The organism is Pseudomonas sp. OTU5201 (genome assembly GCF_038440135.1).
Lineage (GTDB): Bacteria > Pseudomonadota > Gammaproteobacteria > Pseudomonadales > Pseudomonadaceae > Metapseudomonas > Metapseudomonas resinovorans.
This window is the reverse complement of sequence record NZ_JASATC010000013.1, coordinates 57,672-115,342: the sequence shown is the minus strand read 5'-3', so window position 1 is coordinate 115,342 and position 57,671 is coordinate 57,672. Positions and strand designations below refer to the sequence as shown.

50 protein-coding genes (2 of these 50 cut by a window edge) are annotated in these 57,671 nt (G+C 60.5%); 30 read left to right on the top strand and 20 right to left on the bottom strand.

From position 1 onward, the window contains the following. From AAHM40_RS10765 to AAHM40_RS10720, 10 genes are all read left to right on the top strand, one after another. On the top strand, window positions 1–517 hold the end of the coding sequence (locus AAHM40_RS10765; RefSeq protein ID WP_342244631.1) for a FadR/GntR family transcriptional regulator. It extends 701 nt beyond the left edge of the window; 517 of the gene's 1,218 nt are visible here — the last part of the coding sequence; the start codon falls outside the window, past its left edge; it ends in the stop codon at window positions 515–517. 271 nt (window positions 518–788) lie between these two features. Beyond that, window positions 789–1,535, top strand: a complete 747-nt coding sequence (locus AAHM40_RS10760) for an N-acyl homoserine lactonase family protein (RefSeq protein ID WP_342244630.1) — start codon at window positions 789–791, stop codon at window positions 1,533–1,535. Between the two features lie 47 nt (window positions 1,536–1,582). Continuing rightward, complete coding sequence (locus AAHM40_RS10755) at window positions 1,583–2,431, top strand: SDR family oxidoreductase (RefSeq protein WP_342244629.1); 849 nt, start codon at window positions 1,583–1,585, stop codon at window positions 2,429–2,431. Then, the gene (locus AAHM40_RS10750; RefSeq protein ID WP_342244628.1) at window positions 2,431–3,414 is read left to right on the top strand and encodes an aldo/keto reductase; all 984 of its coding nucleotides are present in this window, start codon (window positions 2,431–2,433) and stop codon (window positions 3,412–3,414) included. Before AAHM40_RS10755 ends, AAHM40_RS10750 begins: the two co-directional genes overlap by 1 nt. 41 nt (window positions 3,415–3,455) lie before the next feature. After that, complete coding sequence (locus AAHM40_RS10745; protein ID WP_342244627.1) at window positions 3,456–3,785, top strand: EthD domain-containing protein; 330 nt, start codon at window positions 3,456–3,458, stop codon at window positions 3,783–3,785. A 46-nt stretch (window positions 3,786–3,831) separates the two neighbouring features. Further along, on the top strand, window positions 3,832–5,106 hold the full coding sequence (locus AAHM40_RS10740; protein WP_342244626.1) for an alpha/beta fold hydrolase: 1,275 nt from the start codon (window positions 3,832–3,834) through the stop codon (window positions 5,104–5,106). Then, entirely contained in the window at window positions 5,103–5,450 is a 348-nt protein-coding gene (locus AAHM40_RS10735) for an EthD domain-containing protein (RefSeq protein ID WP_342244625.1), read from the top strand. The genes AAHM40_RS10740 and AAHM40_RS10735 overlap by 4 nt, the downstream gene beginning before the upstream one ends. Further along, the gene (locus AAHM40_RS10730; RefSeq protein ID WP_342244624.1) at window positions 5,450–6,667 is read left to right on the top strand and encodes a cytochrome P450; all 1,218 of its coding nucleotides are present in this window, start codon (window positions 5,450–5,452) and stop codon (window positions 6,665–6,667) included. The genes AAHM40_RS10735 and AAHM40_RS10730 overlap by 1 nt, the downstream gene beginning before the upstream one ends. Before the next feature lie 83 nt (window positions 6,668–6,750). Next, window positions 6,751–7,734, top strand: coding sequence for a hypothetical protein (locus AAHM40_RS10725; RefSeq protein ID WP_342244623.1), 984 nt, complete (start codon window positions 6,751–6,753; stop codon window positions 7,732–7,734). A 221-nt stretch (window positions 7,735–7,955) separates the two neighbouring features. Beyond that, window positions 7,956–8,453, top strand: a complete 498-nt coding sequence (locus AAHM40_RS10720) for a MaoC family dehydratase (protein WP_342244622.1) — start codon at window positions 7,956–7,958, stop codon at window positions 8,451–8,453. 34 nt (window positions 8,454–8,487) lie between these two features. On the opposite strand, the gene AAHM40_RS10715 is transcribed toward AAHM40_RS10720, so the two are convergent. From AAHM40_RS10715 to AAHM40_RS10695, 5 genes are all read right to left on the bottom strand, one after another. Next, window positions 8,488–9,792: an MFS transporter gene (locus tag AAHM40_RS10715; RefSeq protein ID WP_342244621.1), complete on the bottom strand. Its 1,305-nt coding sequence runs from the start codon at window positions 9,790–9,792 to the stop codon at window positions 8,488–8,490. Between the two features lie 43 nt (window positions 9,793–9,835). Then, window positions 9,836–11,020, bottom strand: a complete 1,185-nt coding sequence (locus tag AAHM40_RS10710) for a M20 aminoacylase family protein (RefSeq protein ID WP_342244620.1) — start codon at window positions 11,018–11,020, stop codon at window positions 9,836–9,838. Window positions 11,021–11,130: 110 nt separating this feature from the next. Next, on the bottom strand, window positions 11,131–12,057 hold the full coding sequence (locus AAHM40_RS10705; protein WP_342244619.1) for a LysR family transcriptional regulator: 927 nt from the start codon (window positions 12,055–12,057) through the stop codon (window positions 11,131–11,133). 366 nt (window positions 12,058–12,423) lie between these two features. Then, window positions 12,424–13,422 carry an acyl-CoA dehydrogenase family protein gene (locus AAHM40_RS10700; protein ID WP_342244618.1) on the bottom strand — a complete coding sequence of 333 codons (999 nt, stop codon included), beginning with the start codon at window positions 13,420–13,422 and terminating at the stop codon, window positions 12,424–12,426. Window positions 13,423–13,424: 2 nt separating this feature from the next. Next, complete coding sequence (locus AAHM40_RS10695; protein WP_342244617.1) at window positions 13,425–14,579, bottom strand: acyl-CoA dehydrogenase family protein; 1,155 nt, start codon at window positions 14,577–14,579, stop codon at window positions 13,425–13,427. Between the two features lie 204 nt (window positions 14,580–14,783). On the opposite strand from AAHM40_RS10695, the gene AAHM40_RS10690 reads away from it, so the two are divergent. The 3 genes from AAHM40_RS10690 to AAHM40_RS10680 all read left to right on the top strand — a co-directional run bounded on the left by AAHM40_RS10690 (window position 14,784) and on the right by AAHM40_RS10680 (window position 17,774). Next, window positions 14,784–15,170, top strand: coding sequence for a 2Fe-2S iron-sulfur cluster-binding protein (locus tag AAHM40_RS10690; protein ID WP_342244616.1), 387 nt, complete (start codon window positions 14,784–14,786; stop codon window positions 15,168–15,170). 17 nt (window positions 15,171–15,187) lie between these two features. Then, window positions 15,188–16,399, top strand: a complete 1,212-nt coding sequence (locus AAHM40_RS10685) for a CaiB/BaiF CoA transferase family protein (protein ID WP_342244615.1) — start codon at window positions 15,188–15,190, stop codon at window positions 16,397–16,399. 130 nt (window positions 16,400–16,529) lie between these two features. Continuing rightward, window positions 16,530–17,774 (top strand): cytochrome P450, encoded by a 1,245-nt coding sequence (locus AAHM40_RS10680; protein WP_342244614.1) that lies wholly within the window; start codon window positions 16,530–16,532, stop codon window positions 17,772–17,774. A 284-nt stretch (window positions 17,775–18,058) separates the two neighbouring features. Here AAHM40_RS10680 and AAHM40_RS10675 read toward each other — a convergent pair whose 3' ends face one another. Next, entirely contained in the window at window positions 18,059–18,592 is a 534-nt protein-coding gene (locus AAHM40_RS10675) for a thioesterase family protein (RefSeq protein WP_342244613.1), read from the bottom strand. A gap of 177 nt (window positions 18,593–18,769) precedes the next feature. Here AAHM40_RS10675 and AAHM40_RS10670 point away from each other — a divergent pair, with 177 nt between their 5' ends. Then, the gene (locus tag AAHM40_RS10670; protein WP_342244612.1) at window positions 18,770–20,947 is read left to right on the top strand and encodes an acyl-CoA dehydrogenase; all 2,178 of its coding nucleotides are present in this window, start codon (window positions 18,770–18,772) and stop codon (window positions 20,945–20,947) included. Window positions 20,948–20,990: 43 nt separating this feature from the next. Here AAHM40_RS10670 and AAHM40_RS10665 read toward each other — a convergent pair whose 3' ends face one another. After that, entirely contained in the window at window positions 20,991–21,767 is a 777-nt protein-coding gene (locus AAHM40_RS10665; protein WP_342244611.1) for an enoyl-CoA hydratase-related protein, read from the bottom strand. A gap of 105 nt (window positions 21,768–21,872) precedes the next feature. Between AAHM40_RS10665 and AAHM40_RS10660 the strand changes: the two genes are divergently transcribed. After that, the gene (locus tag AAHM40_RS10660) at window positions 21,873–23,342 is read left to right on the top strand and encodes an aldehyde dehydrogenase family protein (RefSeq protein ID WP_342244610.1); all 1,470 of its coding nucleotides are present in this window, start codon (window positions 21,873–21,875) and stop codon (window positions 23,340–23,342) included. Between the two features lie 90 nt (window positions 23,343–23,432). After that, a complete protein-coding gene (locus tag AAHM40_RS10655) occupies window positions 23,433–24,908 on the top strand; it encodes a hypothetical protein (RefSeq protein WP_342244609.1) in 1,476 nt (491 codons plus the stop codon). Window positions 24,909–25,090: 182 nt separating this feature from the next. On the opposite strand, the gene AAHM40_RS10650 is transcribed toward AAHM40_RS10655, so the two are convergent. From AAHM40_RS10650 to AAHM40_RS10635, 4 genes are all read right to left on the bottom strand, one after another. Further along, complete coding sequence (locus AAHM40_RS10650) at window positions 25,091–25,834, bottom strand: SDR family oxidoreductase (RefSeq protein ID WP_342244608.1); 744 nt, start codon at window positions 25,832–25,834, stop codon at window positions 25,091–25,093. 82 nt (window positions 25,835–25,916) lie between these two features. Then, window positions 25,917–27,065 (bottom strand): hypothetical protein, encoded by a 1,149-nt coding sequence (locus AAHM40_RS10645; protein WP_342244607.1) that lies wholly within the window; start codon window positions 27,063–27,065, stop codon window positions 25,917–25,919. A 168-nt stretch (window positions 27,066–27,233) separates the two neighbouring features. After that, window positions 27,234–28,334 (bottom strand): alcohol dehydrogenase catalytic domain-containing protein, encoded by a 1,101-nt coding sequence (locus tag AAHM40_RS10640; RefSeq protein WP_342244606.1) that lies wholly within the window; start codon window positions 28,332–28,334, stop codon window positions 27,234–27,236. Between the two features lie 179 nt (window positions 28,335–28,513). Then, entirely contained in the window at window positions 28,514–29,437 is a 924-nt protein-coding gene (locus AAHM40_RS10635; protein ID WP_342244605.1) for a LysR family transcriptional regulator, read from the bottom strand. Between the two features lie 125 nt (window positions 29,438–29,562). On the opposite strand from AAHM40_RS10635, the gene AAHM40_RS10630 reads away from it, so the two are divergent. Further along, window positions 29,563–30,903 carry an aldehyde dehydrogenase family protein gene (locus AAHM40_RS10630; protein WP_342244604.1) on the top strand — a complete coding sequence of 447 codons (1,341 nt, stop codon included), beginning with the start codon at window positions 29,563–29,565 and terminating at the stop codon, window positions 30,901–30,903. 3 nt (window positions 30,904–30,906) lie between these two features. Beyond that, window positions 30,907–32,820 carry a linalool dehydratase/isomerase domain-containing protein gene (locus AAHM40_RS10625; RefSeq protein ID WP_342244603.1) on the top strand — a complete coding sequence of 638 codons (1,914 nt, stop codon included), beginning with the start codon at window positions 30,907–30,909 and terminating at the stop codon, window positions 32,818–32,820. Between the two features lie 360 nt (window positions 32,821–33,180). Here AAHM40_RS10625 and AAHM40_RS10620 read toward each other — a convergent pair whose 3' ends face one another. The 4 genes from AAHM40_RS10620 to AAHM40_RS10605 are packed head-to-tail and all read right to left on the bottom strand — an operon-like array spanning window position 33,181 to window position 36,556. Next, window positions 33,181–34,305 carry an ABC transporter substrate-binding protein gene (locus tag AAHM40_RS10620; RefSeq protein WP_342244602.1) on the bottom strand — a complete coding sequence of 375 codons (1,125 nt, stop codon included), beginning with the start codon at window positions 34,303–34,305 and terminating at the stop codon, window positions 33,181–33,183. A gap of 8 nt (window positions 34,306–34,313) precedes the next feature. Beyond that, complete coding sequence (locus tag AAHM40_RS10615; RefSeq protein ID WP_342244601.1) at window positions 34,314–35,384, bottom strand: hypothetical protein; 1,071 nt, start codon at window positions 35,382–35,384, stop codon at window positions 34,314–34,316. Window positions 35,385–35,394: 10 nt separating this feature from the next. Further along, window positions 35,395–36,375 (bottom strand): aldo/keto reductase, encoded by a 981-nt coding sequence (locus AAHM40_RS10610; protein ID WP_342244600.1) that lies wholly within the window; start codon window positions 36,373–36,375, stop codon window positions 35,395–35,397. 46 nt (window positions 36,376–36,421) lie between these two features. After that, on the bottom strand, window positions 36,422–36,556 hold the full coding sequence (locus tag AAHM40_RS10605; RefSeq protein ID WP_342244599.1) for a hypothetical protein: 135 nt from the start codon (window positions 36,554–36,556) through the stop codon (window positions 36,422–36,424). Window positions 36,557–36,794: 238 nt separating this feature from the next. Here AAHM40_RS10605 and AAHM40_RS10600 point away from each other — a divergent pair, with 238 nt between their 5' ends. From AAHM40_RS10600 to AAHM40_RS10585, 4 genes are all read left to right on the top strand, one after another. Beyond that, window positions 36,795–38,018 carry a cytochrome P450 gene (locus AAHM40_RS10600; RefSeq protein WP_342244598.1) on the top strand — a complete coding sequence of 408 codons (1,224 nt, stop codon included), beginning with the start codon at window positions 36,795–36,797 and terminating at the stop codon, window positions 38,016–38,018. 66 nt (window positions 38,019–38,084) lie between these two features. Next, window positions 38,085–39,071: a thiamine pyrophosphate-dependent dehydrogenase E1 component subunit alpha gene (locus AAHM40_RS10595; protein WP_342244597.1), complete on the top strand. Its 987-nt coding sequence runs from the start codon at window positions 38,085–38,087 to the stop codon at window positions 39,069–39,071. Window positions 39,072–39,081: 10 nt separating this feature from the next. After that, a complete protein-coding gene (locus tag AAHM40_RS10590; RefSeq protein WP_342244596.1) occupies window positions 39,082–40,050 on the top strand; it encodes an alpha-ketoacid dehydrogenase subunit beta in 969 nt (322 codons plus the stop codon). Between the two features lie 10 nt (window positions 40,051–40,060). After that, entirely contained in the window at window positions 40,061–41,095 is a 1,035-nt protein-coding gene (locus AAHM40_RS10585) for a dihydrolipoamide acetyltransferase family protein (protein ID WP_342244595.1), read from the top strand. A 187-nt stretch (window positions 41,096–41,282) separates the two neighbouring features. On the opposite strand, the gene AAHM40_RS10580 is transcribed toward AAHM40_RS10585, so the two are convergent. From AAHM40_RS10580 to AAHM40_RS10560, 5 genes are all read right to left on the bottom strand, one after another. Next, window positions 41,283–42,731 (bottom strand): amidase, encoded by a 1,449-nt coding sequence (locus tag AAHM40_RS10580; protein WP_342244594.1) that lies wholly within the window; start codon window positions 42,729–42,731, stop codon window positions 41,283–41,285. 62 nt (window positions 42,732–42,793) lie between these two features. Then, window positions 42,794–43,708: a hypothetical protein gene (locus AAHM40_RS10575; RefSeq protein WP_342244593.1), complete on the bottom strand. Its 915-nt coding sequence runs from the start codon at window positions 43,706–43,708 to the stop codon at window positions 42,794–42,796. 8 nt (window positions 43,709–43,716) lie between these two features. Beyond that, window positions 43,717–44,841 (bottom strand): nitronate monooxygenase, encoded by a 1,125-nt coding sequence (locus AAHM40_RS10570; protein WP_342244592.1) that lies wholly within the window; start codon window positions 44,839–44,841, stop codon window positions 43,717–43,719. Window positions 44,842–44,862: 21 nt separating this feature from the next. Beyond that, a complete protein-coding gene (locus AAHM40_RS10565) occupies window positions 44,863–46,953 on the bottom strand; it encodes an acetate--CoA ligase family protein (RefSeq protein WP_342244591.1) in 2,091 nt (696 codons plus the stop codon). 533 nt (window positions 46,954–47,486) lie between these two features. After that, complete coding sequence (locus AAHM40_RS10560; RefSeq protein ID WP_342244590.1) at window positions 47,487–48,317, bottom strand: FadR/GntR family transcriptional regulator; 831 nt, start codon at window positions 48,315–48,317, stop codon at window positions 47,487–47,489. A 238-nt stretch (window positions 48,318–48,555) separates the two neighbouring features. On the opposite strand from AAHM40_RS10560, the gene AAHM40_RS10555 reads away from it, so the two are divergent. The 8 genes from AAHM40_RS10555 to AAHM40_RS10520 form a co-directional block, all read left to right on the top strand. Continuing rightward, complete coding sequence (locus AAHM40_RS10555; protein WP_342244589.1) at window positions 48,556–49,335, top strand: SDR family NAD(P)-dependent oxidoreductase; 780 nt, start codon at window positions 48,556–48,558, stop codon at window positions 49,333–49,335. Beyond that, window positions 49,332–50,108: an SDR family NAD(P)-dependent oxidoreductase gene (locus AAHM40_RS10550; protein WP_342244588.1), complete on the top strand. Its 777-nt coding sequence runs from the start codon at window positions 49,332–49,334 to the stop codon at window positions 50,106–50,108. The genes AAHM40_RS10555 and AAHM40_RS10550 overlap by 4 nt, the downstream gene beginning before the upstream one ends. Window positions 50,109–50,117: 9 nt before the next feature. Then, window positions 50,118–50,855 carry an enoyl-CoA hydratase/isomerase family protein gene (locus AAHM40_RS10545; protein ID WP_342244587.1) on the top strand — a complete coding sequence of 246 codons (738 nt, stop codon included), beginning with the start codon at window positions 50,118–50,120 and terminating at the stop codon, window positions 50,853–50,855. A 97-nt stretch (window positions 50,856–50,952) separates the two neighbouring features. After that, window positions 50,953–52,194 (top strand): cytochrome P450, encoded by a 1,242-nt coding sequence (locus tag AAHM40_RS10540; protein WP_342244586.1) that lies wholly within the window; start codon window positions 50,953–50,955, stop codon window positions 52,192–52,194. 49 nt (window positions 52,195–52,243) lie between these two features. Then, the gene (locus AAHM40_RS10535; RefSeq protein WP_342244585.1) at window positions 52,244–53,731 is read left to right on the top strand and encodes an aldehyde dehydrogenase; all 1,488 of its coding nucleotides are present in this window, start codon (window positions 52,244–52,246) and stop codon (window positions 53,729–53,731) included. Window positions 53,732–53,748: 17 nt separating this feature from the next. Then, on the top strand, window positions 53,749–55,365 hold the full coding sequence (locus tag AAHM40_RS10530) for a GMC family oxidoreductase (protein ID WP_342244584.1): 1,617 nt from the start codon (window positions 53,749–53,751) through the stop codon (window positions 55,363–55,365). A 107-nt stretch (window positions 55,366–55,472) separates the two neighbouring features. Beyond that, a complete protein-coding gene (locus tag AAHM40_RS10525) occupies window positions 55,473–56,792 on the top strand; it encodes an MFS transporter (RefSeq protein WP_342244583.1) in 1,320 nt (439 codons plus the stop codon). A 60-nt stretch (window positions 56,793–56,852) separates the two neighbouring features. Then, window positions 56,853–57,671, top strand: the 5' portion of a protein-coding gene (locus tag AAHM40_RS10520) for an MFS transporter (protein ID WP_342244582.1). 531 nt of this gene lie beyond the right edge of the window; 819 of the gene's 1,350 nt are visible here — the first part of the coding sequence; its start codon is at window positions 56,853–56,855; the stop codon falls past the right edge of the window.

The following is a 57,671-nucleotide window of genomic DNA, read 5'->3' as shown; positions in this document are numbered from 1 at the left end:
CGACCAGTTCCTCGAGCACTTCGAGGACGTGTTTTGTCACTCTGCCATGATGAGCGGCCTATCTAGCCGCGAAGGCGCATTGGAGCGGGCGGACCAGCTCTTTCCTGCCGGACGTCCACCCAAGAAAGCTGAGCAGATTGCGCGCAAATTGCGTCAGCAGATTCTCGAAGCCGGCTGGCCAATAGGTATGCATCTAGGTTCGGAAGCTGAACTCATGGAGCGCTTCGACGTAGGGCGCGCCGTGATTCGTGAGGCCATCCGCTCACTCGAACGCCTCGGCGTGGTGGAGATGGGCCGAGGTGGTGCCAGCGGGCTGCGAGTCGTTCGACCTGACCCCGTTCAGATGACTCTTGCGAGCACACGCTATCTGCGGCGCGCAGGACTCACAGCGGAAGAAGCGGCCTGTGTACGTAACGCTTTGGACGCCCTTCCCTCCGTCAGCGCCGGCGGTACGCACCAACACCTTGGAAGCAATCCGCTCGCCGGGACGTTCATAAAGATCCTGTCCGAACTGTAGCGTCGGGAGCAATCCCCCGCGCCCCTATTCACAATTCACCTCCTTGCGCGCGCAAAGCGTGCAAGGGGCATTCTCAGCCCCCCGAAATATTCGCTTACGCAGCACAGAGCCGCGCCAACCGTATCTATCTACCTGAACAGAAAGGCTTTTTCCACGGATCGCTTCGACCCTCCCACGGGTTGAGGGCGATGAAACGCAGCCAGCAGTCAACAATCGGGTTGTGAATCAACGAAAAGCATTAATATACTACTCTTCAAAAAGGAGGGTAGCGATGCTACGTCTGTTCGCATTCACCTGTGGTTGGTTCCAGGCACCGATGAGCTTCTTCCTCGACGGAGGAGAGAAGGAGGTCGTGAAATCGCCTGTGCCGGCCTATCTCATCGACCACCCCAAAGGCTTGGCCCTGTTCGATACAGGGCTGGGCAGGCGCTTCCTGCGTGAAAAGGGGTTCAAGTTGGAGCCAGCCCAGACGGGGTATGAATTCGACGAAAGTGCGGACATTGCCGCGCGGCTTCGCGCGATGGAGATTGATCCGGCCAGCGTGAACTGGATCATCAATTCGCACTTTCATGCCGATCATTGTGGTGGCAACGCCTCCATTCCCAATGCAACGATCATTGTCCAGCGCCTCGAAATGTCCGCAGCCCGGAATGCCGAGGACAGTAACCTTTACAACCGGAAAGACTACGACACTGGCCATCCTGTACTTCAGATAAATGGTGAGTACGACCTCTTCGATGATGGATCTGTAATCATCTTCCCAAGTTATGGGCACACACCCGGCCACCAGTGTGCTCGCATCAAGTTGCCAAAAGGCGACGTCGTTCTGACTGCAGACTGCTGCTATCTAAAACTCTCCCTGGATGAGATGCGACTTCCCGGCCACGTCTATGACAAGCAACAAAGCCTGGACACTTTAAAAAGGCTGCAGTCAATGCGCGAGGAAGGTGCGCGCATTTTCTATGGCCATGACGGCGAATTCTGGATTTCCGTTCCCCAAGGAATTCCAATTCTTTAACCCTGACGGCGTTTCACCCATATAAATAAGAACGGGAGTCGATAAAAATGAGCAACCTCAACAACACCGTCGCCGTTATAACTGGCGGGGCAAGTGGCATAGGAAAGTCTCTTTCTATTGCGCTCGCGGAAGCGGGCGCGTCGGTAGCAATTGCCGACGTGAACCTATCCGAGGCCAGCCAATTGGCCACCAGCCTAGGGCACAGAGCACGTGCATATCAGTGTGATGTCACCGAACGCACCCAAGTCGAAAACCTCGCGCAAAAAGTCATCAGAGACTTCGGAAAAATAAACCATGTATACGCAAATGCTGGAGTCGCCATCGCCGGGTCGATCCTGAGCACTGCTCCTGCTGAATTCGATTGGTTGCTGGACGTAAATGTCCGCGGTGTCTTTTCCACTATCCAGGTTTTCGTCCCCCTATTAATCAAAGCAGCTGAAGAAAACGAAACTGCACACTTCGTTATCACGGGTTCCGAGAACTCACTGGGCGTGCCGAAGACGGGCCCGTGCAGCGCTTACACCATGACCAAGCATGCCAGTCTGGCCCTGGCCGACACATTGCGCCGAGACCTCGCTGATACAGGCGTGAAAGTATCTATTTTTTGCCCCGGCGTGGTTGATACCAAACTTTATGACGCCCGACGCACCCGCCAAGAAAGATACGGTGGTGAGTCCGCTATGCCTCAGGAATACGCCGAGCGGGCCAGTGCCGCAACGGCGCAAGGCCAGAACCCCAGCATTACAGCGGCCCTCTGCCTGACTGGAGTCCTTAACGGTGAGTTCCTAATTATCACCGATCCAAAGATTCGTGATTTCTCGAATAAAAGAAGCGCCGAAGTTATTAACGCCTTGAATTCCGTGGACACCAGACTTGCTAATTGGGTGAACAAATAATGAAATACGTTCGACTTGGAAAAACTGGGCTCAAGGTTTCTAAACTCTGCTTGGGTTGCATGAGCTACGGAAAGGGAAAAACTCACTCGGAATGGACACTGGATGATGAGCAAAGCCTGCCCTTCTTCAAAAGAGCCATCGAGCACGGGATTAACTTTTTCGATACCGCGAACGCATACTCCGAAGGTGCCAGCGAACGAGTACTCGGCAAGGCGATCAGGGAGTTCTCACGCCGTGAAGAGGTAGTCATCGCCACCAAGTTCTTTGGCACTACCGGTCCAGGCCAGAACGAACGCGGAGCTTCTCGCAAACACATCATGAACGCAGTTGATGCCAGCCTTAAAAGGCTGGGCACTGATTACATTGATTTGTATCAACTTCACCGCTGGGACTATGAGACGCCCTTCGAGGAAACGGCTGAAGCCCTCAATGACCTGGTCAGAGCCGGCAAGGTTCTCTATCTTGGCGCCTCCTCGATGCACACTTGGCAATTCGCAAAAGCGCTGGGTATTCAGGAGCGCAATGGCTTTTCCAAGTTCGTTTCCATGCAACCTCAATACAACCTGGTGTACCGAGAAGAAGAGCGTGAAATGCTTCCGCTTTGCCTGGACCAAGGTATCGGCGTAATTCCATGGTCACCCCTGGCCCGAGGTTTCCTGGCGGGAAACCGTAACAAGGAAGGCAGTGGTAGTACCGCGCGTGCAAAGAGTGATGCCTTCGCTCGCTCTCTTTACTTCCGAGAAGACGATTTCGAAGTTCAGCAGCGACTTAGCGAAGTAGCAGCAGCGAAAGATCTTCCCCCAATGAAGGTGGCCCTGGCTTGGGTAGCGTCACGCCCCGCCATAACCGCTCCCATTATCGGTGCGACGAAGCTTGAACAATTGGATCAGGCGGTGGAATCCCTGGACGTAACTCTCAGTGATGAAGAAATCAGAAAACTGGAGGAGCCTTATAAGCCCCATCCTGTTCTTGGCCACAACTAGCTGCCGGACCACGACTAAAGCGCTGCCGAGAAGAATCTGACATGCCAAAAATCGTTATGTTGATCAAACGGAAACCCGGCCTTAGTCATGCCGAATTCCAGGAATACTATGAGCGTGTGCATGCCCCTCTTGCCAGAAGTGTCCTAGTGCACATGTCCAACTACACGCGCAACTACTTGGCTTCCTTTCCAGGTCAACCCGAACCGCCCTTCGATTGCATCACCGAACTGTGGTTTGCGGATGAGCATGCCTTGAAAGCCTCTCTCGCATTTGGTCGATCATCGGAAGGTGCAGTTCTGGCCGAGGATGAGGTTAATTTCGTGGATAGGGAGCAAACCAAAGTCTTTCTGGCGATCGAAGAAAACCAATAGCCCCAACAATAACAATATTTAGTTCTTTCAGACTGCTGAGGCACATATGAAAATAAATACAGATCGCTTTCTTTCAGTCGCCCAAACAGATGCCGAGTTGCAGTACAAACTCCGTGGGCTGACTGCGCTCATCCGCCTTGCATTGGGAGGGTTCACATTCGAACTCTCAGCGGAAAACGGCGTACTTTCCCTGGCCACAGCTGCGGGAAAGAACGCTGATATCACCATCTCTGGTCCAGATAGTTTCTGGGAGCAAGCTCTGGTCGCCAATCCCCAGGTTGGCTACGAAAGTCTTTCGGTTGGCCAGATGCACGGCGCGGTCATCGAGGGCGACTTCGAGAGGTTTCTCGCGCCTTATCAAGGAGCCTTGCAACGGCTGTTCCTTGTCCTCCGCAAAGCGGTTGCCGGCGACACCCCACGCCAGGAGAGCGAACCGGAACCCTATTGGGAAACGGACTGCGCGGTCGGTCGGTATGTTTTCGTCCAGAACGGCGACACCAAGGCTCGCGTCTATTACGAAGAGGCCGGCGATGGCCCGGTCACCCTGGTGTTGCAGCACACTGCAGGCGCCGACGGCCGCCAGTATCGGCACATGCTGGCGAATCCCGAGCTGCAACGCCGCTTTCGGATGATTGCCTGGGATCTTCCCTCTCACGGCAAGTCTCTTCCGCCGATTGGGTCCCGCTGGTGGGAAGAGGCCTATCGGCCGACCAAGGTCGAACTGCTCGACTGGAGCACGGCCATCGTCAAAACGCTTGGCCTGAACAAGCCGATCTACCTCGGCTGCTCCGTAGGTGGGCAACTCGCCCTGGACCTGGCCGCACATCATGCCGATCACTATCGCGCCTTCGTTGCCTTGAACGGGTGGTACGAGATTCGCTCCAGAGGCCAGTACAACAACGACATCCATCGCAAGCCCACGACTTCGACGGACTTCTTCGCCTCCCGGATTCTGGCGGCCACGGCACCCGAAGCGCCCGAAGCCTCCGCGCAGGAGGTGTACTGGGTGTATCGCTCGAACTTCCCCGGCGTCTATGCGGGCGATAACGACTACTTCATGAATCAGCATGACCTGCGCGAAGACGGTCACCTGATCGACACATCGAAAACGCCGGTGATGGTCGTCACGGGCGAGTTCGACGGCAGTCAGCTGTACCCCAAAAACGGCGGTGCCGCAGTGGCACGGCATATTCCTGGTGTCGAGCACATCGTGCTTTCCGGCCTCGGCCATTTCGCCCCATCGGACGACCCCGTGCGCTTCTGCGAAACCATCATCCCCATCCTTGACCGCCTGGTACAACAAAGCGAGCAATCAGAATGATCAAGTTGATTCTCCTGGTACGACGCAAAGAGTCGTTGAGCTTCGACGAGTTTCGCAGCTACTACGAGTCCACCCATGCCCCTCTGGCTGCCGCCTCCCTACCACGTCTTCGCAAGTACTGCAGGAACTATCTCAAAGCATTCCCGGGACAAGACGCCCCCCTTTTCGATTGCGTTACGGAGTTCTGGTTCGACGATGAGCAGGGACTCTCCGAGACGTTGAAGTTCGCGCACTCCCCGGAAGGCCAGGTCCTTGCCGAGGACGAAGAAAGGTTCATGGATAGGAAGTCCATGCGCACCTACATCGCCGACGAAACACCGACACAGATACAAGGAGAACAGTAATGTCTGACAAAATGACAATCGATTTCGATCACCACGACCCTGCCTATCGCGACAATTGGGCTGAAGAAGCCGAGAAACGTGCCACGCGTTGCCCCGTTGCCTGGTCCGAAGCCCATGGCGGCTACTGGATCCTGAGCAAGCACGAGTATGTCGCCCAGGCTGTCAGTGATCCCGATTCGTTCTCCTCCGCTCACAACGACCCTGAAAAGCCCTGGTCGAAGGGGATCCTGATTCCCGAGCTGCCCTATACCCTGTCGCTCTCGGAATGCGATCCGCCCATCCACCATGCGCGCCGCATGATCGAGGCACCCTACTTCGCCCCCGTTGCGGTCCGGCAGCAGGCGGAGGTCGTCAAACGCCACGTCGAGGAGGCACTGGATCGCGTGATTCATCTGGGCGAGCTGGATTTCGCCCGTGACTTCGCCATGCGTGTAGCGGCCAAGACCACCATGGAGCTGGTTGGTATCGATCCTGAGCGCTGGGAAGAATTCATGCTGGCGGCCCACAAGGCATCGCTACTGCCGACCGATCACCCCGACTATCCGATCAACGAAATCCGCAATGTGCAGACGAAGATGCGGCAAGTGCTCGCGGAGCGAAAGGAAAGTCCGCAGAACGACATCATCAGTGCCCTCGCTACCAAGAAAGCCATGGGTGAACCACTGACCGAGGAAGTGCAGGTCGGCATGCTCTCCGCTGCCATCTTTGGCGGCTTCGGTACCGTGATGTCAGCCACCCTGAGCGTGCTGCTGTGGCTGGAAGACCACCGTGACATCTACCCGCAACTGTTAGAGAGTGACGATCTACTCGATCGCCTGGTGGAGGAGACCCTGCGCCTCAACCCACCGAACCATGGCACCGCCCGCACGGTCGCCCGTGATTTCGAGCTCAATGGACAGCAGCTCAAGCAAGGCGATCGAATCCTGCTGTCGTGGGCCGCCGCCAACCGAGATCCCGAGGTTTTCGAGTGCCCCGCGGAAGTCCGCCTCGATCGACCGAACGGTAAGGATCACTTCGCGTTCGGTGGCGGCGAACACCGTTGCCTCGGCGCCCCGCTGGCTCGTGTGGAGATTCGCCAGATGGTCCGCGCGGTCATCAATCGGATGCCGGATTACAAGATTGATCGGAGCCGGATGACGGTCTACCCGTCCTTCGCCAACACGGCCGGGATATCCAGTCTGCCCGCAACCTTCACCCCAACACCGGCGGAGAGTTGAGCAATATGACCAGTTCCGGCTTGCTGCGAGGTGCAGACCTGTCCGTCAGCGTCTCCCGTATTCGCGCCTCACGGGATCGTGGAGTGCGCTGGATTCTCGACCATATAAGTTCCTCCGGCGAACCTGTCGGCGCCAGCGAACGCAATGGGTGGGCGCGCGTACCCTGGGCGCTCGCTGTTTCTGGCGAGGCCCATGTCGCAGCCCAGGTCGTTGCCTGGGCAGAGCGGACGCAACTCGCGGCGGATGGGGGCTTCGCTCCCGGCGCCGCGCAGGGTACAGGACGATTTCTGGCCTACCCCCTCGCCCATTTTGCGATCGGCGCCTGGTTGACCGAGCGCTTCGACACCGCGACGGCCGCGATGGGGGCATTACGTCGAATTCAAGATCCCGCAACTGGTGGGCTTCCCATTGCCCCGCCAGAGGACAGAAGCACAGACATCCATGATCTGCTCTCTACTGCGCAGGTTGGTCAGGCGGCGGTCATCACAGGACAGGACGATATCGCTGAAGGCGTTTATCGATGGATCACGGACCTGCTCGAGTTGCAGCCGGCGAGCGCGGGCAATCGTTTCTATACCTTCCGCCAGGGAAAGCGTTTGCTCGAAGAGCCGCCGAAGCACCTGGAGTGGCTGGCGATCACCGACTTTGATCAACCCCGCCAAACCTACTACACGCCTGGCATGGCAGCGGTCTTCCTGTCGGCCTATGGGCAGCGCGTCGGATTAAAACAGCCGTTGAAGCTGGCTTCTGATCTGTTGACGAGGAATCTTTCGGGTACGCCAGAGCAATTCGACGATCTGGGGTCGGTTCAACTCTGCAAGTTCGGCTGGGGCGCCGCGGCGATGTCCGCAGTCGACATCAGCCGAGATTGGACTCCGCACCTCATTCGCATGGTCGATTGGTTCGAAGCGCGGCAGGCCCCAGATGGTTCGTGGGCTCCGTCGCTCTTCCTGCAACCGTCGCCCAGTGATATCGATCGCCTGGTCAAGACGGCCGAACACGTGATGGAGGTCAACGCCATTCTGGGAGCCCTGGGGGCGGCCAGTGCAATTCAGGGTCAGCACTGATTGGGGTCTGCACCTAGCGGATTCGCCCATAACTACGCCACGACCGGTTCGTGGCCTTAGTTGTTCGTCCAGGCCTGTCCGAACTGTGGTGAGACCAAGTAGCTCGGCTTTCCAGGGGATACCCGAAGTCATGCGCTCTCACAGCAGGCGAACCTTTTACCGGATGGAAACCTGGTTACCTAGGTATATACTTTACATCCTCGGAGACTGGACAGCATCCCATGACACACGATCCTCGCCACCTCGCAGAGCGCAAAACCATTACATTCAACGATCTGCGAACGCTGCAGGGTGATTTGGCGGGTGTGTCCGACTGGATCACCGTCGACCAGACCATGCTCGATGACTTCGCCCGGGTCACCGGAGACGACGCGTTCATCCACACCGACCCGGCGCGGGCCTCCCACACGCGATTCGGCGGAACCATCGCCCATGGTTTACTTGTCTTGTCGCTCCTGCCCCTGATGATGCGGACGGCCATGCCCGCCATCGCAGACAAGAAGATGGGCGTCAACTATGGGTACGATCGCATTCGCTTCACCGGCACCGTGCCAGTGGATAGCCGGGTACGCGGCAGGTTTTCCTTCGCGGCTATGGCGGAACGCTCTCCGGGTTTTCATTTGCTGACCTACGACGTCACGGTCGAGGTGGAAGGTCGCGATTCCCCTGCCCTGTCGGCCAACTGGTTGCTCGGCATCTGGGTGGCCATCGACGCCTGACCCACTCCTCCTCGAGCAGGACAGGCCTCTCAGCTCAAGCGATAGCGTTGGCGTGCAAAGTGGACGTTTCCGACCCTTGCCCCGCAACGAGCGAAAGCCGCTTCCGGGTGCTCTCCGGGTCTGCCAGGCAGCCACCGATCAGGGCACACAGAATGGTGGCCGCGCCAAAGCCAGTAATCGCCAGCTCGAAGCCTTGAGCCACTTCGTTCCCCTTCCACGCAACCAGGCTTCCGACCAGGTAGGGAGCTACCATGCCGGCAGACGTCTGGAAGGCATTGTTTATGGCCAGCATTGAACCGCGTTGGCCGGATGGTACGAAGTGGGCAGTAATCGCCATGCTGAAGCTCGGGAGAACGTTGACTAGCGCGGTTCCGGCAAACAGCAATGCGAGAATCAGGAGGGTATCGCCATGTGCAAAGCCGATTCCGAGGAACATCAACCCTCCGAGCAGACTGCAGACAAACGGCGGCAGGATCATGGTGCAAAAGGCGCTCCCTCCTCGCTTCATCGCTCGCTGGGATAGCGTTGAAACCGCCAAGCCACCCATCATCGTGAGCACGGTGATGCCCAGCATGAAGTACCCCGCCTGCTGACTTTCAAGGTTCAGTCCTTTCTTCAAGTAAACGACAGTCCAACTGAATCCCAGGGCGGTGGGAACGTAACAAAGAAATCCCAGCAATATCACGCAGACAAACGTGCGGTTCAGTAGCAGTGCCTTGTACGGCAAACGCACGCTGTCATCTGCTATGGGACCATTCGAATCAGAGCCGTACCGCCCCTCCCCACCAAGCATCAACCACAAACCCAGCCAGATGAAGCCAGCGATAGCCAGGCAGAGATAGGCCATGCGCCACCCCAATTGCTCTATCGCAAAGGGCAGGCTCAATGCGCCGACCAAAACCCCGAACATCATCGAGCTGTAGATCAACGACGACGGCAGTACACGCTCTTCCGGCCTGAACCACTTGAAACATGCATGCAGCGTCACTGCCGTTGCGGGTCCGGTTCCGGCGCCAAGGAGCAGACGACTGACAACCAGGAGCGCAAGCCCATCACTGAACGTCACGAGGGCCTGGGCCACCATCCAGACGATTGCCATGGCGACCAGTATCCATCGTGTTGCAATGCGATTCGCCAGAAAGCCGACCAGCACTCCGGAGATCGAATAGAGGAAAAAGAATGAGCTGCCGACGAATCCGAATTGCTCCGGTGACAGTTCAAGTTCATCGATGATCTGCACGCCGGCGAACGCAAAAATGGTCTTGTCCAATGCACTGATGACCATGACGGTCATGAGCAATGCCAGGACGATCAAGCGATTGTTCTTGAGCAAGGACATAGGAGCTACCTGAGTTGCTGGGACTTTTTGTAGGGGTTCGAATTCACACGAGATAGGTCTGCACCAGTCGAGCCCAATAGCTCGCGCCAAAGGGAATCGCCTCATCGTTGAAGTCGTAGCCCGGGTTATGTACGGAGCAGCCACCCTGCCCTCCCGTGCCGTTGCCAATGGCCACGTAACAACCAGGTTTGCGCTCCTGCATCCAGGCGAAGTCCTCGCTCCCCAAACCACCCTTGCTAACAGCCGTGAGGATATTGCCGGTGCCGACCAGCCCCTGGATCACCTGCCGGGCCAGCAAGGTTTCCGCCTCGCTGTTGAAAAGGGTCGGTACGAGCGGCACATGCTCGTACTCGACCTGCATGCCATGGATCTGTGCCACGCCATGCACGACTTCCTCGATTCGTCGCTTCAGCAGCGCGCGTATTTCCGGGGTGGTGGACCGCACACTAAGCTTCAACATGGCATGCGCCGGTATGACGTTCGCAGCTTCACCCGCTCGCAGCGTACCTATCGTGATAACCGCCGTTTCACTGGCCGGAACGTTGCGTGAAATGATGGTTTGCAATGCCAGGACCAGCTCCGCAGCGGCCACCACGGGATCCTTGGTCAGATGGGGCATGGCACCGTGGCCCCCCTCCCCGTTCAAGCGAATGGAAATCTCGTCCGAAGAGGCCCCCATGCGTCCGTTCTGAACCACGAAGTGACCGATCGGCAGGCCAGGAGCATTGTGGAGTGCGTACACGGCATCACAGGGAAACCGGTCGAAAAGGCCGTCGCTCATCATCCTCAATGCGCCACCCAGCGTTTCCTCTGCCGGCTGAAAAATGAGGTTGAGAGTGCCGTTGAATGTCCGCGACTCAGCCAGGTATCGGGCCGCGCAAAGCAGCATGGCCGTGTGTCCGTCGTGCCCACAGGCATGCATCTTCCCAGGCTGCTTGCTTCGATAGGAGCGGTTCCCGTCCTCTTCGATGGGAAGCGCGTCCAGATCGGCCCTTAAACCTATGGAGCGCGCCCCGCTGCCGATCCTGAGCACGCCAACCACGCCGGTTCCACCTACACCGACGTGTACGTCGTAACCCCAATCCCGAAGATAGTCGGCGACCAACTCGCTGGTGGCGCACTCCTCGAAACCCAGTTCAGGGTGTTGATGGATGTGCTGGCGAATCCGCGCGAACTCGTGCTTCGAAGAGACGATCTCGGGTATCAGGTCGGGTTGTTGCGGATCCATCTTCAGCCCCCCAATGGCGACGATTTACGATGCCGTCGAGGATGCCAAAGGTCGCCAGGCGCACGGAAATCCGCTATTCGCATGCCTATACGACTTTGCTATCGCGAAACCTAGTCATCGATGTGCAGGAGGGGGAAGTCCGCCGACGCCGATCGACGCCCGTAGAACTTGTAGATGATGTCTTCCACCAGGGCCCCGGCCTCCGGCGTGAGAACCTCCGGATCACGGCTGATCAGTGTGCAGGTGAATGGCGGAACTGGTTCGGCAATTTGTAGCGCCTCCAGCTTCTCGCTGAGGCTGCCAACGCAGAGGTGGCGTCGAGACCACAGACTCACGGCATCAGTCTGGGCTGCAAGCTCCAGGTACATCACCAGCGAAGAGCAAACCATCACCTTGGCCGGCGGAGCCAGTCCGGCGTCACTGAACATCCTTTCAGCGGGCGAGTCCTCGAAGCGATCGGGGAGAATCCAATCCAGCTCACGTAGTTGCGACAGTTTGCCGAGCTCTCGACGCGGATGTCCTTTGCGCACGGCCAAAGCTGCAGCCTGCTGGTAAAGCTGCTGGCAATGAAAGCCTTCCAGGTTCGAGCAGTCATGCGAGGTCAATGCCAGGTCCAGATGCCCTTCTCGCAGGCCAGCCAGGAGCAGCCGTGGACGCAGCTCCTCTATCTGCAGGGTTACCCCAGGATGCTGCCGCTGGTAGCGTCCGAGCACAGCGACTAGTCGCGAACTGGGTGTCACGGGGGACACGCCGATGCGCAATTGCCCTTCCATGCTGCCTTTCAAGTTCTCGATCTCATCCTTCGCCCGGCGCACCTCCTCCACGATGCGGCGCGCGCGCCCCACAAGGTGCTGCCCGTAGGGAGTGAGGGTGATTCCGCGGTTGGACCGGACCAGAAGCTGAACGCCCAGTTCTGACTCGAGCTCCTTGATGTTGCGGGACAAAGACGGCTGGGACGTGTGCAGATGACGCGAGGCCTCCTGGATGCTTCCGCATTCATGGATGGCCAGAAGAGCACGCAGCTGGTGGATCTTCATCGATGGTCTCGGCGATCCATGCCCCCGATTGCTTTAGCCGGGCTGCAAGCCGTGGCCCTTTGGGCGAACAGCAATGCGGGAGGACAGCATGCGGCGCGCTGCGGGGATGACTGGAAATGGCCGTCTCTCGCCGCCAGACCCCGTTCCCCGCCAAGCGAGATGACGATCATCATCAACCATGCCACAAGAAAGTGGCAGGCCACGCGGAGCCGATGGTAGCGGCCACGCGTGACAAAAACGCCACTCACCCTTCGCAGCGCGATTGGGGCCAGGATTGGCTGAGGCTCCATGGAATGAGAGTCGACGGCAAGGTCGGCCCTCTCATTCGACAAGGATGCGTGGCTAGGCATGGCGGGTCATCACAGGTCAGAGCGCATCCGCTTCACGCGCCCAGCGCGGCAGCGGAAGCCCGACGTCGTGCTGCCAGAGCAGGCGGACCGCATCGCGACGGGTCGGATTGAGCATCGCACGCGCCAGGTCCGCCAGCTCCTTGCCGGAACGCTGGCCACGATTGGCCCAACTACGCAGGCGACGACTGTAGAGCTGTACGTCGTACTCCATGGCGAAGCCGTTGCCACCGAAGACCTGGTGGACGGTGGTGGCCACCAGTCGAGCGGCGTCTACCGCCTTGGCCCGCGCCATGATGGCGAACTCCGCCGACGGCGCACCGTCGCCTCCGACGTCGGCGCCCGAGGTGAAGGCCGCCTTGCGTACCAGCAGCTCGGCGGAGTCCAGCAATACCGCGGCGTTGGCCAGACGATTCGCCACCCCCTGGTAACTGCCGATGATCTTGCCGAACTGTTCGCGTTCACGGGCGTACCCCAACCCGTACTGCAGCAGGGCCTGTCCCGCGCCAGTCATCCGGGCGGCATCGATGAGCGACGCATAGCGACTGATTCGGTCCGCCAACTGGCTATTGCCCAGCTTCTCGCCCGGAGATCTTCCGGCTTGATGCTCAACCAGGATGTCGCCCGCGGTGGTGCGCCTGGGCTGCCCGACGAGCGTCTCGATATAGACGCCATCCGGGCGCTTGACTGCTACTCGACCGATGGACGCCGGAACCGGCCCATCGAACCCGACCGATACACCGGCAATTCCGGTAACCGCGAGCACGGGGATGGTCTCGACATAGTCGGTCGGTGCCAGCGCCCGACCCAGTTCATACGCGATTCGGGCAAAGAGCTCGGGTTCGGCCTGCAGGTCGTCTAGCCCAAAGGCGGACAGCTCCTCGGCCAGGCCCGGCGAGAGCCCGGTACCAGTAGCCTCCGCCTGACGAATCTGCTCGGAACTGCACTGTTTGGCTAGCACCTTGCGCAGGGTATCGCCGATCTCCTCGACCTCTTTGCTCCAACGTTCATCCAGCATGCTCAGTTACTCCTCGGCAGATCGAGTTGGCGGTTGGCGATGATGTTGCGCTGTACCTCACTGGTACCGCCGATGACGGTCAGCACGGTTGCCACGCGCAGTTGCAGTTCAAGATCCGCGGCAAGCACGTCCTCCCCTTCCGGATAGAGCGCCTGGTGACCGAGCAGCTCGCTGGCCCACTCGATGAAGCGCTGGGCAAGTTCGGATCCGTGTACCTTGCTCATCGGACCGGTACCAGAAGTGTCCTCACCTCGGGCGGCCGAGAGGCCGACGCGCAGATAGAGAAGCCGATCGGCTTCCAGGTCCATGATGAATCGGCCAAGCGTAGTGAGATCATTTTCACTCAGCTCGTCCGCTTTCTCCGACAGTCGATGGATGAGTCGGGCGCACAGCAGGCGGGTTTCGGTACCACCGAAACTCATGGCACGCTCTTCATCCAGGTTGCCGGTGATCACACGCCACCCCTGGTTCTCGTCGCCAACCAGATTGGTGGCGGGCACTCGAACGTCGTCGTAGAACACCGCATTCACCCGCCAGCCGCCCATCACCCAGACCGGCTGGATGGTCACCCCGGGCGACTTGAGGTCGACTAGCAGGAGAGACAGGCCACGGTGCCGGGTCTGCTCGGGATCAGTGCGGACCAGCAGGCTGCACCAGGTGGATACATGGGCGGACGAGGTCCACAGCTTGGCGCCGTTCACCACGTAGTGGTCGCCGTCGCGCACGGCACGGGTTTTCAGCGACAACAGGTCACTTCCCGCGCCGGGCTCGGAGAGGCCCTGGCAATACGTCCAGCTGCCGTCGACCACATGGGGCAGATGCTCGGCTATCTGTTCCGCCGAACCACTACGCAGCAGCATGCCGCCGCCCCGCTGATTGGTCGTCAGGCCATAGCCGGGGAACCCCTGGCATTCCAACTCTTCCGCCATGAGGAACTGTTGATCGACTCGAGCCTCCTGCCCATAAGGCTTCGGCCAGGTGAGACCAATCAATCCACGCTCGGCCAGCTGACGCTGAAATGTCATCGAGTAACGCTCGATGTGCAGGCCCTCGATCTCCTCGCGCAGTGCCTTCATCTCAGTCCAGCCGTAGCTGTCGGCCAGCTCCCGCATGCGATCGCGGTACAGGTTCTCCTCTTCGCCAGGGTAGAAATTCATGGCACCTCCGACATGTAGATAAATAAGTTAACCTAGTTAGTATAGGTGCGAGCATCCTGCCTGCCTAGCCTGTCCATGAACAGAGCGTAAGTAGCCGATTGAAGACGCCCGGAGCCCTCTAAGCTGCGAGTTGACAAACTTAGGTATATAAGTTGACTATTAACCACGCAAGCCTCATGGGCGACAACTCCGTGAGGTCAGACCGTGAAGAACCTCGGCGCGAACATGCGGGGCGCCGAGACCCAACAAGAAAGCGAGGAGCAGGCAGCAATGGCCCGAATTACCTTCATTGAACACACCGGCAAGACCATCGAAGTCGATGCAAAGAATGGCGACTCGCTGATGAAAGCCGCACTGGCCAACGGCGTCGAAGGCCTGACCGCAGAATGTGGTGGCTGCCTGAGCTGCGCCACCTGCCACTGCTATGTCGATGATGAATGGACCGATCGCCTTCCCTCTCCGTCCGATGAGGAGCTGGTCATGGTCGAGTGCGCCGTCGATGCCCGGCCCAATAGCCGGCTGTCCTGCCAAGTAGTGGTTTCCGAAGACATGGACGGCCTGGTGATTCACATCCCGGCATCTCAGTACTGATTAGCTAGGAGTTGATGATGTCCAAATCACTCGCAGGCCTGCGCGTACTGGAAATGGGGCGGATCGTCTCCGCCCCCTGGTGCGGCCAGACCCTGGGCGACTTGGGCGCCGACGTGATCAAGGTGGAGCGTCCCGGCGTCGGCGACGACATGCGCAGCTACGGCCCCTCCTATGCCGTGGATGAGAACGGCCAGCAGACCCCCGAGTCCGGTCACTACCTGTGTTCCAACCGCAACAAGCGATCCGTCACCGTGGATATCACCACGCCGGAAGGCCAGGAGATCATCCGCAGGCTGGCGGCCGAGTCCGACGTCCTGATCGAGAACTACAAGGTCGGAGACCTGGCGCGCTACGGCCTGGACTATGACAGCCTGGTGAAGGTCAATCCCGACCTGATCTACTGCTCGATCACCGGTTTCGGCCAAAGCGGCCCTTACGCCAAGCGTCCCGGCTACGACGCGGCGTTCCAGGGCATGAGCGGCATGATGGCGGTCACCGGCGAGCCCGACGGTGGCCCCCAGCGGGTCGGGGTATTCATCATCGATGAAATGACCGGACTCTATGCCACCGTCGCCATTCTCGCCGCGCTGCGCCACCGCGATGCCGGCGGTGGCGGCCAGTACATCGACCTGGCGCTACTCGACGTCGGCATCGCGGCCATGGCGCCGCGCACCATCGAGTGGACCCTGGAGGGCAAGATTCCCGAGCGCCTCGGCACCAAGTCGCCTGGCTCGTGCCCGGCACAGGTGTTCGAGTGCGCCGACGGTTACCTGAACATCCAGGCCGGCGCCGAAGTGCACTACCGCAAGCTGTGCGACGCTCTTGGCCTGGAAGAGCTGAAGGAAGATCCGCGCTTTGCCGTGCGCAAGGACCGGGTCATCAACCAGGACCTGCTGGTGTCGATCCTCGAAGAGAAGATCAAGCAGCGCGGTACCCGGGAACTGTTCGACGACCTGGTCGCCAGGGGCGTGGTGGTCGCACCGATCTACCGCGCCAACGAAGTGGTCGAGGACCCGCAGGTACAGCACCGCGAGCTGTTCTTCGAGGTGCCCCACCCCACTGTGGGCAAGGTGCCGCTGGTGAAGAGCCCGATGCGGCTGTCGAAGACGCCGGTCGACACCTTCGTGGCGCCACCGACCATCGGCCAGCACACGCGGCAAGTACTTGGCCAGGTGCTCGGTTACAGCGAAGAGCAGATCGAGACGCTGTCAGCCAACGGCGCGATCTGAACCGCCCGATGCGGCAGCCCGTCTGGGCTGCCGCAGACCTTATTGCGGCGCGTGCGATTGCGCCCCCACCAGAACCATCACCGCAACGGGATAGCCCCCTACTACAACAATTACCAACCGAGGTATCCAGATGACTTCAGCAGCCCCAGAGAAACAGCTCTACCGAACCTACCCGGAGCTGACAGACCCACCAGCGCACGTACCGCCGGAGCTGGTCTACGACGTGGACATCTTCAACCTGCCGGGTGCGAAGGACAGTCCCCATGCCGCCTGGAAGAAGATCCAGGAGGAGAAACCACGCATCTTCTGGACACCCCGGCATGGCGGCTACTGGATGGTCACCCGCGGCGAGGACATCCTGACGGTGCAAAATGACGCCGTCGGCTTCTCGATGCGCGCGGCCCTGGTGCCGAACAACCCCCGTCCGTTCCCGGCGCCGCCGATGGAAAAGGACCCGCCCGAGCACGCCAAGTGGCGCATCCTGATCTCGCCAGCCTTCTCACCGAAGGTGGTACAGGCGGCCGAGGACATGGTGCGCAAATTCGCCGTCGATCTCATCGAGGGCTTCAAGGACAAGGGCGAATGTGAGTTCGTCTCGGAATTCACTTCGGTTCTGCCGATCGTGGTGTTCCTGACCATGATGGATCTTCCGCTCGAAGACCGTGAACGCCTCCTGCCGCCCGCCAGCGAGATCGCACGGTCGCCGGACCCCACCAAGATCCACCATGCGCGCATGGCGCTGAAGGCCTATATCGAAGATGCCGTCTCCGAGCGCGAGAAGAACCCGCGCGACGACCTGATCACCAAGATCCTCAACTCGAAGGTGGACGGCGAACAGATCCCCCACGACGTGGCCGTTGGCATGCTCACACTGCTGCTGTCCGGCGGACTGGACACGGTGAAGAATCTAATGGGCTTCTGCTGCCTGTCGCTGGCACAGGACCCCGAGCTCCAGCGCCGCCTGCGCGAGGATCCGTCGATCATCCCGAACGCCGCCGAAGAGCTGATCCGCCGCCACGGCGTCTCGCTGACCGCTCGGCTGGTGACCCGAGACATGGACTTCCTTGGCGTGCAACTCAAGGAAGGTGACCAGATCCAGCAGTTCAGCTATCTCTACGGCCTGGACGATGCGACTGTACCCAACCCGATGAAGATCGACTTCGACCGGCCGGCACCGATCCCCCACGCCACGTTCGGCAATGGTCCGCATCGCTGCCCGGGATCGATCCTCGCCAAGAAGGAAATGCTCGTCTGGCTGGAAGAGTGGTTCAAGCGCATGCCCGAGTTCTGGGTCAAGCCCGGCACCGTGCCACAACAGAACTCGAGCATGGTGCTGGTTCTCTCGGAACTGTGGCTGTCCTGGAACCCCCAGTAAGCGTCCGCTGAATGCGTGCCTCCTCTCCCGTCGGGAGAGGAGGCATTTTTTTGCGACGACGCCATCACTCACATTGACGTCTCCTGCTCTGCCCGGCTTCGCCGGGCAGAGTCCTTCGTTCAGAGCGCTTCCACTTTCCAGCTCAGCCAGAGCTGAGACACGTTGTTGACCATACCGGAGCTCTGCTGCGGCACCGTCCCAGGACAGCGATCACGTTGACTGGAAGTTCGCAGTGCTTAGGGACACGCTGGTGCGCGAGGCCGAGCGCCTCCGCACCTGAGTGTTCAGGAAGTCGCCGGGGATGACATCTTCCGGAGTCGAAGCGCAATGCTGCGTCCCATTTGTCCCGGTCGCTCGATCGCTCTGAACGCCTCGACCAGGGTCTCGAGACGTGCTCTCACATCATGGGGAAAGGGTGCCGAGCGCCGAGTCGCCAGATCGACGTTCACGGTGAGGTACTCGATGGTTGCGACCAGGGGCCCGCCCTCCCCCTTGCGCATTTCGTGGTAGTGGTGGAGGCCGCGTTCGTCGTAGCCGACCAGCCAGCTTCTGATCGAGATGGGATCACCCAGGCGCAGCTCGCGCTCATACGAGATGTGCGCCTCCCGCTGGAAGATGGTTAAACCCCGCTGCCGATACGGCGCACCGAAGCCCAATGGACGGAACAGCGCAGGCAATGCCTGTTGAAAGACCAGGTAGTAATTTGCCGCGCCCATGTGACCGTTCAGATCGATGAACTCCTCGCCCACCACCGCCTCCATCGACTCGATGGGCAACACCTTCGGCAGCGGTGGAACCAACACTTGTTCGCTACTCATGCCATCTCCTCATTGAACACGCTCAGTCAACCGGCTCCATTGCGTCTCCGCGGAATTGATGGTACCGGCCACAAAAGATAGCATACTAAGTAATCTAGGTTTACTTTATGCCTGTACAACCGCACCTGCACGCAGAGCGCGGCCCTATCACCTCTCGAGAACAACAAGAGCCAAACCATGACGCAGACGACTTTCGAAGAGCGCCAAGAGCTTCGCCAGGCCCTGAGAACGATCCTTGGCCGTATCTGGCCCACGGCGGACGCAGTGACAAAGAGCGAATCGCCGGACCATCTGATCAATCTCTGGAACGAGCTCTGCGAGAACGGCATTGCCGCAATGCTCTCTCCCCATGAGCTCGCCATGACGGCGAATGAATGCGGTAGGGCCGCCGCTCCCGTTCCGTTGCTGGGAGCGGCGATAGCCGGGATGGTACTGAGCGGCGACGACGCGGATGCCGTCGCGTCGGGCGCCATGCGCGTAGCCGTCGCCTTTGGCGCGTTCGACGGGGACAGCCAGGCAGGGTCCCTGCGCATAGCGGCTGGAGCCGCCAGCGGCTCGCTTTCCGGGATCGAAGATTGGTCCACGGCCACTCACCTGTTGGCATTGACTGACGATGGGCAACAGGCGGCACTGATCGACAAGCAGGCCACCGGCCTTAGTGCGGAAACCACGCCAGGCTTCTCAGTGCCTGCGCTGGTTCGTGTGACACTGAATGGTGTTACCTGTCGCACCATTCCACTTAGCCCCGCCTCCGCTGAGTCGGCGGTAATGCTCGCCCGCCTGATGCTCTGCGCGCGCGCCAGTGGTGCCGCTCGCCGGGGCCTGGAGCTGGCCGTTGACTACGCGAAGCTACGTGAACAGTTCGGTCAGCCCATCGGGCGCTTTCAGGCAATCCAGCACAAACTGGCAGACTGTGCGGTAACCCTGGATGTCTGCGAGCTAATGACGGAGAACAGTGCAAGCGCTCTCGAGGCAGGCGAAGGAACCTTCGAGACAGCCGCCCTCCTCGCCCTGGCCAGCCCCGGACTTCGTAAAGTTGCATTGGAGCTGCATCACGCGTTTGGCGCCATCGGTTATGCAGAGGAGCATGAACTACCGCGGCACTTCCGCCGTATCCACGCCGATATGCTTCGCCTCGGGGGCGCCCCGGCAGCCCGCCTACGCCTTGGAAAGCATCTGCTGGATGACAGGCATCTGCCGCCGCTGCAAAGCAACCCCGACACTGAACGCTTGCGCGGAGACGTTCGCGCGTGGCTGGGGCAACACTGGAATACCGAAGCACGTGAGGCTGCTCATCGGCGCCCGTTTGCCGAGCGCGATTCGGATCCCGCCTTCATCCAAGAATTGGGCAAGCAAGGTTGGCTCACTGTGAACTGGCCTAAGTCCCACGGCGGACTGGGGCTTTCGCCGCTGGAACAACTGGCATTCGTCGAGGAGATACATGGTTCTGGAGCGCCGGTAGCTCTATCCCAGGCAGGCAGTTGGCTGATTGCTCCGGCCTTGATCAAATTCGGTTCCCAGTACCTCCAGGACCAATTCCTTCCGCTGATCGCCAGCGGCGAGGCGCGTTTCTGCCTCGGATACAGCGAGCCGCAAGCAGGATCTGACCTCGCCTCATTGCGTACACGTGCGGTTAGGGATGGAGACGAGTACGTGATCACTGGCCAGAAGCTCTGGACGACCCTGGCTGAAACGGCCACCCATGTGTTTCTCGCCGCCCGCACCGATCCCGACGCAAAACCCAAGCATGCGGGTATCAGCCTGTTCATCGTGCCGAGCGACGCTCCGGGGGTTGATATCAATCCCGGCATGGCCCTCTACGGTCGGACGTTCTCGACGGTGTTCTATGATGAAGTCCGGGTGCCGGCGAGCAACCTGGTGGGTGAACTCAATGGTGGCTGGGAAGTGCTCACGTCGGCCCTGTCGTCGGAGCGTGTGCTCATGGGCGGCAGCGTCGCACGCCTAAAAGGCCTTCTGGAAAGCATCTCCGGCGCGTTGCGGGATCGAAGTGGCGACCCCATTGTCCTGGATCGCCTGGGTGCATTGGCCGCTGACCTGCAAGCCGCACGGTTACTAGCAATGCGTTCCGTTCAGCTGTTGCAGAAAGGGGTTCCGGCTCTGCTGGAAGGCGCCATCAGCAAGTTGTTCACTGGAGACTTCGCCGAACGCCTGGGGGAAACCGCCCTGGAACTGTTCGGTATCAGCGCGACCCTTTCGGAGGAAAGCTCGGTGGCTCCCATCGCCGGCGCCATCGAACAGCATGTGCGCGCCTCCATCATGGCGGTCATCGGCGGCGGCACCGCGGAGATTCAGCGTACGCTGATTGCCCAGCGCGGCCTCGGTCTTCCACGCTGATGGTCAGCCTGGGAGCGGCGCCTTGCTGCTCCCAGGCTCTGGTTCAGCGGCCAGTCCAGACCGGTTTCCGACGCTCGAGGAAGGCGCGCGTACCCTCCTTGGCATCGGCGCTTTCACGTACGATCCTGCCGGCTTCGCGCATCGCCGCGAATAGCTCCGTTTCATCCGGTTCACCCGCGAGCTTGGCCACCCTCAGGCTCTGCTGAACGGCGATAGGTGCTCCCTCAGCAATCTGCGCGGCCATCCTCAGAGCTTCGACCTCGGCTTCGCCTGCAGCCGCCAGGCGGTTCACCAACCCCAGTTCGTAGGCACGCTTCGAGGAAATCGAGTCACCGATCACGAGCATTTCATAAGCTATTGCCGGCGGTATGCGGCGGGGCAGACGGAATACCCCACCAGCACCGGCATAGATGCCGCGTTTGACCTCGGGCAGACCGAAGCTGGCGCGCTCACTGGCGACCAGCAGGTCGCAGGCAAGGCAGATTTCCAAACCACCGCCAAAGGCCGGAGCATCGACTGCGACGATCCAGGGCTTGGTGCGACGCGCCTCGATGATACCGGCGAACCCGCCCTCCTCGGTCAACAAGGCTGCATGGTTGCCCGCCGCTACTTCTGCTAGGTCCGCGCCCGCACAGAAGCATTGGTCCCCCGTCGAAGACAACACCACCGCACGGATCTGCGGGTCCTCCTCCGCCGTCTTGACGGCCTGCCCAATTCCCTGGGCGATAGCGCCATTGATGGCGTTGCGCTTTTCCGGCCGGTTGATCTTCACCAGCAGCACGTGCTCCCCCACTCGCGAAACCTGCAGAACCTCGTCCATCGACCACCTCCTGTTCTCGACACGCGATATGGCTTGCCAGCCCTTCGCTATATCACTATGGTTTAATAAGTGCATGTAGTTAACTACGTTAGATAGGAGGTTGCAATGTCAAATCACGCACAAGCCGATCGAAGCCGTCGGCACTACATTGGCGGCGAATTCGTGGCCTCCACCGGCGCCGAAGCGATCGAGGTCGTCGATCCGGCCAATGGAGAACGAATCGGCGAGGTGGCGGCGGGTACTTCTGAAGACATCAACCTGGCAGTCCAGGCGGCGCGTGACTGCTTCGACTCTCGCTCTTGGCGTCAACTGAGCGCCCACGACCGGGCCAACACCATCTGGACCTTCGCAGATCGAATTGCCGCCCATAGCGACGAACTCGCAGAGCTGGAAGTCCGTGATAACGGCATGCCCCTGATGTTCGCCAAAGCAACGGTTTCCAGCCTGGTGAATGGCATGCGCTATTACGCGGGTATGGTTACCAAGCTCCATGGCCAGACCGCCGAGATCTCTGGAAATGGCCGGGAAATGCATGCCTACACCCAATCGGAACCCGTGGGAGTGGTGGGTTCCATCACGCCGTGGAATGCCCCGCTGGGCGTGCTCATCAACAAGATCGCCCCAGCCATCGCCGCGGGCTGCAGCATCGTCTGCAAGCCGGCGGAACAGACCCCGCTGTCTGCAGTGCGCCTGGGTGAGCTGCTGGACGAGTGGAAGTTGTTCCCGAAGGGGCTGATCAACATCGTCAACGGCTATGGCCACGTAGCCGGCCAGGCGATGTCCGATCACCCTGATATCGACAAGCTGACGTTCACCGGTTCGACCGCCGTGGGCAAGAAGCTGGTGCACGCATCGGCCGACAGCAACCTCAAGCGCGTCACGCTCGAGCTGGGCGGCAAGTCCCCCTTGTTCATTTTCGACGATGCCGACCTGGACAAAGCCATTACCGGCGCGGCCATGGCCATCTTCGCCAACAGCGGCCAGGTCTGCTTTGCCGGCTCTCGCCTGTACATCCAGCGCAATATCTTCGACAAGGTGATCGAAGGCGTTGCCAAAGTGGGGGCCGCAATGCGCCTGGGTAGTGGCATGGATCCTCAGACCCAGATGGGCCCGCTGGTCTCTGCCCAGCAAATGGCGCGCGTCCTGTCCTACGTGGAAAGTGGCATCGGTGAAGGCGCCGAGCTGGTTTGCGGCGGCCAGCGCCATGGCGACAAGGGCTTCTTCGTCACCCCCACCGTATTTGCCAACCGCGATCGCAAGGCCATCCGCATCGCCGAGGAAGAAATCTTCGGCCCGGTGGTGACCGCGATGCCCTTCGACGGACTCGAAGAGCTCGAAGCACTCGCCAATGCAACGCCCTATGGCCTGGGCTCAGGCATCTACACCAGCAACGTCTCGACCGCCCACCGCGCCGCCAAGCTGATTCGTGCCGGCAATGTCTGGATCAATTGCTACGGCATTCTCGACAAAGCCATGCCCTTCGGTGGCTTCAAACAGTCGGGATGGGGCCGCGAGTCCGGCTTCGAAGGTATCGCCCCGTTCCTCGAGACGAAGTCCGTTTACACGATGCTCTGACGCCGGATGGCCGCTAGCTCTCCTGCTGGCGGTCGCCTTTGCGCATGTACAAGACGCCCCACTCCCTCAACAACAAGAAGGAATGCCAGGATGATTGATCCGCAGCGCATACCCGTGATCGTCGGCATCGGTGAATGCATCGATCGCGACAACCTCCACGAACCCCGTGTACTACTGGCCGAAGCAGCAAGACTCGCGGGAGCCGAAGCGCCTGGACTACTGCAACAGGTCGACTCGATCGACGTCGTGGCGATCATGAGCTGCCAGTACGACAAGATCGGACAGCTGCTGGCGAATGATCTTGGAATCGCGCCTGCGCGTGCTGAAGAAAGCGTTGCCGGCGGGGAGAAACCTGTCCGCCTGCTCGGTGAAGTGGCAGAACGAATCGCCGCCGGCACTTCTCAGGTTGCCCTCGTGTGCGGCGCGGAAGCCATGCGCACGCGTGCACGGGCCGCCCAGGATGGTATGCCTCTGAATTGGGGCCCCGTGGACCCGAATGCCAGGCAACTGACCGCCCTTGACTTCGTGACAGCACACGCCGCGCGTTATGGCCTGGTGCAACCCACTCAGGTCTACCCACTGTACGAGAACGCCACCCGTCATGCCTGGGGCCAGACCCTTGAACAGGCCCAGCGGGAGTCGGCACAGATCTGGAGCCAGAACGCGGACGCGGCCTCCGGCAACTCGGCCGCCTGGCTCGGCAAACCTCATAGCGCCGACCAGATCATGGAAAACAGCGACAGCAACCGCATGATCGCCTATCCGTATCGCAAGCTGATGGTCGCCAACCCTCTGGTGAACCAGGCGGGCGCGATACTGGTGACCAGTCTTGAACGGGCGCGGGCTGCTGGAATCGCACCTAACCAGATCATCTACATCTGGAGCGGTGCCCGAGCCAATGAGCCACAGGACTTCCTGGTACGCGATCGCTTCGATCACAGCACGGCTCAGGATGCGGTGCTGAATAGCACCTTGGCGCAATCCGAGCTGGAGCCGTCCGAGATTGACCTGGTGGAGTTTTACAGTTGCTTCCCAACCGTACCGAAAATGGCCCGACGTACGCTCGGTTTTCCTTTGGAAAAGCGACTGAGTCTGGCCGGAGGCCTGACTTTCTTTGGTGGTCCGGCGAACAACTACATGACCCATGCACTGGCCGCAGCCGTTCGCGAACTGCGGGATCGTGAAGGTCAGAGAGCTCTGATTTATGGCCAAGGCGAATTCGTGACCAAGCACGCCGCCATCGTGCTCGCCAATACGCCACCGAAACAAGCGCCACAGATGCTTAATGTGCAGGCGGATGCGGACGCTGCGGCAGGACCGCAACCGCGCTTGTTGGAGAGCTATCAGGGTGCCGCCACAATCGAGAGTTTCACCATCGTCTACGATCGTAACGGGACTCCATCCCAGGCACCGGTGGTGGCGCGTACGCCCAATGGAGAGCGGGTCGTAGCTTTGGTACGGGGCGACGATGACGCAGCAATCAATGTGCTGCTGGACCAGGACCCTATCGGTCGCGGCGGCCACGTTACGGTCGAAGAAAAGGGACTTCTACGGTTTCACTTCTGAGCCGGACTAAAAGAATCGCAGATGCGTGCCCATTGATGGGGCGCTCAATCGCGTGCCCACCCAGAAGGCACATGTAAAAACAAAGGCCAGGAACGAAATCCATCGTTCCTGGCCTTTACATTGGAACGAGCGACACTCCCCTCCTGTCGACTACCTCATTCCAAGTGGGAAATCGACGTGCTTCAGCTTCTAATCGCCGGACCTGCAGTCAGTCCACCGTCGCAGACGAACTCGGAGCCGGTGCTATAGCGACTGGCATCGCTCGCCAGGAACAGCGCCAGCTCAGCCACCTCCTCCGGTAGCGCGACCCGCCCCAAAGGCGTGCTCTTGCCAGCGTTCGCCGCCATGTCCCCCAGCATGGGAGTCGCCACGGCGGAGGGATGGATTGAGTTGACGCGGATGTTGAAGGGAGCGAATTCTATCGCCGCCACTTTGGTCATGCCGCGCACGGCCCACTTGGTTGCAGAGTAACCGATGGTCCTCGGCGTCCCGGTCAGACCCGCGGCCGATGACAGGTTCACGATGCTGCCGCCACCCACCGCCCGCAGTGGCTCCAGCACGGCCTGCATGCCCAGGAAAACCCCCAACTGATTGATCTGGACCATGCGCATGTAGCGCTCAAGGGTTTCATCCTCGAGTGCCGCGACCGTGAAGATTCCCGCTGAATTAACCAGGACATCCAGCCGACCGAACGTCTTCATGGTGCTCGCAACCGCCCGGGACCATGCATCAGGCTCGCTCACATCCAGAGGAAGCAGCAGGCGGCCCCGTTCGTGGCGCTCTTCGCTGAAGGCTATGTCCGCCGCTGCGACCTTCGCGCCTCGGGCCTCGAACAATGCGGCGATGGCAGCACCGATACCCCGTGCGCCGCCGGTGATCAAGGCGACTTTGCCGGCCAGTTCGAATGTTTCTTTCTTTTCGTGCATGACGCACTCCTTGACCAGGTCAGGCCGAACGGGCGAAGCCGGGTGAAATCACCCGGCTTGCCCAGAGGGTATGCACTGCCACTTAACCGGCGTAGCGAATGGCGAACACCGAGCCGTCGGGATACTTGAAGTTGCCCGAGGAATAGCTGTGGCCCATGTTGGTCACGATCATTCGGTCTCCGGCAAAACCGATCAGGTTCTGGCCCGCCTGGATGTTGGACGCGAACACATGTTCCTTGCCTTCCGCATCGCGATGGATGATCGAGGTGGTATAGGGCAGCGCCGCGCTGGAGTCGCCCTCGGCCCAGTGCACGGAGGACATGAAGCCTGCATATTCGGGACGGAACGCCTCGCCTGCCAGCGGCCCAAAGCCCTTCGGCGCGCGCAGTGTTGCGCCGCCTTGCAAAGCCGCAATCGGCTGCGGATGGATGGTGCCATCGGCGATACGGTAGTGGGCGGTGCGGAACTCATGGGTCTGCTCGCCGCCGAAATTGGTGCTCCATTTGCCTTCGAGCACCAGCATGTTCTCCTCGCCCACCACCTGCGGGTCAGCGTAGAAGAGACGGTATGGCATGACGGGGCCCGGGCCCTTCTCGCCGTCCATCACCAGCCAGGGGCTAACGGAGCCGTCCGGCCTTACGGCATAGATAGTGCTGTTGTGCATCGAGAAGATCAGCAGCAGCCCCTCCTCCGGCGTGCCTTTGCGACCGAACACTCCCGGCAGCAATGCCCCCGATATCTGTTCCTTTCCGGAGCGCGGTGCGATGGCGAAGGGATAGGGAATGCTCTCGCCCGGAGCCAGGCAATAAATCATGTGATCCATCACAGCGCCGCGGCGATGGGGCACGACTTGGCTGCAGAAGAAGATGTGATTGCCCCAGTCGCCCCAATCGGCCGGAGCGATGATCGGGCGGAACACGCCTGCCTGCCGACCCACTCCCGGCGCCATCAGTGTTTCCCACTGATTATCGGCATGCAGGCGGTAAAGGCCGCCATGGCCCATCGACCAGTCGGTTTCCGACTGGGGTTGGCCGCCGATTTCCGATATGAGAATGGAGCCGTCGGGCTGGCCCCAAGCGCAGTCCTCGCGCCAATCCCAGAACACCTGCGGGTCATAGAGGAACTCGCCACCGGTGACGATGGGCTCTACAACATAGCGCGGGTCATGGACCTCCACCTTGAAGCGAGTCAATTCACGCAATTGGTCGGAAGTGAAACGAGCGTTGCTCATGTCCGTACATCCTCTTCTTGTAGTAGACACGAACGTTAGCCAACTACGTAATCGACGTCAACTTATATACCCATGTTGTTGCTTGTGTGCCCAGGATTCCCGGCAGCGCCAAGAACATCGACGACTGCCGGGATGGACGAAGGCGCGTTAGCGCCAGGTCGCCCGGCGTCAGTCAGCTGAATAGACGACAACCGAGCGAACTGCCTCCCCACTGCGCATCATGTCGAAGCCGCGGTTGATCTCGTCGAGCTCGAGATGGTGGGAAACCAAATCGTCCAGGTTGTACTGGCCCTCCACGTACATGTCGACGAATCGGGCCACATCCTGGCGCTTGGCACCGCCCATCAGCGAGCCAGTCCACTTACGGCCGCTCATCAGGGTGAAGGGGACAGTACTGAGTTCCTGACCTGCCGGAATCACGCCGACGCAAACGGAGACTCCCCAGGCGGGGTTGGTGCTTTCCAGGGCCTGTCGGGCGAGTGCGGCAATTCCAACGCATTCGAACGCGAAATCAACGCCCATACCGGTCAGCTTCTGAACTTCGGCAACGACGTTCTCGACGGTCTTCGGGTTGATGAAATCAGTCGCACCGACCTTGACCGCGACGTCCGCTTTGGCCGGATTGGTGTCGATCGCGATGATGCGCGAAGCCCCCGCGATCTTCGCCCCCTGTATCACACTGAGGCCCACGCCGCCGGTACCGAATACAGCCACAGACGAACCAGGAGTGACATTGGCGGTGATCAGGGCCGCACCCAATCCGGTCGTTACCCCGCAGGCGATGCAGCAGGCATGATCCGTACGCGCTTGCTCACTCACCTTGACCAGACTGTCGACCGGCACGACGGTCATTTCGGCAAAGGTGCCGAGCCCCATGTAGGACGCAATTGGCTGGCCATCGAGAGAGAACGGGGTTTTCGTGGACTGCCGGCGTGCCAGCATTTGCACGCAGAGGTTCGTGCGTCCGGATTTGCAGAAGGCACATTCGCCGCAATCGGGAACCAGGTACGGCATAACCCGGTCCCCAACCGAAAATTCGCTGACGCCCTCTCCTACCGCAACCACATCACCAATCCCCTCGTGCCCTAGCACCACAGGGAAAGCCTGAGAAATCTTGCCTTCTAAGGCACTTAAGTCTGAGTGACAAAGACCAGTGGCCTTTAGCTTTACGAGGACCTCGCCAGGGCCCGGATCGGCAAGGGTCACTTCTCGAATCTGGAGGGGTTCATTGGGGCCGAACGCAACAGCAGCTTTAACCGAACGAGGCATTGTCACTTCTCCTGGCGGGGCTGGCCGATTTAGCTGTCAGTGGCCAACCAATCCTGTGGGCACAAATATGGTTGTCGTAGTTAACCTAGATAACCTTCATTTTTACTCTTGCACGAACAGCGAGGGCTGTCCATACGGCTGTCGGCAGCAAGGAAAAGGAGGGCCGGAAATAGCTGAAATTACGCGTTCTGCAGGTGCCGAACGTAGTTCCCGGCAGTTGCCCAAAACAGTTCAAGCCCACGCTTGTACTGCTTCTGCGCAAGGCGAACCAATGACATTTCCGCTGCGACTCGTGGCACGGTAAACGGACGGACCACATGCCCGGCGGGGACGTTGTCGCCCTGGATGAACCAATCGATGGTTATCGCGGAAATACCTTGCGCAGCGGCGAAGTTGGCCAGCGCAAATGGGTGGGACTCAGGCGGAACGACGCACTCTGCGCCGCCTTCTTGTACAAGCCAGCGGGTCAATTGATCAAAGAGTACCGGGCCGTGTTCGCGTGCAAAGAACGCGACGGGCGTATGTGCAAGATCCGACAGTGCAATGGATGACCGTGACGCGAGCACACTGGTCGCCGGCACCAATAGATGGAACTGTACCCGGCGTATGACTAAGCGCTCGAACTCTTGTGAATCCTGGAGCTCGTGTCCCATGTAGAACGCGGCATCGATCTCCATTCTGCGTAGCGCGTCAAGCTGTTCGGGCTGCGGAGTGCCAATCACATCCAGCTGCAATGACGGATGCTCCTTTGCGGCAGCCGAGACCACTTGCGTCCGCTCAGAAAGAAATACCGAGAATGGCGTCGCCCCGAGCCGGCAGGACAAGTCGTTACGCTCGCGAACCGCCAAGGCATGTTCCCGCAGCTGACGGCTGGCATCGACAACCGCGGTCACGCTACCAAGGATCTCCCTACCCTCTTCCGTGAGCTCAACACTGCGCGTGGAACGAAGGAACAGGGGGAAACCGAAGAACTCCTCGAGCTTGCGGATCTGCGCTGAAATGGATGGCTGCGCCACATGTAGCCTTGCCGCAGCCCGCGTGAACGAGCGTTCCTCGGCGAGCACAACGAAATAGTTCAACTGCCTGGCATCAAGCCTTTTCATCCTAGCCACCAACGGCCGATCGAATTTATAGGCTATCGCTATGAATCCTGCCTCGCAATCTATTGGACCCATGCAGCTTGCTGGTACCAGACTTTTTGCACCCCCCTAACCGAAGAAGAACAACAATGCATAGCTCCCAAGCCGAACTGCAGCGCGTGTTCGCCAAGCAAAAGCAGCACCAGGCATTTCTGAAGGCTTCCACCGCCGAAGCGCGCATTGCCAAGCTGCTTCGACTGAAGGAAATCATTCTCCGCAACCAGAACGAGATCGCAGATGCGCTTGCGGCCGACCTCCGGCGCCCACGCAGCGGGTCACCGGAATTCGGCGCTGTCATCGCCGAAATCGATCACGCAGTCACCCATTTGAAAGAATGGATGACTCCCGTTGAGGTCACTCCTTCGCTGCCCATTCCTAGCGCCACCGCCTGTATTGTGAGAGAGCCGCGCGGGATTTGCGCCCTGTTCGGCCCCTGGAATTTCCCTGTTCTCCTCGTTCTTCAGCCGCTGGTACCCATCATTGCCGCCGGCAACAGCGCCATCGTCAAACCGAATGAACTGACACCGGCAAGTAGCCGGATCGTCGCGCGGATAATCCAGGAATGCTTCGATGAATCCGAGGTGGCGGTGTTCGAAGGCGGCGTCGAACTGGCTCAACAAATGCAGGAGCTGCCATTCGATCATGTGTTCTTTACCGGCAGCCCGGCGGTAGGTCGCACCATCATGGCGGCAGCGGCAAGACACCTGAGCTCGGTGACGCTCGAACTGGGCGGAAAGTGCCCGGTGATCATCGATCACACCGTCGACCTCAAGGATGCAGCCCAGAAGATCATCCGCGGACGCTGCACCAACGCCGGTCAGTTGTGCCTGGCGCCGGACCACGTCTGGGTACACACGGACCTCCGCGACGAACTCGTCGAGCATCTCTGTGATGCGGTGAAAACGATGTTCTATCCGGAGGGGCCACTCGACAAGAGTGCGTTTGGGCGAATCGTTAACGGCCGAAACTTGGAACGGCTCCAGGGCTACCTGGATGACGCCCTGCAGCGCGGCGCGACACTTGCCTGCGGCGGAGAAGTCGAAGCGGGAGATCTCACCATCCACCCGAGCATTCTTGTCGATGTGCCAGTGGATGCTGCAATCATGCAGGAGGAAATCTTCGGCCCATTGTTGCCAGTGATGACCTGGGATGTGCCGAGCGACGCTATCAACGTTATCAATGCCCACGGGAAACCGCTGGCGCTCTACCTGTTCAGTAATGACGATTCGCTTGTTCAGGAGGTCCTGCTTCACACCTCATCCGGCGGCGTTACTCGTAACGACGTCATACTTCACGCGGTTGAAGCCAACCTTCCGTTTGGGGGCGTGAACGGCAGTGGCATTGGTCGTTATCACGGTGTGCATGGGTTCAACGAACTGTCCCACGAACGCGCAGTATTTGCCGTTCCCTGCAAAGAAAAGAGAGGGTGAGCGATGAACAGTCATAGCTCCATCCAGCCACTTGCCATCAGCAAATCCGAGCGTGCAGGACCCGTTTCGCTGAAGCGCCAGCGCTTGGTATCGACGCTGTACTTCTCTGCGGTGATTCTTGGTCTTTTGCCGTGGCTGCTGGACATGTCGGCCTTCTGGCAAGCCAGCGGTTTAGGGCTCTGGTTTCCAGGCGCTGGTTTTCTTGCCGTTGGCGGCTGGTCGCTATTGCTGCTGCCTGTCACCCTGCTGTTATTTGCTGTCGCTGTTTTTGCCTGGTTCGCTACGGGAATCGTCATCGCGCCCCCGTTGGTCTGGGTTGGCAGCGCGCTTTTGGCAGGAGCACTGAGCAATGAAACCAGCTGGCCCTGGGCACCCTGGCTAGCCGCGGTGGCCTGCGTTGCCTGGCAGCTGCGCAAGCACTTGAAACGGCGCAAGCAACTGGCTGCTGATCTGCTTCGACGCGAACAACGAAATGCCTACCTGCCCGACGCAATGCAGGCTGTCGAGGCCAGAGCCGTACCCCACACCGCCCCTGCCGACCACGAACTCGGCGCAGACGAGGTCGCTCTGTCCCGCCTCATATTCGAAAGAGCGCTCCAGCCAGTGGGGCAACTGGAACACTTCGATCGAATCGACCAGTTCCAGACCGCCTCGCTACGCTACCAGCTCAACTTCCTGGGCTACGGCCTGGCGCAAATGCAATCGCAGTACACCCCAAACTTCCATGGTTACCTGAGCGAGGCGCAGCGTCGACTCATCGAGCAGTACCTGGAACGACCGATCTGGGATTACTGGCGGCTTGAAAATCTCTGGGGCAACCTGAAGTACGACCCTAACCCGGTGGGCAAAGACAACGTCATGCTCACTGGTTACCTCGGCCAGCAGGTTGGCATGTACATGCTCAATACCGGCGACCACCGCTACGCGGAACCTGGCAGCCTGACATTCCGATGGGATGACAAGACGACCTACGCGCACGACATCCACAGTATCAACCGCTCCTTGATGTGGAACTTCGATAACAGCCGCTATTGCCTGTTTCCGTGCGAACCAAACTGGATCTACACCGGTTGCAACTTCTTTGCCCTCAGGAGCGTAGCGGTGTACGACCGGCTGTTCGGCACTCATCAATTGGATGATCTACGGCAACCTTTCCTGGAGAGCTTCGAGCGTGAATTCACGACTGCCAGCGGCAGCGTGGTCTCCCTCCGCTCCAGCCTGACAGGCGCCACCGCCCCCTTCCCCGGAGGCGACGCCGGTGCGGTGCAGGGAATGAATCTCCTATCTGTCGAACATGCCAAGCGCTTCTGGGCCATGGCGCGGAACGACATGGGACCACTGATCGTGGAGCAGGATGGCGTCCGCCAAATGAAGATTCCTGGCAAGGGGCTGGACTTTGGCAATTATCGCCGTGGATTCACCATGATCTACGGGGGATTGCTGATGCAGGCACGAGAGATCGGAGACTCCGAGTTCAGCAGCGCGATCCTGAACGCCCTCGACCTAGAATGTGGTCGCAAGATCGAGAACGGCGTCCTGTCCTACCAAGGCTCCAACCTGGCTCAAGCCACGGCATTCCTCGGCCGGCTCATGCAGCGCGATGGCTACCGCCAATCACTGATGGTAGGCCCGCCGCCCGAAGCACTTCGCGGACCACTGCTGACCGACGCCAGCTTCCCGGATGTGTTGGTGGCCAAGGCAAGAAGTCACAGAGGGGATGATCTCGAACTTGTACTGTATCCCGGAAAAGCGCCCGGCGTACAACGTGTCACCATCGAACGACTGCGACCACATGGCAGCTACACCGTGACAGGCAGCACGCTGGCTCACTTCACGGCGGACGAACAGGGTAAGGCCGAAATCGACGTTCAGCTGAATGGCCGCACGTCTGTAGTCATCACTCCTGACGCCGGTTAAGGAGGTATCCATGTTGGGCTGTTGCGTATTGGTGGTATCGATCATCGCGCTGGCTTTGGAAAGCTTTCGACGCATTCGTGCTCTTGCCACGTCGCCAGCCCGACAGCTCCGTGAAGTCGCCCCCAGGCTGGTCGCTCGGACCGGCAAAATTCTGAGCGGACCCGCGGCGAGATTACTATTGATCGCGCTTATCGTTACTGAGAGCGTTCTTGTGCTCGACTGGTGGCGCGGTCATCAGTCACTCATCACTAACGCGGAGAATCTGGATGAGCTACTCGCCGGGGCTTTCTGTTCCGCAACGACTGCGCTCCCCCCTGCAACGCAGGACGGCCCGCTGGCTGCCCCTGAGGAATCGAGCCATCACATCGCGCAATCAAGCAATCCACCTACGGCGCGGTTGACGCCGCTCTCGACTGTCCGCAGCACTAGGTAGTTTCCTTGGTATCCCCGCCGGACATTCCTGGCGAAGCTGATAAGAGTGCCCCGGCCACCTGCCGCAGCCGGTAGCATGCGTACCCGCTCCAAGGCATCTCGCAACCCTTCGGGAGTCGAAGGCGACATCGTAGAAAAGGCCTTGGCCAACGTGCGTCCGATGTCGTAACCGATTGCCTGGTAGGTATGGCCGACACGCCGGCCGAAGCGCGCCTCGAAAGCATCGACCATGGCCTCGAACACCGGGTTGGCTTCGTCGTACTGATCAATACCGACCCAGCCCTCGAACTCTCCTGGCCCATCGAACCCTGGGATGGATGCCACGAAGTTGCAGACCATCAGTTTGCCCGGTCTCCATGCTATCGCCTCCAAGGCCTGGATGAACTGACGGTGCATGGCGACCGAGATCACCAGCAAGGCATCTGCCCCGCTACGCTTGGCCGCTGCTACCGCCTCGAGTACCGACGCCTGGCTCGGCATGGGATTGATGGCGTAGGTGCCCGCTACCTGGAGACCGCTTTCACCCATCGCCTGGCCGAAGGTAGCCGCATATTCATCGCCCATCATGCTGGCGTCACGGATCAGGGCGATGTGTCGATAGCCCTGCGCTCGCGCATGCCGGACGATCATCCTGATCTCGTCGGCGTAGGTCCCATTGGGCAGTTGGAACAGAAAGGGGCTGGAAAGATTGAGAGTGCCACCAAATGAAAGAACCGGGACCATCGCCCGGTCCATTTCATGACGGCAGGCCATCAGATCATCCGGCAGCGTGGGGCCGATGACTGCATGAACCCGTTGCTCGTAAGCCAGGTCACGAAATGCGGCGAGCACATCGAGAGCGGAAGCATTCGGGCCGCCGTAGACCTTGCGCGTAACCAGCTCCACGCGACGATCGATCAAGCCCTCCTGCCGGGCCTGTTCCAAGGCCATCTCGATGGCATCGGCGTAATCCTGCATAGGTTGTGTCTGATACGCCCAATCGATCAGCAGCCCGACCCGCCAGGGCACGATGCTGGGGCGTCGCGGATTCGCAATGATGGTCTGTTCGTCCATGGCGCACCCTAGCGAAAACGTGCCCGCCAGGGCGCGAAGATGGTGGGTTTGAGTATCCCCGGCGGCGCAACGGCAACCTCGGGAATGGCGTTGATGCACAGCGCAGCGATGGCTTTGCCGTTGGGGTCGTAACCGCCTTCGGTGAGGGCGTCGGCGCCCACGGCCTCCAGCGGCATTTCTGCGCGAAAGCGCGGCTGGCCGACCACATCGACTATCCAGATGTTACGTCGATCCCACCCGGGGATCTCATCGACGTACCAGTGGGACTTCTGGCTGACGGCCAGGCCATTGGTCATCCGGATATCCCAGGTCCAGATGGTGGCCTTGGAGGTACCGGCGGGAATCAGTCCGGCATTGATGTGGATGTCGCGCTCGGCCGGAATCCATTCGAGGCCGAGGGTAATGGACTCGACCTCGGTGTCCCATTGTGCCGCCATCAGGTGGTACATCTCGCTGTACAGCGTGGTCAGCGTGCGCGGTGTCTGGTGGTCCAGGGTGATGGTTCCGGGAGGATGGCCCAGGCCGATGACGTCGTAGATGGTATGGGCCGGGCGCATGCGCAGATCGAAGTACTCGACGAAGTTGACCGCCTCCACCTGGGTGCAGAAGCTGGTGACTGCCGGCCCGATCCGGTCGAACACGAAGCCCGGGCAGATGCCATTTCCATGCAGGGTGCTGCCACCCTCTGCACAGGCATCGAGGAACCGCTGTTCGTATTCAACCCCTCGCCATCTTGGCCAGTAGTAGCCGCGCACCGAAATGACGTTCTTGCCCGAGGCCAGCAGCGCGAGCACTTCCTCGTCCGAATTGTCCGCCGTGGGTTCCAACATGGGCATGTGCAGTACGAAGTCGGCATCCAGATCGAGGATGTCCTCGATGCGATTGGTCGCCCTTATGCCCGTCAGCGGTCGATCGCAGAGCACGCCCGCATCCTCCCCGGCCTTGCCCGCCGAATACACGAAGACGCCTGCCAGCTCCAGGTCAGGGTGATCGATGATCTGCCGCAGGGCTTCCTTCCCCAGGTGGCCAGTAGCCCACTGCAGGACGCGATAGGGCGGCTTGAGTGATCGCTTTTCCATGGTGCTTCCTTCAGCTATGCCCCAGCACGGGGTGTGGCTCATAAGGGGCTTCAAGTTGGGCGATCACCTCGCTGTCCAGATCCAGGTCCAGGGCGGACAGCGCCTCGTCCAGTTGATCCAGGCGCGTCGCCCCGATGATCGGTGCAGTGATTCCCGGCCGACTGGACACCCAGGCCAAGGCCAGTCGCATGGGAGTGATTCCGGACGCTGCGGCGACTTTGACCAGTCGCTGCTGGATCAGGAAATCGTTCTCACGGAAATACAGGGTTCGTGCGTAAGCATCGTTGCGAGCTCGTGCTGTCTCGCCGCCCGTGACGTGCCGGTTACCGGCGAGGAATCCCCTCGCCAGAGGCGACCAAGGGATGACGCCGATGCCCTGGTCTCGACAGAACGGCAGCATTTCCCGTTCTTCTTCCCGATAGACCAGGTTGTACTGCGGCTGCATGGAAATGAATTTCGCCCAACCATTGCGCTCCTGGATGGCGAGGGCCTTGGCGAACTGCCAGGTATGCATGGACGAGGCGCCGACATACAGGACCTTGCCCATTCTCACCAGGTCATTCAGTGCTTCTGCAGTCTCTTCGAATGGCGTTTCGTAGTCCCAGCGATGAAGCTGGTACAGATCGATGTAATCCGTCCCCAGGCGCCTGAGACTATCGTCGACGGCCGACATGATCCGCTTGCGCGAAGCCCCTCGATCGTTCGGTCCCTTCCCCATCGGACTGGAGAACTTGGTTGCAATGACCACCTGATGGCGGTTGGCCAACTGACGGACGAACTTGCCGAGCAACGCCTCGCTGGCGCCCTCGCCATACACATCGGCTGTGTCGAAAAAGTTGATCCCGTGCCCCAGAGCCCGCGTGAAGAAAGGCCAGCTCTCGACCTCGTCCAATGACCAGGCCCCGTGCATGCGGCCTTTGCCGAAGCCCATGCATCCTAGGCACAACGGCGAGATTTTCAGCCCGCTGGATCCCAGTCTGACGTAGTTCATTACCCCTCCGAGCCTGTCGTACCTCGGCGACCCACTCCGAAGAGTTTCAGCGCGGGGTCGTGTTCGCCATGGTCGCCAGGAATATCTGCAAGCCCTGCTGCATGACCTTCGATAGCCACGGCCTGCTCCAGCGTTTCAGCGAGCATTCCACTGTGTGAGGCATGTGATCGAACCGGGACATGGACTGGCTCCAGGCTGAATTTTCTTGTTTTTCCGAAGAGCGGCTACGCGCCTTGCGGACATCCCTTCAAGCATGAGTTTCTCGCTCGAGGTAGATCAAACGTAGATAACCTAGATATCTACGTCAAGAGCGATTTTTTCCTCGAAAGGATCATCTGGTGTCGTGCGATTCCACTTGCAACATGGATATCATAGTTATATAAGTTAGACATTATCGACGGCATCGAGGATCCACAACAATGACCAACAAAGCCACCGTCGACTTCGACCAGCACGGTCCGGAGTACGCCCAGAACTGGCAGGAGCAGCTCGCCGAAATGCGCGCAAAGTGTCCGGTTGCGTGGACGGATGCCCATGAAGGTTTCTGGGTTATCACCAAGTACGAAGACATCGTTCACATCGAGCGCAACCCGGACATCTTCTCCTGCGACAACGACATCGAAGGTGTCCGCGGCGGCGGCCGCGGCATTCGCATTCCGCGAAACCCGTTCCGCTTCAGCCTGAATGAAAGCGATCCACCGGAGCACACTGCGCTGCGCAAGCTGGAAGCGCCTTACTTCACCATGGACGCCCTGCAGAAGTGGATGGAACTGGCCCGTGAGCTGGTCGACGAGCAGATCGACAGCATCATCGAAAAGGGCGAAGGCGATCTGATTCACGACATTACCATTCCGGTACCGGCGCGAGTCACTTTGCGCCTCGTCGGCGTGCCCCAGGAGCAATGGCAGGATTTCATGGCCTCCTCGCTCAATGCCTATCTGCCGCCGAACCACCCGGACTATCCCCTTGAGCAGCGCATGCGCATCGCAGAGCGCCTCGAAGGGCTTATGGATGAGCGTAAGTCCAACCCGACCGACGACGTGATCAGCACTCTGATGCATGCCCAGATCAACGGCGAGTCGCTGCCCCGCGCTACCGCCAAGGGCATGCTGCTATCCCTGCTGTTCGGCGGCTTCGACACCACCGCGGCCACCGCAGCCAATGCACTGCACTGGCTGGAAAAGCATCCGGAAATGCATCAGCGCCTGATCGAGGACGACAAGTTCCTGGAGAAGGCGGTGGATGAATTCCTGCGCTATTTCCCGCCGGTCATGGGCGGCCTTTCTCGCAACGTCACTCGTGACACGGAACTGCGCGGACAGAAGCTGAAGAAGGGTGACCGCGTGCTACTGATGTTCAATTCCGGCAACTACGACGAGGAACGCTTCGAGTGCCCGGCAGATATTCGCCTGGATCGTGCCAACGCCCGTCAGAATCTGGCCTTCGGTGCTGGCCCGCACCGCTGCCTGGGTTCGGTCTTAGGCATGGCCGAGGTTGGCATCATGATCCGCGCTGTGCTCAAGCGCCTGCCCGACTACCGTATCGACCACGAGCGCGCCCGCAAGGTACCCAGCATGGGCCTCGCCAACAGTTGGCTGGCAATGCCATTCAGCTTCACACCTGGCAAGCGTCTCAAGCCCTGAGCGGCAACATCCCCTACCCCACTGATTCGCGCCGCTCCAATGGGTTGCGCCAACCAAGAGGCAGCTATGAAAGGCAAACTGACAAAGGACAATCTCGAGGAAATGCTTCGGCGCATGCTGCGCATCCGCCACTTCGAGAACGAGGCGATCACCCTGCACAAGAATGGCCTGGTCCCCGGCTCGCTTCACACCTCCCAGGGCCAGGAGGGTGAAATCGTCGGCGCTTGCGCCGCGCTGCGGCTGGACGACTACATGGTCGGCAACCACCGCTCCCATGGCCACCCGATTGGCAAGGGTGCCAAGCTCCGCGGCCTGATGGCGGAGCTGCTGGCGCGCAAGACCGGCGTCTGCGGTGGCAAGGGTGGATCCATGCACTTGGCCGACTTCAGTGTCGGCAGCCTCGGCGAAACCAGCATCGTCGGCTCCGGGATTCCTGTCGCCGCTGGCGCCGCACTCGGTGCCAAGATGCAGGGCATCGACCGTGTCAGCCTGTGTTTCTTCGGTGACGGCGCCGCCCAGGAAGGCACCTTCCACGAAGGCATCAACATGGCGGCGGTCTGGGACCTGCCGGCGATCTTCCTGTGCGAGAACAACGGCTATGCGGTGTCCACCCCCCTGCACAAGGCGACACGCTCGGAAAACATTGCCGATCGCGCTGCGGGCTACGGCATCCCCGGCATCATCGTGGATGGCCAGGATGTACTCGCCGTCTACGAAGCCGTTGCCGAAGCGGTCGAGCGCGCTCGCGCTGGCAAAGGTCCCAGCCTGATCGAAGCCAAGACCTACCGCTACATCGACCATGCCGCCAACCTGGGACGTGACCTGGGCTATCGCACCGAGGCGGAGATCGAGGAGTGGCGTAGCAAGCGGGACCCCATTCAGCTGTTCACTGATTGCTTGCTCGGCGAGTTCGGCTTCAACCGGGACGAGATTATCGCCCTGGAGGAAACGGTCAAGGCCGAGGTCGCCGACGCGATCGCCTTTGCCAAGGACAGCCCCTTCCCCGACCCGAGTGAAGCATGGACCGATGTCTATGCTCCCGCAGCCAACTGAGAGACGGACGATGGCTAACAAGACTTTCCTGCAGGCGATCCGCGACGCCCAATACGAAGAAATGCAGCGTGACCCTCGCGTCTTCATCATGGGTGAGGACGTCGAGTGCAACATGTTCGGCACCACCACCAGCATGATTCAGGACTTCGGTCAGGATCGCGTACGCGACACGCCCATCTGTGAAGCGGGCATGACCGGCGTCGCCGCCGGTGCGGCCATGGTCGGCATGCGCCCCATCGTCGACTACACGATCGCCCCCTTCCTCTATCCGGCGATGGACCAGATCATCAGCATTGTCGCCAAGTCGCGATTCCTTTACGGCGGCCAGGCCAAAGTGCCGGTCGTCCTGCGCGCCAATATGATCTACGGCAATGGCAACGCCGCTCAGCACTCCGATCGTCCTTACAGCATGTTCATGCACATGCCGGGCCTGAAAATCATGGTGCCGTCCAACGCCTATGACATGAAGGGCTTGATGAAGACCGCCATTCGTGACGACGACCCGGTGATGAGCTTCGAGGACGTGGCGCTGTGGTCCACCAAGTCGGACATTCCGGATGAAGAGTACCTGATCCCCTTCGGTGTGGCCGACATCAAGCGCCCTGGCAAACACTGCACGGTGGTTGCCATCGGCGCCATGGTGGCCCACGCCTTGGCAGCGGCCAAGGAATTGGCCGAAGACGGTATCGAACTCGAAGTCATCGATCCGCGCACCGTGGCACCACTGGACACCGCCACCATCCTCGAATCGGTCAGCAAAACCGGCCGCCTCGTCGTGGTCGATGCAGCGTTCAGCCGCTGCAGTGCGGCCAGCGAGATCGCCGCAGTCATCGTCGAGCAAGGCTTCAGCTATCTACGGGCTCCGGTCATTCGCGTGAATACCGCGGATACCCACATTCCCTTCAGCCCCTCGATGGAAAAACCGCTCTATCCCAACAAGACCAAAGTTATCGAAGCGGTTCGCCGCACTCTTCAATAAGGACCTCTTCATGGCTGAGATTCTCTTAACCCAGTTCGGCATGGGCATGACCGACGGCACCATCATCGCGTGGCACAAGAAGGAAGGTGACGAGATCAAGCAGGGAGATGTGCTCTGCGAGGTCGAAACCGCCAAGACCAATGCGGAAATCGAATCGCCTGTAAGCGGTGTTCTGACGAAGATTCACGTCGCCGTGGACGAGAACGTTCCGGTGAACACCGTCCTGGCCATCGTCACCGAGGCCGGACTCGCGGCTGAGCCCTCCGCCGAAGCGACGCCCGAAGCGCCTGTGAAAAAACCGGCAGCGAAGAAGGCTGCAGCTTCGAAAGCAAAGGCCAAGGCTGTTGAACCGGTGGCAGCTGCCGAGCCGGAAAGCGTGCCCCACAGCATGACCCGTCTGACGATCGCGCGTCGGCTCACCGAGTCGAAGCAGCAAGTCCCACACTTCTACGTGAAGGGTGCCTGCCGCATCGATGCACTGCTTTCTCTGCGCAAGCAGATCAACACCAGCGCGGACGTCAAGACATCCGTGAACGACCTGATCGTCCGCGCCGTCGCCCTCGCGTTGCGCGAAGTCCCGGAGGCCAATGTGTCCTGGGGCGAGAAGGCCATGCAGAAACATCAGCAGGTGGACGTAGCCGTCGCCGTTGCTACTCCTCGCGGCCTGGTCACTCCCATCGTCCGCAATGTCGAACAAAAGCAGCCGCAGGAGATCGCCAGCGAGATCCAGGCACTGGCGGAGCGTGCTCGAGGCGGAAAGCTCAAGCCCGATGAGTACCAGGGCGGTACGGTTACCGTCTCCAACCTAGGCATGTTCGGCGTCGAAGAGTTCAGCGCCATCATCAACCCGCCGCAGTCGATGATCTTCGCCATCGGCGCAGGCGAGGAGCGCGTGATCGCCAATGACGGCAAGGTCGAAGTCGGCACGCTGATGAACGTCACCATCTCGGTCGATCATCGTGCTGTCGACGGTGCCGTGGCCGCCCAGGTCTTCGCGGCCTTCAAGCGCCTGATCGAACAACCTGAAGCTTTGAGCGCTGCGTAACCCGCAGGAAGCCCTGCATCGCTTGTCGATGCAGGGTCTTTTTATTCCTCCGAAGCGGCTGCGAGTTTTTGCTCCAGCCGCTTTTTGATTGATATGTTTCGTGCAGCCGCATGCGAAACAGCACACTTGCACAGGGAAAGCTAACGAGAGGTCGCCCCCGTCTCACAACCGAAACAGGGGCGCGATTTCAAGCATGAATAGGCGGTAGGTGCTGCCGCCACGGACAGGCGAACTCCAATTGCGCGGCGATTCGAATCAACAGATCCTCTTGCCCCAGGTCTGCGACCAGTTGAATACCAAGGGGCATCCCAGTAGCCGTCCAGTGCAGCGGAAGCGTGACGGCAGGCTGACCAGTCAAGTTGGCCATGGGCGCGAATCCACCCCAGAGCAACCCCTGCTTCGTGCCAGGCTGGCCCAATTCGCCAAGATTGGGAGCGGAACACCCCAGCATCGGCGTCAGTAGTAGATCAAAACCCTGCTGGTACCACTGAAGCGTACGGCGTGTGTAGTCATGAATCTTCCCCAGGGTGACTCCCAGACTAACCAGGTTTTGTTCGCGAGCCGATTTGAGCATTCGATATGTCGCAGGCTCCAGATCATCCTCGCCAATCTCTCGCCCCAGGCGTTGCTCCGCTTCACTCAAACGCTGAACGACCTTCAACGGCCAATAACTCATGATCAGTTCAAAGTGTTCCGTGCTGGCCAACGGCGCAGGATTGGCCTCCTCGACATCATGACCGAGCTCCACAAGCAATCGTGCCGCTCGCTCCACCGCCAGGATTGCTTCGGGATGCAGCGGAGTGCTGTCACCTGGAAGCTTGCGCATGAAACCGATTCTGAGCCGTCCGGGATTAGCGCCTACTTCATCCAGATAAGGGCGCGCAGCCGCTGGCGCGCTGGTGGCGTCGGCGAATCCCGGTCCCGCCACGATATCGAGTAGCAATGCCGTATCTCGTACGCTTCGCGTATGCCAGCCCGTTGTCGAGGTGATATCGACCCAATCGGTACTGCTAGGTGACTGGCTGATTCGACCACGGCTTGGTTTGAGCCCAACCACGCCATTGGCAGCCGCTGGAATTCGAGTCGATCCGCCCCCGTCGCTGGCCTGCGCTGCAGCAGTCAGGAGTGCAGCGACCGCCGCCGCCGAGCCGCCGCTGGAGCCACCGGTGGAACGAGCAGGATCCCAGGGATTGCGGGCTGGTCCGTGCAGCCTGGATTCGGTAGTGGGCGCACTGAGCAGCTCCGGCACGTTGGTACGCCCGACGATGATCATGCCGGCATCTTCCGTACGGCGGACGAACTCATCGGTGATACCCGACCGAATGTCGAGGTTGGCCAGCAGTTGGCTGCCCAGATAATTCGCCTCTCCTGCCACGGCCACATCCTTGATCAGCACTGGCACGCCCCTTAGAGGGCCTTGCAGGCTCTTGCAATCAGCCCTGCGGAGCGCCTTCTCGAACTGGCACTCGATGACGGCGTTGAGTTCGGGGTTCACCCGCTCGATCCGTCGAATCGCGGCCTCAACCATTTCACGAGGCGACACATCGCCACGCCTAACCAGCTCGGCCTGGTCGATGGCATCCAGTGTCGAGAAATCATCCAATGCACCGAGAGGCGTCAATGAACCGTTATGCATGCACCAACCTCCAGAGGGCCAAAACAAACGGGCCGCGATCTCTCGCGGCCCGTTTGTACACTTCATTCGAATCGAGAACTCATTAACCAATCCACTACACGAGCCGCAATGACATCGTTGTTGTCTTCCATCATCAGCATGTGACCATTGGCGTGGATGCCCTGCTCAGGCAGGTAGTCCAGGCTGATGTTCGGCAGCCGACGCGACAACGTCCTCGCCTGTTCCACGTCGCGCAGCGTCAAGGTTCCGCCTTCGGGCGGGAGATTATCACCCCAGATCAGGCGCACAGGGATTTCAGGGAAGGCGGGATCATCGAGCCCGGGGCAGGTCTGGGCCGGCTCGATCGAGGCGATCGCCGCGACCTGACAGGGCCTGTTGAGCGCGGCCGTCCACCCAAGGTGACCGCCCTGGGAGTGAGTAATCAGCACGACCTTGCCGAGCATGTCGATGAGTTCCAGCAACGGAGCGAGTGCACGAGGATCACTGCGCCCCGGCGTCCCCGCGGCGATGGCGCCCGGAACCCCGAAGTCCGGCCAGAGCTGTGCGCCATAACACTGGGATTGAGCCAGCGGAAAACGCCCACCACCACGCGCGAACCGTTCTCCCATCTCAAGGCCGCAGGTGAAAGCTGGCCCAACGGGTTCCGCGTCTGTCACGAAGGGGTTCAGCCCGGTCAGGTCCGGCGCGGAGCGGCCGCGCCAAGCCTGGTCGATCACCAGCGTCTCGAAGCCAGCGTGCACGAACAGGGTTTGCCATCCTTCCCTACCGTCAGGCGTGGTTTCCCAGGTCACGCCCGAATGCATGCCGCCATGGACGAATACGATGGGGAATGGGAACCGGCGTTCCTGGGGAACCAGACGCTGCACGTACATAGCACCTGCCACCTGGGTTTCCGTCCCGAAGATCCGGTGCTGCACCTGGCGTGGCGTGCCGCCCACGTAGAAGCTTTCCAGGGCGGCAAGATTCAGTGCGCTCATGCCGCCCCCTACTCTTCCAGTGCCGAGCACAGCTCGCCGAACGCGTCTGCAAATTCGAGCTTGAAGGTCTCCACCACCTCACGGGAGGAGCGGATGCTGTCCACCAGGCCGACGCCCTGCCCCACGAAGTAGGTGACCAGTTCGCGCGCCAGCGGGTTGCCCGCGTCCGCCGCGCGATCGACGGCCGCAAGAGGTTGATTGCTGAGCATGGGCATGAGCGGCATGGGCAGAGCTCCCGGACTGTCCGGTGCTTCCCAGGCATCGTGCCAGGCAGAGCGCAACTGTCGGCAGGGTTTGCCGGTCCGTGCGCTGGAGCGGACGGTGTCTCGCGAGGTCGCTTTCACCATTTTCTCGCGGAAGGTTTCGCTGGTTTCCGCTTCGGTGGTGGCAAGCCAGATCGAGCCGGTCCAGGCGCCCTGGGCCCCCATGGCCATGCAGCCGGCCATCTGCTGACCGGTCATGATGCCGCCGGCAGCCAGCACCGGTACGTCGCGAATGGGCTTGATTGCACGAATGACTTCGGGCACCAGCACGAGGGTCGAGACCTCACCGCAATGTCCGCCGGCTTCGCCGCCTTGGGCCACGATGATGTCGACTCCAGCATTGACCTGGCGGATGGCGTGCTCCTTCGCGCCGACCAGGGCCGCCACCGGCACATTGTGCTGGCGACCGCGCTCGATCATGGATTTCGGTGCAATGCCCAGGGCGTTCGCAATCAATCGGATCGGATGCTGGAACGCCACGTCCATCAGGGCCTCCCCCACGTCCGACAGGGTCGGTGGGCGACGGCGATTGATGACGTTTTCCGGGGCGATCTTCACGTCGTATCTGGCTAGCAGATCCACCACGAAGTCGCGATGTCGGAAGGGAATCTTGTCTACCAGCTCCTCGAAGCTGATGTCCGAGGAAACCGCCTGGTGTTCGGGAATGAGAATGTCGATACCGTAGGGCTTGCCGTCGACATGCGCGTCGATCCAGTCCAGCTCCATCTTCAGGCTTTCGGGCGTGAAGCTGCTTCCGCCGAGCACGCCGAAACCACCGGCGCGGCTAACCGCCGCGACAACATCGCGGCAGTGGCTGAAGGCGAATAGCGGAAACTCGGCCCCGGTCATCCGGCACAATTCGTTGTTCATGGGTACCTCTACTTATTGTTGTTAGGCGCGCCAGATGGCGAGCGCATCAAGCGCTTCGACATTTGCACCGTCGACACGTAAGGGATTGATCTCCAACGCATCCAGATCGTCGCCCAGGGCCAGGGCGGCATCACCGATTTGGGCGATTACGCGAGACAGTTCGTCCAGGTCCGCCGGCTTGGCGCCGCGGTATCCGGTGAGCAGTTTGTTGGCCTTCAAGCCGGAGAGCATGTCCTTGGCCTGGGCTGCAGACACGGGCAACAAGCGCAGCTGCGTGTCGCCCAGCAACTCGACCCAGACACCACCAAGCCCGACCGCCAGCACCAAGCCCCAAACCGGGTCGCGGGCCACGCCCACCAGTAGTTCGACGCCGCCCTTGCGCATAGGCGAGACGATGACACCCTCGATACGGGCAGCAGGCTTGGCTGCCTGGACATTGCGGATGATGCTATCGAAGCCCTCACCTACCGCATCGGGCCCTTCCAGGTTGAGAAGGACGCCGCCGACCTCGGTCTTGTGCTGGATGTCCGGGGATAGAATCTTGAGGACCAGAGGGCCATCGAGCTTACGTGCAGCTTCCTCCGCCTCGGCGCGGCTGGCGACAATCTGTTGAGGAATGACCGGGACGCCGGTCGAATCGAGAAACGCCAATGTGTCGCGCTCGGTCGCCGGCTTGACCGAACTCGCCACGGAGCCGGAACGCACGGGCGGCAATTCCTCACCTTGCTTGCGCGACCACTGATAGAGGTGACCGATGGCACGCACTGCGTGATCGATTCCCCCCGTGAGCGCCGGCAATGCGTGGACCCCGAGAAGCTCGAGACCGTACGCGGTAACCGGCTTGAGAACCTGCTGGATCAGACAGCCACGCGCCCCGGAGGTACTGAAGCCCAGTGACACTTCCCGCATGTAACCCTCGGACATGGGGGATGCGGTTTCGGGGGACGAAGGTATCTCGGCGATTACGCCGATGAACCCGATTGCAGGGTCCTGGCTCAGGGCCTTGATGGCGCCGGAGTAGATTTCCGGATTGCGCATCACGGCGCCCGTGACGTCCAGGGGATTGTGAGCGGTCCCGAAATCAGGAAGCAGCCCGGAGAGCACTTCAAGGGTCGCCGGGGTAAACTGCGGGAACGAAATGCCCACTTCCTCGCCGCGGTCAGCAAAAATCTCGCATGCCCCACCGGACGGGGAAACCAGCGCGAACCCCTTGCTCGCATCAATGGGACCGGTGGCGGCAAGCAGATCCGCGGTCACGACCAGGTCTTCGAGAGAGGACACTCGGACGATATTGAATGCATCGCAGACTGCCTGGAATACGCGATCATCCCCTACCAGCGCACCGGTGTGTGCCTGGGCAACGGTCGCGGTGAGTTCACCGGTGCCGATTTTCAGGATGACGATAGGCTTGCCGGCACGGGCGGCTGCACGGGCAGCCGACTCAAACCGCAGCGGATCACGGATCGACTCGGCGAATACCGCGATGGCACGAGTCGCCTCGTCCTCCACCAGGAACTGGATGACATCGGCCATATCCACCATGGCCTCATTGCCCATGGCCACCGAGTAGGTGAGGCTGACACCCTGCTGATGTGCAAATGCACTGATCATTGCGGCAGTCGCACCACTCTGACTGACCAGGCCCACGCGCGGGTTCCCCAGTGCCGGCACTTTGATGGGAATTGCAGAGAGGGAAACGCTGTCGGTGAAGTTCGAGAAGCCCAGGCTATTGGGCCCCAGGAGCGTGATGCCGAGTTCGCTGGCCCTGGCGAAGATACGAGCCTGTTCGGCGGCCCCCTCTTCACCGGTCTCGGCAAAGCCCGAAGTCACCACCGCACCGTATCGAATACCGCCCGCCGCCATGTCTTCGATGGCATCAAGCAGTGCCACCGCGGGCACGGCGATGAACGCGGCGTCCACCTCGCCGAGTTCGGCGCAGGACTGCACCGTTTTCTGGCCCAAGGCGTCGGTACCTCGGCGATTGACCAGGTGCACGGGCCCTTTGAAGTCCAGCGCCTTGAGGCTCTTGGCTACTAGGGCCGACCAGGGGTTCTTGTCGGACGCGCCGATGATCGCGACTGAGCGCGGCCGAAACAGCTTCTCCAGCTCCATTACCAATGCACCTTCTTATTAGATAAATTAGTTAGCTAAGTTATAGACTGCTAGGTCACACAAATCAAGCATGCAATCGCCTACTGCAAACCCGAACGTCACAACCGAGAGCTCATCCAGGCAGGTCGAATCCGCAGTCAAGCATGAGCGTAACGGGTCTGGCAGAGAGCCCGCTGATCACAGGAATTTCCGCTCAGCGGTTTGATCCACGCAACCTTGCGAAAGTGCATCAACGGAGGTGACGCCGTATCGAGAGAAGAAGACGCGAGCGAACGACGAGCCAATACAGCTCGCTCTAGTGGACGATTTCGTCAAATGGACAGCACAGGGGGGGCAGGAGCAACGCGACATGATCAATCCAGATTGCCGCGCGAGGATGCATCGGTGGCTAGCCGATAGGGAGGTGGTGCAAGGAGGGACTGCAGTAACTGAAATGGCCTGCAGGAGCGAATTGAAATCAACTATGGAAAGCGACGCCAATCAACGCGGACAAACGGGTGTATGGCACAGGCCACCACCCGTTCTCGGACGCATCAGGCCGGACCAGCACTCACAGAGTTGGAGATGAGCTTGCGCTCACCCAGCCTGGTCTTATCCAGGAAGTCGAGAGCACGCTCCATGTAGCGCTGCCAGAATGCGGCCGCTTCATCCACTTTGCCCTTCTCGAGCAGATTGCAAAGCGCGTCGTATCCCGAGACCGTCTTGGTCATGTTCTTGTGCAAGGCCTCAGCCGACTCGCCTTGTTCGGTGAGATTGATCGAGTAGATACCATGGGAAATGGTCTGCAGCACACTCAGCAGCATGGCGATGGTTTTGTTACCGGAAGCCCGTGCCAGCAGATCGTGGAAGCGGTTAGTACCCGTAACGATCTCGACGTACTGCTTGTCTTCAAGCGCTCGCTGGAGATGAGTGACGCACGCCCTCAACTCCTCGCAGGCACCTTTCAATTCAGTGCCATGCCCTTTCAATGACCGAATGACGCCAGGCTCGAAGAACATCCGTGCCTGATGCAGGTCACGCATGGTGACGCCGTCGGCAGCAAGCATGAAGTTCGCGTACTGAGCGACCTTCTGGATGCTTGGCCCCAGAATCGTGGCCCCCGAACGCATACCGCGCCCGATACTGATAAGCCCTTCGGCCTCCAGGATCCGTAGCGCTTCGCGCAGGGTTGGTCGCGAGACGTTGAACAACTCCAGCAACTTGCTCTCCGGCTGCAGCATCGAGCCAGCCTTGAGATTGCCGGAAGCGATCTGGTCGCGCAGCCGCCCCGCCACCATGTGCGAAAGCTTGGGAAGACGCAGGTCGTCCCCGATAGAGGACATCAGCGCGCTGTCGCCGCCGTTGTCGCTGGCCTTTCTTGCCATCGTAATCTCCTGAAACACGTTGCCGTGACTATGTCACGGAGTAGATAACTTAGCCAGTTGTTTATCTAACTTTACCAAGCCAAGGTACTGAATTTCCTACATCCAGCCCCCACTGCCTGGTCAGAAAAGTCGCAAAAGCCGCATTGGATCGCATCCCAGCCTCTATTGCATCCCTGCTTGTTTAGCACTACATTGCAAACATAGCTAACGAGGTTATCCAAATAAGCGAGGATGCAGCGTGACTGAACCCGAACTGGCAGGCCAAGTGGCTCTGGTGACTGGCGCAAGCTACGGCCTGGGGCGTGCAATTACCGAAGAGCTGCTGAAACGCGGCGCCAAAGTGATGCTTACCGACATCAGCGACCGGGTGGAAGCCACCACCGCAGAGCTTGCTGCCACCGGACATGCAGTAGCCCATACCCGCCTTGACGTCACCGATCGCGCATCGGTGGATGCCGCGGTCCGGGAAACCGTATCCCGCTTCGGCCGGCTCGACATCTTCGTCAACAACGCGGGCTGGTCAAAGGTGATGAAACCAATCCTGGAACTCACCGCCGAGGACTGGGACGCCTATATGGACATCAACATCCGCGGCAACCTGTTCTGCATTCAATCCGCCGCTGAGGCCATGATCGCCCAAGGCCATGGTGGTCGGATCATCGCCATCGCCTCCACCGCTGCCTGCAAGCCCTACAAGCGTGCGGCGGCATACTGCACCAGCAAATCGGCCATTCCCATGCTGACCAAAGCGGCGGCCCTGGAGCTGGGTGAATTCGGTATCACCGTCAATTGTGTAGCCCCCGGCCCCACCACCACCGAGACCAACCTTGCCCACAGCTCGGGCGCCATCGACCCGAAGATTGGCGAAGAGAAACGTCGCCGCGAAGCACTCATCCCCCTGGGCAAGAATGATCCCGTCGACATCGCCACCGCGGTCGCGTACTTCGCCTCTCCGGCTGCCCGCCGAGTCACCGGCCAAATGATCGTGGTGGAAGGCGGCGGGTTGCTGCTGTCATGAGTCCGGTCAACGAACTTTTCGCGCTGGCCGGCAAGGTCGCCGTCGTCACCGGCGCGGCCTGTGGCATCGGCAAAGCCACCGCGCGCCTCCTGGCCGCTGCCGGAGCGCAGATCGTAGTCGCCGACAAGGATTTGGCGGGCGCTGAAGCGGTAGCCGAGGAGCTGGGTAACGCCAGCTTCGCCGTTGGCTTCGATCTGGCCAACGATGACTCGATCAGTGCTCTGTTTCACCGCGTCAACGAAGCCTGTGGGCGACTGGACATCCTCATCAACAACGCAGGCATCTATCCCCGATACTCGCTGCAAAGCGTCACGCGCGCCCAATGGGAGGACATGCAGAAGATCAATGTCTGGGGTTGCTTCGTGGTGCTTCGGGAAGCAGCTCTTTTGATGCGTGCGGCAGGCAATGGCGGTCGTATCGTCAACATCTCCTCTATTGGAGGGATACGCACCGCCGTCCATGACCAGGTGACCTATAACGCCTCCAAGGCGGCGTTGGATTCGATTACCCAATCCGCGGCGCTCGAGTTCTCCGGCGACAACATCCTGGTCAACTCCATCCTGCCAGGTGCCGTTGCCCCCCTGGATCCCAAACCCAAGGCGGCCAGCCACACACCGCCGAGTGGTCTGCTTCTGGCTGCTGGCCGAATCCTGTTGGGACGCGCAGCCCATGCGAACGAAGTGGCCGGCCCGATCCTAATGCTGGTCAGTGCAGCTGGCGCCTACATCACTGGCCAGACACTCATAGTCGACGGCGGCTTTTCCATTTCCTGAGGAGTACACATGCCGGTTCAAACCCAACGTCACGGCGACGTGCTCGAGATCACCCTCGATTGGCCTGAGGTCCGCAATGCACTGGGGCCGACTGAAGGCCGCGAACTGCGTCTGGCGCTCGAATCAGGCAATGCTGACGACAGCATCGCAGCCATTGTGCTGTCGGCGAACGGCAAGGCGTTCTGCGCCGGCGGCAATCTCCCGGAAATCGTACGCCTGGCCAAGCAAGGTGCCGATGCGGTGAAGACCGCCATCTACGGTGAGTTCCAGGGCGTATTCCGTGCGATTCGGGAATGCCCCGTACCGTTCATTGCAGCCGTCGATGGCGCGGCGGTGGGCTTTGGCTGCGACCTGGCGCTTGCCGGAAGTGCGACCTTCATCGGCAGTCAGGGCTGGATAGCCCAAGGGTGGATCAAGGCAGGCCTGATCCCAGCAACCGGCGGCACCTATTACGTCGTTCGCCGGGGCGGACAGCAGGCTCTCTGGCGCCTGTTGCAAGCCGACAGAGTGGATGGGCCGACAGCTGAACGTTGGGGATTGGCGATTGCATGCGAAAGTGCCCGAGACGCTGCGCTGGAGATGGCCACCAAACTCGCTTCCTTACCCCGTCAGCCACTGAGAGCCGTAAGTCATCTAGCCAGCATTAGCGATCCAGACGAGCACCTCCGCTCAGCACTGGAGTTCCAGACCGGCTTCATCACTGCCCCCGGTTTCGAAGAGATGACACAGACCCTGCTCCGCCGGTAAGGGCAACAGCGTGAAATGTTGCTGACTGACCTGACAAATCCGATGTCCGTCGGCGTTATCGGCTCAACGATCAACGATTAGAACAAGAGGATCGAACATGGAACAAAACAAGCCCACTTGCCCGATGTCGATGGCCATGCCGGAAACCATGGTGTGCCCCTTCCCCACCTACGATGCAATTCGTGAAGAAAAGGCCATCTATCAGGATCCGCTGACCAAGTTCTACGTGGTTACCCGTTACGCGGACATCCGGGCAATTGCCGATGATCCCCAGACGTTCTCCAACCGCACTGGGCAGTTGGGCAGCCGTTCCGCCGAGCTGAACCAGAAAATCAGCGCCCTCTTCAAAGCCGAAGGTTTCGAGCATCTCGATACGCTGGTGACCAACGACCAGCCTTCACATACCCGCTACCGTTCGTTGGTCGACAAGGCGTTCAATGCCCTGCGGGTTCGCGCTGCGGAAGAAACCATCCTGTCGGTTACCAACTCGCTGATCGAGGCCTTCCCCCAAGGCCCCTTCGACTTCGTCAAGGCATTCTCTATTCCGCTCCCCATCCGCATGATCGCCGAACAGCTCGGGGTACCACCGGAGCGTGGCAGCGACTTCAAACGCTGGTCGGATGCACTGCTGGAACAAGCCAATCAGGGACTAAACGAAGAGCAACTGATCGATGTAGCCAAGCGTGTCATCGAGATGCAGCAATTCTTCGCCGGCATGATCCGGGAAGCCCGCAAGACTCCGACGGAAACTTTGCTCAGTGACCTCGCCAACATGCAGCTCGATGGTGAGCTCATGAGCGAGCGCGAGTTGGTTTCCATACTTCAGCAACTTTTGGTGGCCGGCAACGAAACCACCACCAACGCCATCACGGCTGCAATCCTCCGTCTGGCCGAGGACCCTGCACTACAGAGCGAGCTACGTGCCAACCCACAGTTGATCCGCAACTACTGCGAGGAGGTGCTGCGCCTTGACGCCCCGCTACAGGGACTTTTCCGAATAGCCACTCAGGACACTCAGGTGGGCGAAACGCCGATTCCAAAGGGCACCGTCCTGGACCTGCGCTGGGGCGCCGGGAATCGCGATCCGCAGCAGTATCAGGATGCAGAGAAAGTTGATGTCAATCGCAAGGCCGCGACTCAACACCTGGCATTCGGCCATGGCATCCATTTCTGCATCGGTAACCAACTGGCACGCGCCGAGATGCGCACAGCGCTGACTCGCATTCTTGCTCAATCGACGTCGATTCGGCTGGTTGAGGGCAATGACAGCATCGTGCGCCAGACCCACTTCATCGCCTACGGCATTCGCCAGCTGATGGTCGAGATAACCAAGGCGTAGCTCGATCTGGCCATAACAACAATCAAGCTCGTGAGCAAAGGTAAACGTCATGCTTAACAATTACACCGACTTCTTTACGCTGGCCCATCCGGAGCATTTCTACATCGACGGCCAGTGGGTCCAACCGACCGGCGACAAGCGCCTGGAAGTCATCTACCCGGCCAACGAACAGGTTATTGCCCGTGCGCCGGAAGCGTCGGTCGCCGACATCAACAAGGCGGTCGAAGCGGCCCGCCGCTCCTTCGAGTTCGGCCCCTGGGCGCGCATGACCTATGCGGAACGTGGCGCCAAGCTGCTTCAGGTGGCAGAGATCATGAAGCGTCGGGCCGGGGAATTCAGCAAGAGCTGGACCGCCGAGATGGGCTGCGCGGTGAGCCTGGCAGGCCCGGGTGGTTTCTCCCCCTTCGGCCTGTTTAGCTACTACGGCAATCTGGCGTTGAATGGCAAGTTCGAAGACGTGCGCCCGCAAAGCCGCGGCAACGGCGTGGGCATCGTGGTCAAGGAGCCGATGGGTGTCGTCGCCGCCATCACCCCCTGGAACGCTCCGGCTTCCCTGTCCTGCAAGATCATCGCCCCAGCGCTTGCGGCCGGCTGCTCGGTGATCCTCAAACCTGCCCCGGAAACCCCGCTCTTCGCTTGGCAGATAGCCGAGTGTCTGGAAGAGGCAGGTATCCCGCCCGGCGTATTCAACTTCGTCCCGGCTGGCCGTGAAGTCGGCGACCACCTAGTCCGTCACCCCGATGTCGACAAGGTCAGCCTGATCGGCTCCACCGCGGCGGGCCGTCATATCGCCTCCGTATGCGGTGACCGGCTGGCCCGCGTCAGCCTGGAACTGGGCGGCAAATCCCCTGCCGTCATCCTCGACGACATCGATCCCGAGCAGGTCGTCCCCAACCTGATTCCCCACTTCACCATGAACGCCGGACAGATGTGCGCCGGCCTCACCCGGATCATCGTGCCCGAGCATCGCCACGACGAGTTTGCCGAAGCCATCAGCGCCGGCCTGAAAGCCCTCAAGGTGGGCGATCCGCTCGATCCGCAGACGGCCTACGGCCCCATCGCCATGAAGCGCCAGTACGACAAGGTCATGGGCTATCTGCAGCAAGGCAGGAGCGAAGGCGCCAGATTGATCACCGGCGGCGGCCGTCCGAGCGACCTGGATATAGGCTACTTCGTTGCGCCCACCCTCTTCTCCGGCACCAATGACATGGTCATCGCCCGCGAGGAGATATTTGGACCGGTCGCCGTACTGATCAAGCACAAGGGCGAGGAAGATGCCGTACGCATCGCCAACGACACGGCCTATGGTCTCAACGGCGCGGTGTACACCAGCGATCCCGAACGCGCCTACCGCGTCTGCCGCCAGGTGCGGGCGGGCAACATGACCCACAACACCTGGACCAATGATCCGACCTTCCCCTTCGGTGGCTTCAAGCACTCGGGCATCGGCCGCGATGGTGGCCCCGAAGGCCTGGCTTCCTACCAGGAAACCAAGGTCGTGTTCATGGCCGCGGCACCCAAGTCCATCGGCGGTTGAACCGAAGGGAGTCCGAAGTGGAAAGATACGATTACGTTATCGTCGGCGGGGGGTCGGCAGGCTGCGTGCTTGCCAACCGCCTGAGCAAAGACCCCGGCTGCCGGGTGCTGTTGCTGGAAGCGGGAGGCGACGCTGCCAGCCTGAAAGTTCGCCTGGCGTTCGGCTTTGCCCTGATGCTCAACAAGCCGCGCTATGACTGGTGCTACGAAACAGGCAAGGAGCCCCATCTCAATGACCGTCAGATGCCCTACCCTCGCGGCAAGCTGCTCGGTGGTTCCAGCTCCATCAACGCCATGCTCTACGTACGCGGTCTCAAGGAAGACTACGAAGCCTGGGCGGCCGAAGGGCTGGTGGATTGGGACTGGGCGGGGGTCGAGCCCTACCTGCGCAAGTTGGAGCACTACTGTGGCGATTCCCCCTGGCCACGTGGCGAGTTCGGCCCGGTCAAGGTCAATCCGGTGCCCAATTTCCATCCCCTCAGCGCCCGGATAGTCGAGGCCGCGGGGCAGTCACGCGTAGGCAGCACTGACGACTACAACGGCATCCACGCTTCCGGTATCGGACAGGCCCAGGTCTTCTATCACGACGGTCGTCGCTGTGGTTCGGCCGCCGCCTATCTCGAGCCTGTGCTGGATCGACCGAACCTTCGTGTCGAAACCCACGCCAAGGCAGAGCGCGTGTTATTCGAAGGGCAACAGGCCGTGGGTGTGCAGTACCAACAGAATGGCCAGACCCACATCGCCCATGGAGCGGAGATCATTCTCAGCGCCGGTGCCATCGGTTCGCCCCAGTTGCTGGAGCTTTCAGGCGTCGGCCAGACCGCGCGCCTGCGCGATCTGGGCATCGAGATGGTCCACGACCTTCCAGCAGTGGGCGAACATCTGCAGGACCACTTCCTGGTCTTCGTCGTGCAGGCCCTGAAGAACATCCGTGGCATGGGTGCGGAACTGAACGGCTGGCGCGCAGCCGTCAACGTGGCGAACTACCTGTTCTTCAAGCGCGGCCACATGAACGGCACGCCGACGCAGATCTGCGGACACGGCAGTGTGCAGATCGAGGGCGAAGAAGTCGGCCTGCAGTTCATGGGCATGCCGCTCAGTTTCATTCGCGACCCCGTACGCAAGACCGTGGTGCAGAATCCGGACGCCGCGATGATGCTCGGCATGAACGTCTGCCGCCCAAACAGCCGTGGCCATGTGCACATCCGTAGCAACAGTGCCGATGACGCCCCCGAGATCGTCACCAACTTCCTGGCCGACGATCGTGACCTGAAGGCAACCATCGCGGGGCTTCGCCTCTGCCGGGAAATCATCGCGCAGCCGGCATTGGACGATATCCGGGCGGAAGAAACCGCGCCTGGCGCCAAGGCCGAGAGCGATGAAGCCCTCACGGCTTACATTCGCGCCGCGGGCGCTTCCGCCTACCACCCGGTGGGCAGTTGCCGCATGGGCATCGACCCTGTCTCCAGCGTCGTCGATGCATCCCTGCGAGTCCACGGGCTCAAGGGCCTTCGTGTAGTGGATGCCTCCGTCATGCCTCGCCTGGTATCGGCCAACACCCATGCCCCCACGGTGATGATTGCCGAGAAAGCGGCAGACATCATAAAGGGGGAGCGCGCCGGTTCACCGGCGTGAGGTAACACGCGGGCACTTCCACTGCCCGCGTGACTTCTCCAACTGACCGGCACGCTGCTTGATCGGCGGGCTCTCGTACGGCCACGGAAAATCGAAGAGGAAGCACGATGCGAACCGACGAATCAGCAACCGCCTCAGCAGTTGAAGAGAAAAAGGACGCACGCTCCCAATGGTACGTGTTGTTGCTGTTGATCTGCGGTTACGCCGTCTACTCGCTGGACAAGCAGATCATTTCGGTCCTGATCGAACCCATCAAAGCCGAGTTCGGCATCAGCGATACAACAGTCAGCCTGCTTGCGGGGCTGGCGACCACGATCCCCTTCGCACTGGCATGCATTCCAATCGGTATGCTCGGGGACCGCGTGAATCGCAGGAATCTGCTGGTGGCGCTGATCAGCGCCTGGAGTCTCATGACCGGTGTCGCGGGGCTGGCGACGACGGTCTACCTGCTGTTTCTCTCGCGCATCGGGGTGGGGGCATTCGAAGCAGGATTCTCCCCCCTCAGCTTGTCCATCATCAGCGATACCTTCCCGCGCAAGTTACGCGCCACCGCTATGGGCCTTTACTCCCTCGGCCCGCCCATTGGCGCCTTTCTCGCCCTGGCGCTGGGTGGTTACATCGCCGCGCATTTCGGCTGGCGCGCAGCGTTCTTCATAGCGGTGCTACCAGGACTGCTGGTCGCGCTGCTCCTGTTGCTGACTATTCGTGAACCCCAGCGCGGCCGCTACGACCCACCCAGCCCGTATCAGGATTCGATCCCACTCTCGGCCGTCCTGGGGCACATCTGGCGAGATCGGGCCTTGTTCAACATGTTGCTGGCGATGGTCCTTTGCACGGTTCTGCCTGCGGTCATCACCGTCTGGACGCCCAGCTTTCTCATGCGTGTCCACGGGATGAGCATACAGCAAGCGGGATTGGCGTCCTCCCTCGCCCTGGGGCTGTGTGGCTCCGCTGGCGCCGCGGGCGCGGGCTTCCTCGCGGACTACCTTGGACGACGTGAGGAATGGCGCAAGCTGTTCTGCCCCATCCTGGGCCTGACCCTGTCGATAGTGTTCGCCGCACTCACCTTCCTGACGGAGCCCGGCACCGCGACGGTCGTCGTGCTGATTTCGCTGCTCGCCTGTTTCGCACAGTTCTACATAGGAACCGGCTACAGCGTGATCACGACCTTGTGTCCGCCCGCCATGCGCGGCACCACACTCTCGATCTTGTTGGTAGCCTTCAACTTCGGTTCGTACGGCCTCGGGGTGCTGCTGCTCGGCATACTCAATGACCATCTGGCGAGTTGGGCCGGCACTCGTGCCATTGCCTATGGCATGTTCGCCTCCTCGCTGTTCAGCCTGATCGGATTGGCTTTCGTAGTCCGCGCCATGCTCTTGATTCGCAACGGGCAGGACCGGCTGTCCTTCGAGCACACGACCGCATGAGTCAGGAGGCCCAAGCTCCGCGAACGGCACCGGCGAAGCATGACGGAAGCGATGAAGCCCATGCGCACGTCTAACCTGACGCCCTGGGTGCTGGGCATTGCAGTCCTGCTGCAAACCCTCGACGCCACGTCCATCGCCGTCGCGCTGCCCGCGATTGCCGCTGACCTGGATCGCGACATGCTGGCTGTTTCGGCCACTATCTCGGCCTATCTGCTCGGCGCGGCGGCGGCGGTACCGCCCTGTGGCTGGCTGGCTGACCGGTTCGGTGGGCGCAATGTGTTCCAGACAGGCATCCTGGTGTTCGTCGTCGCCTCGCTGGCCTGCGCGTTGTCCACCTCACTGCCGACGCTGATGGCAGCGCGATTTGTCGAAGGTGCTGCAGGGGCGCTGCTGTTGCCGGTTGGCCGCCTGATGATCATGCGCACCTTCGTCGCCGAAGAGCGAGTGCGCGCCTACACCACCTTCGTCTTGCCCGCGCTGCTCGGTCCGATGCTCGGCCCGTTGATTGGCGGGGTATTGGTCGAGTACGCGAATTGGCGCTGGATCTTTCTGATCAACCTGCCACTGGGGCTGACAAGCATGTTGGCCGTGCACCTGCTTCTGGACAATTTCCGCGAAGCTTCACCCCGCCGAGTCGATCCGCTTGGCATTGTGGTCACGAGCCTGGCACTGCTGACTCTGGTCTTTGGGCTGATCGCCTTGTCCAGGGCGTCCTGGGGAATCGGCGGCATGGCGGTGGTGATGGGACTGCTGCTCGGCCTGCTTGCCATCGCTCATGCCCAGCGATACGACCATGCCCTATTGAAGCTGCCACTGTTCCAACTCGAGTTGTTCCGCCGTGCACTGTGCACCGACCTGTGCTGCCGACTACTGATGAAC

What these genes read in the sequence shown, in the direction of transcription:
- AAHM40_RS10760 (WP_342244630.1), top strand. Translation starts at nt 789, where the DNA reads ATGCTACGTCTGTTCGCATTCACCTGTGGTTGGTTCCAGGCACCGATG.
- AAHM40_RS10755 (WP_342244629.1), top strand. Translation starts at nt 1,583, where the DNA reads ATGAGCAACCTCAACAACACCGTCGCCGTTATAACTGGCGGGGCAAGT.
- AAHM40_RS10750 (WP_342244628.1), top strand. Translation starts at nt 2,431, where the DNA reads ATGAAATACGTTCGACTTGGAAAAACTGGGCTCAAGGTTTCTAAACTC.
- AAHM40_RS10745 (WP_342244627.1), top strand. Translation starts at nt 3,456, where the DNA reads ATGCCAAAAATCGTTATGTTGATCAAACGGAAACCCGGCCTTAGTCAT.
- AAHM40_RS10740 (WP_342244626.1), top strand. Translation starts at nt 3,832, where the DNA reads ATGAAAATAAATACAGATCGCTTTCTTTCAGTCGCCCAAACAGATGCC.
- AAHM40_RS10735 (WP_342244625.1), top strand. Translation starts at nt 5,103, where the DNA reads ATGATCAAGTTGATTCTCCTGGTACGACGCAAAGAGTCGTTGAGCTTC.
- AAHM40_RS10730 (WP_342244624.1), top strand. Translation starts at nt 5,450, where the DNA reads ATGTCTGACAAAATGACAATCGATTTCGATCACCACGACCCTGCCTAT.
- AAHM40_RS10720 (WP_342244622.1), top strand. Translation starts at nt 7,956, where the DNA reads ATGACACACGATCCTCGCCACCTCGCAGAGCGCAAAACCATTACATTC.
- AAHM40_RS10715 (WP_342244621.1), bottom strand. Translation starts at nt 9,792, where the DNA reads ATGTCCTTGCTCAAGAACAATCGCTTGATCGTCCTGGCATTGCTCATG.
- AAHM40_RS10710 (WP_342244620.1), bottom strand. Translation starts at nt 11,020, where the DNA reads ATGGATCCGCAACAACCCGACCTGATACCCGAGATCGTCTCTTCGAAG.
- AAHM40_RS10705 (WP_342244619.1), bottom strand. Translation starts at nt 12,057, where the DNA reads ATGAAGATCCACCAGCTGCGTGCTCTTCTGGCCATCCATGAATGCGGA.
- AAHM40_RS10700 (WP_342244618.1), bottom strand. Translation starts at nt 13,422, where the DNA reads ATGCTGGATGAACGTTGGAGCAAAGAGGTCGAGGAGATCGGCGATACC.
- AAHM40_RS10695 (WP_342244617.1), bottom strand. Translation starts at nt 14,579, where the DNA reads ATGAATTTCTACCCTGGCGAAGAGGAGAACCTGTACCGCGATCGCATG.
- AAHM40_RS10685 (WP_342244615.1), top strand. Translation starts at nt 15,188, where the DNA reads ATGTCCAAATCACTCGCAGGCCTGCGCGTACTGGAAATGGGGCGGATC.
- AAHM40_RS10680 (WP_342244614.1), top strand. Translation starts at nt 16,530, where the DNA reads ATGACTTCAGCAGCCCCAGAGAAACAGCTCTACCGAACCTACCCGGAG.
- AAHM40_RS10675 (WP_342244613.1), bottom strand. Translation starts at nt 18,592, where the DNA reads ATGAGTAGCGAACAAGTGTTGGTTCCACCGCTGCCGAAGGTGTTGCCC.
- AAHM40_RS10670 (WP_342244612.1), top strand. Translation starts at nt 18,770, where the DNA reads ATGACGCAGACGACTTTCGAAGAGCGCCAAGAGCTTCGCCAGGCCCTG.
- AAHM40_RS10665 (WP_342244611.1), bottom strand. Translation starts at nt 21,767, where the DNA reads ATGGACGAGGTTCTGCAGGTTTCGCGAGTGGGGGAGCACGTGCTGCTG.
- AAHM40_RS10660 (WP_342244610.1), top strand. Translation starts at nt 21,873, where the DNA reads ATGTCAAATCACGCACAAGCCGATCGAAGCCGTCGGCACTACATTGGC.
- AAHM40_RS10655 (WP_342244609.1), top strand. Translation starts at nt 23,433, where the DNA reads ATGATTGATCCGCAGCGCATACCCGTGATCGTCGGCATCGGTGAATGC.
- AAHM40_RS10650 (WP_342244608.1), bottom strand. Translation starts at nt 25,834, where the DNA reads ATGCACGAAAAGAAAGAAACATTCGAACTGGCCGGCAAAGTCGCCTTG.
- AAHM40_RS10645 (WP_342244607.1), bottom strand. Translation starts at nt 27,065, where the DNA reads ATGAGCAACGCTCGTTTCACTTCCGACCAATTGCGTGAATTGACTCGC.
- AAHM40_RS10640 (WP_342244606.1), bottom strand. Translation starts at nt 28,334, where the DNA reads ATGCCTCGTTCGGTTAAAGCTGCTGTTGCGTTCGGCCCCAATGAACCC.
- AAHM40_RS10635 (WP_342244605.1), bottom strand. Translation starts at nt 29,437, where the DNA reads ATGAAAAGGCTTGATGCCAGGCAGTTGAACTATTTCGTTGTGCTCGCC.
- AAHM40_RS10630 (WP_342244604.1), top strand. Translation starts at nt 29,563, where the DNA reads ATGCATAGCTCCCAAGCCGAACTGCAGCGCGTGTTCGCCAAGCAAAAG.
- AAHM40_RS10625 (WP_342244603.1), top strand. Translation starts at nt 30,907, where the DNA reads ATGAACAGTCATAGCTCCATCCAGCCACTTGCCATCAGCAAATCCGAG.
- AAHM40_RS10620 (WP_342244602.1), bottom strand. Translation starts at nt 34,305, where the DNA reads ATGGACGAACAGACCATCATTGCGAATCCGCGACGCCCCAGCATCGTG.
- AAHM40_RS10615 (WP_342244601.1), bottom strand. Translation starts at nt 35,384, where the DNA reads ATGGAAAAGCGATCACTCAAGCCGCCCTATCGCGTCCTGCAGTGGGCT.
- AAHM40_RS10610 (WP_342244600.1), bottom strand. Translation starts at nt 36,375, where the DNA reads ATGAACTACGTCAGACTGGGATCCAGCGGGCTGAAAATCTCGCCGTTG.
- AAHM40_RS10605 (WP_342244599.1), bottom strand. Translation starts at nt 36,556, where the DNA reads ATGTCCCGGTTCGATCACATGCCTCACACAGTGGAATGCTCGCTGAAA.
- AAHM40_RS10600 (WP_342244598.1), top strand. Translation starts at nt 36,795, where the DNA reads ATGACCAACAAAGCCACCGTCGACTTCGACCAGCACGGTCCGGAGTAC.
- AAHM40_RS10595 (WP_342244597.1), top strand. Translation starts at nt 38,085, where the DNA reads ATGAAAGGCAAACTGACAAAGGACAATCTCGAGGAAATGCTTCGGCGC.
- AAHM40_RS10590 (WP_342244596.1), top strand. Translation starts at nt 39,082, where the DNA reads ATGGCTAACAAGACTTTCCTGCAGGCGATCCGCGACGCCCAATACGAA.
- AAHM40_RS10585 (WP_342244595.1), top strand. Translation starts at nt 40,061, where the DNA reads ATGGCTGAGATTCTCTTAACCCAGTTCGGCATGGGCATGACCGACGGC.
- AAHM40_RS10580 (WP_342244594.1), bottom strand. Translation starts at nt 42,731, where the DNA reads ATGCATAACGGTTCATTGACGCCTCTCGGTGCATTGGATGATTTCTCG.
- AAHM40_RS10575 (WP_342244593.1), bottom strand. Translation starts at nt 43,708, where the DNA reads ATGAGCGCACTGAATCTTGCCGCCCTGGAAAGCTTCTACGTGGGCGGC.
- AAHM40_RS10570 (WP_342244592.1), bottom strand. Translation starts at nt 44,841, where the DNA reads ATGAACAACGAATTGTGCCGGATGACCGGGGCCGAGTTTCCGCTATTC.
- AAHM40_RS10565 (WP_342244591.1), bottom strand. Translation starts at nt 46,953, where the DNA reads ATGGAGCTGGAGAAGCTGTTTCGGCCGCGCTCAGTCGCGATCATCGGC.
- AAHM40_RS10560 (WP_342244590.1), bottom strand. Translation starts at nt 48,317, where the DNA reads ATGGCAAGAAAGGCCAGCGACAACGGCGGCGACAGCGCGCTGATGTCC.
- AAHM40_RS10550 (WP_342244588.1), top strand. Translation starts at nt 49,332, where the DNA reads ATGAGTCCGGTCAACGAACTTTTCGCGCTGGCCGGCAAGGTCGCCGTC.
- AAHM40_RS10545 (WP_342244587.1), top strand. Translation starts at nt 50,118, where the DNA reads ATGCCGGTTCAAACCCAACGTCACGGCGACGTGCTCGAGATCACCCTC.
- AAHM40_RS10540 (WP_342244586.1), top strand. Translation starts at nt 50,953, where the DNA reads ATGGAACAAAACAAGCCCACTTGCCCGATGTCGATGGCCATGCCGGAA.
- AAHM40_RS10535 (WP_342244585.1), top strand. Translation starts at nt 52,244, where the DNA reads ATGCTTAACAATTACACCGACTTCTTTACGCTGGCCCATCCGGAGCAT.
- AAHM40_RS10525 (WP_342244583.1), top strand. Translation starts at nt 55,473, where the DNA reads ATGCGAACCGACGAATCAGCAACCGCCTCAGCAGTTGAAGAGAAAAAG.